Source organism: Listeria sp. MAN/IMW/UF555, from assembly GCF_058684075.1.
On the sequence record NZ_JBZWZS010000004.1, the window covers coordinates 56,978 to 114,648 of the forward strand.

General features: G+C 37.7%; 53 protein-coding genes, 1 tRNA gene and 1 other RNA gene (1 of these 55 cut by a window edge). 7 read left to right on the forward strand and 48 right to left on the reverse strand.

The window, feature by feature from the left end; all coding sequences use genetic code 11:
* The first annotated feature begins 89 nt into the window (after positions 1 to 89).
* Positions 90 to 848, forward strand: a complete 759-nt coding sequence (locus tag AC4PG8_RS12455) for an alpha/beta hydrolase (RefSeq protein ID WP_010991236.1) — start codon at positions 90 to 92, stop codon at positions 846 to 848.
* A 38-nt stretch (positions 849 to 886) separates the two neighbouring features.
* Here the strand turns inward: AC4PG8_RS12455 and gad are convergent, their stop codons facing one another.
* A complete protein-coding gene (gad, locus tag AC4PG8_RS12460; protein WP_070752494.1) occupies positions 887 to 2,290 on the reverse strand; it encodes a glutamate decarboxylase in 1,404 nt (467 codons plus the stop codon).
* A 125-nt stretch (positions 2,291 to 2,415) separates the two neighbouring features.
* On the opposite strand from gad, the gene AC4PG8_RS12465 reads away from it, so the two are divergent.
* Positions 2,416 to 2,724, forward strand: coding sequence for an SdpI family protein (locus tag AC4PG8_RS12465; RefSeq protein WP_492170414.1), 309 nt, complete (start codon positions 2,416 to 2,418; stop codon positions 2,722 to 2,724).
* A gap of 59 nt (positions 2,725 to 2,783) precedes the next feature.
* On the opposite strand, the gene licT is transcribed toward AC4PG8_RS12465, so the two are convergent.
* Positions 2,784 to 3,641: a BglG family transcription antiterminator LicT gene (gene licT / locus AC4PG8_RS12470; protein WP_003763832.1), complete on the reverse strand. Its 858-nt coding sequence runs from the start codon at positions 3,639 to 3,641 to the stop codon at positions 2,784 to 2,786.
* Positions 3,642 to 3,909: 268 nt separating this feature from the next.
* Here licT and AC4PG8_RS12475 point away from each other — a divergent pair, with 268 nt between their 5' ends.
* Positions 3,910 to 4,320: a VOC family protein gene (locus tag AC4PG8_RS12475; RefSeq protein ID WP_185511548.1), complete on the forward strand. Its 411-nt coding sequence runs from the start codon at positions 3,910 to 3,912 to the stop codon at positions 4,318 to 4,320.
* A gap of 18 nt (positions 4,321 to 4,338) precedes the next feature.
* Here AC4PG8_RS12475 and AC4PG8_RS12480 read toward each other — a convergent pair whose 3' ends face one another.
* Positions 4,339 to 4,851, reverse strand: a complete 513-nt coding sequence (locus tag AC4PG8_RS12480; RefSeq protein WP_185482635.1) for a ClbS/DfsB family four-helix bundle protein — start codon at positions 4,849 to 4,851, stop codon at positions 4,339 to 4,341.
* 122 nt (positions 4,852 to 4,973) lie between these two features.
* Here AC4PG8_RS12480 and AC4PG8_RS12485 point away from each other — a divergent pair, with 122 nt between their 5' ends.
* Positions 4,974 to 5,315, forward strand: a complete 342-nt coding sequence (locus tag AC4PG8_RS12485) for a YxeA family protein (RefSeq protein ID WP_010991240.1) — start codon at positions 4,974 to 4,976, stop codon at positions 5,313 to 5,315.
* A 32-nt stretch (positions 5,316 to 5,347) separates the two neighbouring features.
* Here AC4PG8_RS12485 and AC4PG8_RS12490 read toward each other — a convergent pair whose 3' ends face one another.
* The 7 genes from AC4PG8_RS12490 to AC4PG8_RS12520 form a co-directional block, all read right to left on the reverse strand.
* Positions 5,348 to 5,731 (reverse strand): GyrI-like domain-containing protein, encoded by a 384-nt coding sequence (locus AC4PG8_RS12490; protein ID WP_492170415.1) that lies wholly within the window; start codon positions 5,729 to 5,731, stop codon positions 5,348 to 5,350.
* Between the two features lie 54 nt (positions 5,732 to 5,785).
* Positions 5,786 to 6,682 carry a helix-turn-helix transcriptional regulator gene (locus AC4PG8_RS12495; protein WP_185541175.1) on the reverse strand — a complete coding sequence of 299 codons (897 nt, stop codon included), beginning with the start codon at positions 6,680 to 6,682 and terminating at the stop codon, positions 5,786 to 5,788.
* 40 nt (positions 6,683 to 6,722) lie between these two features.
* Positions 6,723 to 7,292, reverse strand: a complete 570-nt coding sequence (locus AC4PG8_RS12500; RefSeq protein ID WP_185505533.1) for a YdcF family protein — start codon at positions 7,290 to 7,292, stop codon at positions 6,723 to 6,725.
* Positions 7,293 to 7,453: 161 nt separating this feature from the next.
* Positions 7,454 to 7,823: a transfer-messenger RNA gene (ssrA, locus tag AC4PG8_RS12505) on the reverse strand.
* Between the two features lie 115 nt (positions 7,824 to 7,938).
* Positions 7,939 to 8,991, reverse strand: coding sequence for an internalin N-terminal domain-containing protein (locus AC4PG8_RS12510; protein WP_185541172.1), 1,053 nt, complete (start codon positions 8,989 to 8,991; stop codon positions 7,939 to 7,941).
* A gap of 52 nt (positions 8,992 to 9,043) precedes the next feature.
* Positions 9,044 to 12,976, reverse strand: coding sequence for a TIM-barrel domain-containing protein (locus tag AC4PG8_RS12515; protein ID WP_492170416.1), 3,933 nt, complete (start codon positions 12,974 to 12,976; stop codon positions 9,044 to 9,046).
* Positions 12,977 to 13,031: 55 nt separating this feature from the next.
* Positions 13,032 to 16,307, reverse strand: a complete 3,276-nt coding sequence (locus AC4PG8_RS12520; protein WP_185539365.1) for a TIM-barrel domain-containing protein — start codon at positions 16,305 to 16,307, stop codon at positions 13,032 to 13,034.
* Positions 16,308 to 16,689: 382 nt separating this feature from the next.
* Between AC4PG8_RS12520 and AC4PG8_RS12525 the strand changes: the two genes are divergently transcribed.
* Positions 16,690 to 17,598: a helix-turn-helix domain-containing protein gene (locus tag AC4PG8_RS12525; RefSeq protein WP_185513214.1), complete on the forward strand. Its 909-nt coding sequence runs from the start codon at positions 16,690 to 16,692 to the stop codon at positions 17,596 to 17,598.
* A gap of 55 nt (positions 17,599 to 17,653) precedes the next feature.
* Here the strand turns inward: AC4PG8_RS12525 and smpB are convergent, their stop codons facing one another.
* From smpB to AC4PG8_RS12615, 18 genes are all read right to left on the reverse strand, one after another.
* On the reverse strand, positions 17,654 to 18,118 hold the full coding sequence (gene smpB / locus AC4PG8_RS12530) for an SsrA-binding protein SmpB (RefSeq protein ID WP_003723350.1): 465 nt from the start codon (positions 18,116 to 18,118) through the stop codon (positions 17,654 to 17,656).
* 15 nt (positions 18,119 to 18,133) lie between these two features.
* Positions 18,134 to 20,515 (reverse strand): ribonuclease R, encoded by a 2,382-nt coding sequence (rnr, locus tag AC4PG8_RS12535; RefSeq protein WP_492170417.1) that lies wholly within the window; start codon positions 20,513 to 20,515, stop codon positions 18,134 to 18,136.
* 33 nt (positions 20,516 to 20,548) lie between these two features.
* The gene (locus AC4PG8_RS12540; protein WP_003769179.1) at positions 20,549 to 21,295 is read right to left on the reverse strand and encodes an alpha/beta hydrolase; all 747 of its coding nucleotides are present in this window, start codon (positions 21,293 to 21,295) and stop codon (positions 20,549 to 20,551) included.
* A 254-nt stretch (positions 21,296 to 21,549) separates the two neighbouring features.
* The gene (gene secG, locus AC4PG8_RS12545) at positions 21,550 to 21,783 is read right to left on the reverse strand and encodes a preprotein translocase subunit SecG (RefSeq protein ID WP_003739713.1); all 234 of its coding nucleotides are present in this window, start codon (positions 21,781 to 21,783) and stop codon (positions 21,550 to 21,552) included.
* 89 nt (positions 21,784 to 21,872) lie between these two features.
* Positions 21,873 to 22,616 carry an alpha/beta hydrolase gene (locus AC4PG8_RS12550; RefSeq protein WP_160466583.1) on the reverse strand — a complete coding sequence of 248 codons (744 nt, stop codon included), beginning with the start codon at positions 22,614 to 22,616 and terminating at the stop codon, positions 21,873 to 21,875.
* A gap of 182 nt (positions 22,617 to 22,798) precedes the next feature.
* Positions 22,799 to 23,518: an alpha/beta fold hydrolase gene (locus AC4PG8_RS12555; protein ID WP_010991251.1), complete on the reverse strand. Its 720-nt coding sequence runs from the start codon at positions 23,516 to 23,518 to the stop codon at positions 22,799 to 22,801.
* Positions 23,519 to 23,649: 131 nt separating this feature from the next.
* Positions 23,650 to 23,823 carry a hypothetical protein gene (locus tag AC4PG8_RS12560; protein WP_492170437.1) on the reverse strand — a complete coding sequence of 58 codons (174 nt, stop codon included), beginning with the start codon at positions 23,821 to 23,823 and terminating at the stop codon, positions 23,650 to 23,652.
* Between the two features lie 102 nt (positions 23,824 to 23,925).
* On the reverse strand, positions 23,926 to 25,218 hold the full coding sequence (gene eno, locus AC4PG8_RS12565) for a phosphopyruvate hydratase (protein WP_003727923.1): 1,293 nt from the start codon (positions 25,216 to 25,218) through the stop codon (positions 23,926 to 23,928).
* 134 nt (positions 25,219 to 25,352) lie between these two features.
* Positions 25,353 to 26,885 carry a 2,3-bisphosphoglycerate-independent phosphoglycerate mutase gene (gene gpmI / locus AC4PG8_RS12570; protein ID WP_160464775.1) on the reverse strand — a complete coding sequence of 511 codons (1,533 nt, stop codon included), beginning with the start codon at positions 26,883 to 26,885 and terminating at the stop codon, positions 25,353 to 25,355.
* Position 26,886: 1 nt separating this feature from the next.
* Positions 26,887 to 27,642 (reverse strand): triose-phosphate isomerase, encoded by a 756-nt coding sequence (gene tpiA, locus AC4PG8_RS12575; RefSeq protein WP_003726581.1) that lies wholly within the window; start codon positions 27,640 to 27,642, stop codon positions 26,887 to 26,889.
* A gap of 45 nt (positions 27,643 to 27,687) precedes the next feature.
* Positions 27,688 to 28,878 carry a phosphoglycerate kinase gene (locus tag AC4PG8_RS12580; RefSeq protein ID WP_003772388.1) on the reverse strand — a complete coding sequence of 397 codons (1,191 nt, stop codon included), beginning with the start codon at positions 28,876 to 28,878 and terminating at the stop codon, positions 27,688 to 27,690.
* Between the two features lie 134 nt (positions 28,879 to 29,012).
* Entirely contained in the window at positions 29,013 to 30,023 is a 1,011-nt protein-coding gene (gene gap, locus AC4PG8_RS12585) for a type I glyceraldehyde-3-phosphate dehydrogenase (protein ID WP_003726583.1), read from the reverse strand.
* A 33-nt stretch (positions 30,024 to 30,056) separates the two neighbouring features.
* On the reverse strand, positions 30,057 to 31,103 hold the full coding sequence (locus AC4PG8_RS12590; RefSeq protein ID WP_003727920.1) for a sugar-binding transcriptional regulator: 1,047 nt from the start codon (positions 31,101 to 31,103) through the stop codon (positions 30,057 to 30,059).
* Between the two features lie 442 nt (positions 31,104 to 31,545).
* Positions 31,546 to 32,889: an RNA polymerase factor sigma-54 gene (gene rpoN / locus AC4PG8_RS12595; RefSeq protein WP_003763875.1), complete on the reverse strand. Its 1,344-nt coding sequence runs from the start codon at positions 32,887 to 32,889 to the stop codon at positions 31,546 to 31,548.
* Positions 32,890 to 33,039: 150 nt separating this feature from the next.
* The gene (locus AC4PG8_RS12600) at positions 33,040 to 33,966 is read right to left on the reverse strand and encodes a dipeptidase (protein WP_010991254.1); all 927 of its coding nucleotides are present in this window, start codon (positions 33,964 to 33,966) and stop codon (positions 33,040 to 33,042) included.
* Between the two features lie 78 nt (positions 33,967 to 34,044).
* Positions 34,045 to 36,207: an MMPL family transporter gene (locus tag AC4PG8_RS12605; RefSeq protein WP_185562909.1), complete on the reverse strand. Its 2,163-nt coding sequence runs from the start codon at positions 36,205 to 36,207 to the stop codon at positions 34,045 to 34,047.
* A gap of 79 nt (positions 36,208 to 36,286) precedes the next feature.
* On the reverse strand, positions 36,287 to 36,895 hold the full coding sequence (locus AC4PG8_RS12610) for a TetR/AcrR family transcriptional regulator (RefSeq protein WP_010991256.1): 609 nt from the start codon (positions 36,893 to 36,895) through the stop codon (positions 36,287 to 36,289).
* A gap of 16 nt (positions 36,896 to 36,911) precedes the next feature.
* On the reverse strand, positions 36,912 to 37,310 hold the full coding sequence (locus tag AC4PG8_RS12615; protein WP_003772373.1) for a hypothetical protein: 399 nt from the start codon (positions 37,308 to 37,310) through the stop codon (positions 36,912 to 36,914).
* Between the two features lie 190 nt (positions 37,311 to 37,500).
* Here AC4PG8_RS12615 and AC4PG8_RS12620 point away from each other — a divergent pair, with 190 nt between their 5' ends.
* Complete coding sequence (locus AC4PG8_RS12620) at positions 37,501 to 37,836, forward strand: hypothetical protein (protein ID WP_492170418.1); 336 nt, start codon at positions 37,501 to 37,503, stop codon at positions 37,834 to 37,836.
* Positions 37,837 to 37,889: 53 nt separating this feature from the next.
* Here the strand turns inward: AC4PG8_RS12620 and AC4PG8_RS12625 are convergent.
* Both AC4PG8_RS12625 and AC4PG8_RS12630 read right to left on the reverse strand, forming a co-directional pair.
* A tRNA-Arg gene (locus AC4PG8_RS12625) sits at positions 37,890 to 37,961 on the reverse strand.
* A 120-nt stretch (positions 37,962 to 38,081) separates the two neighbouring features.
* Positions 38,082 to 39,518, reverse strand: coding sequence for a lytic polysaccharide monooxygenase (locus AC4PG8_RS12630; RefSeq protein WP_492170419.1), 1,437 nt, complete (start codon positions 39,516 to 39,518; stop codon positions 38,082 to 38,084).
* Positions 39,519 to 39,675: 157 nt separating this feature from the next.
* Between AC4PG8_RS12630 and clpP the strand changes: the two genes are divergently transcribed.
* Positions 39,676 to 40,272, forward strand: coding sequence for an ATP-dependent Clp endopeptidase proteolytic subunit ClpP (gene clpP, locus AC4PG8_RS12635; protein WP_003768278.1), 597 nt, complete (start codon positions 39,676 to 39,678; stop codon positions 40,270 to 40,272).
* A gap of 49 nt (positions 40,273 to 40,321) precedes the next feature.
* Here the strand turns inward: clpP and bcaP are convergent, their stop codons facing one another.
* From bcaP to AC4PG8_RS12725, 18 genes are all read right to left on the reverse strand, one after another.
* Positions 40,322 to 41,713, reverse strand: coding sequence for a branched-chain amino acid transporter BcaP (bcaP, locus tag AC4PG8_RS12640; protein ID WP_010991299.1), 1,392 nt, complete (start codon positions 41,711 to 41,713; stop codon positions 40,322 to 40,324).
* A gap of 239 nt (positions 41,714 to 41,952) precedes the next feature.
* Positions 41,953 to 42,969, reverse strand: coding sequence for an NADPH dehydrogenase NamA (gene namA, locus AC4PG8_RS12645; protein WP_003763892.1), 1,017 nt, complete (start codon positions 42,967 to 42,969; stop codon positions 41,953 to 41,955).
* Between the two features lie 25 nt (positions 42,970 to 42,994).
* A complete protein-coding gene (gene whiA, locus AC4PG8_RS12650) occupies positions 42,995 to 43,966 on the reverse strand; it encodes a DNA-binding protein WhiA (protein ID WP_185513224.1) in 972 nt (323 codons plus the stop codon).
* A gap of 7 nt (positions 43,967 to 43,973) precedes the next feature.
* Positions 43,974 to 44,942: a YvcK family protein gene (locus AC4PG8_RS12655; RefSeq protein ID WP_010991301.1), complete on the reverse strand. Its 969-nt coding sequence runs from the start codon at positions 44,940 to 44,942 to the stop codon at positions 43,974 to 43,976.
* 1 nt (position 44,943) lies between these two features.
* The gene (rapZ, locus tag AC4PG8_RS12660) at positions 44,944 to 45,819 is read right to left on the reverse strand and encodes an RNase adapter RapZ (RefSeq protein ID WP_003763899.1); all 876 of its coding nucleotides are present in this window, start codon (positions 45,817 to 45,819) and stop codon (positions 44,944 to 44,946) included.
* A gap of 108 nt (positions 45,820 to 45,927) precedes the next feature.
* Positions 45,928 to 47,658, reverse strand: a complete 1,731-nt coding sequence (locus AC4PG8_RS12665; protein WP_185513225.1) for a phospho-sugar mutase — start codon at positions 47,656 to 47,658, stop codon at positions 45,928 to 45,930.
* A 44-nt stretch (positions 47,659 to 47,702) separates the two neighbouring features.
* Positions 47,703 to 48,764 carry an aldose epimerase family protein gene (locus AC4PG8_RS12670; RefSeq protein ID WP_492170420.1) on the reverse strand — a complete coding sequence of 354 codons (1,062 nt, stop codon included), beginning with the start codon at positions 48,762 to 48,764 and terminating at the stop codon, positions 47,703 to 47,705.
* A gap of 15 nt (positions 48,765 to 48,779) precedes the next feature.
* Positions 48,780 to 49,763, reverse strand: coding sequence for a UDP-glucose 4-epimerase GalE (gene galE, locus AC4PG8_RS12675; protein ID WP_045554286.1), 984 nt, complete (start codon positions 49,761 to 49,763; stop codon positions 48,780 to 48,782).
* A gap of 115 nt (positions 49,764 to 49,878) precedes the next feature.
* On the reverse strand, positions 49,879 to 50,838 hold the full coding sequence (trxB, locus tag AC4PG8_RS12680) for a thioredoxin-disulfide reductase (RefSeq protein WP_003772358.1): 960 nt from the start codon (positions 50,836 to 50,838) through the stop codon (positions 49,879 to 49,881).
* Positions 50,839 to 50,915: 77 nt separating this feature from the next.
* On the reverse strand, positions 50,916 to 52,391 hold the full coding sequence (locus AC4PG8_RS12685; RefSeq protein WP_070752455.1) for a tetratricopeptide repeat protein: 1,476 nt from the start codon (positions 52,389 to 52,391) through the stop codon (positions 50,916 to 50,918).
* Between the two features lie 84 nt (positions 52,392 to 52,475).
* Positions 52,476 to 52,973, reverse strand: coding sequence for an acyltransferase (locus AC4PG8_RS12690; protein WP_185561643.1), 498 nt, complete (start codon positions 52,971 to 52,973; stop codon positions 52,476 to 52,478).
* A 3-nt stretch (positions 52,974 to 52,976) separates the two neighbouring features.
* Entirely contained in the window at positions 52,977 to 53,630 is a 654-nt protein-coding gene (gene ppaX, locus AC4PG8_RS12695) for a pyrophosphatase PpaX (RefSeq protein ID WP_003763908.1), read from the reverse strand.
* A 42-nt stretch (positions 53,631 to 53,672) separates the two neighbouring features.
* Positions 53,673 to 54,506: a prolipoprotein diacylglyceryl transferase gene (gene lgt, locus AC4PG8_RS12700; RefSeq protein ID WP_003772355.1), complete on the reverse strand. Its 834-nt coding sequence runs from the start codon at positions 54,504 to 54,506 to the stop codon at positions 53,673 to 53,675.
* Positions 54,507 to 54,597: 91 nt separating this feature from the next.
* Positions 54,598 to 55,536 carry an HPr(Ser) kinase/phosphatase gene (hprK, locus tag AC4PG8_RS12705; protein ID WP_003763911.1) on the reverse strand — a complete coding sequence of 313 codons (939 nt, stop codon included), beginning with the start codon at positions 55,534 to 55,536 and terminating at the stop codon, positions 54,598 to 54,600.
* A 186-nt stretch (positions 55,537 to 55,722) separates the two neighbouring features.
* The gene (locus AC4PG8_RS12710) at positions 55,723 to 56,076 is read right to left on the reverse strand and encodes a phage holin family protein (protein WP_003763913.1); all 354 of its coding nucleotides are present in this window, start codon (positions 56,074 to 56,076) and stop codon (positions 55,723 to 55,725) included.
* 8 nt (positions 56,077 to 56,084) lie between these two features.
* The gene (locus tag AC4PG8_RS12715; RefSeq protein WP_003763914.1) at positions 56,085 to 56,285 is read right to left on the reverse strand and encodes a PspC domain-containing protein; all 201 of its coding nucleotides are present in this window, start codon (positions 56,283 to 56,285) and stop codon (positions 56,085 to 56,087) included.
* Positions 56,286 to 56,308: 23 nt separating this feature from the next.
* Complete coding sequence (locus tag AC4PG8_RS12720) at positions 56,309 to 57,520, reverse strand: DUF4097 family beta strand repeat-containing protein (RefSeq protein ID WP_010991307.1); 1,212 nt, start codon at positions 57,518 to 57,520, stop codon at positions 56,309 to 56,311.
* A gap of 67 nt (positions 57,521 to 57,587) precedes the next feature.
* Positions 57,588 to 57,671, reverse strand: partial view of a DUF4097 family beta strand repeat-containing protein gene (locus AC4PG8_RS12725; protein ID WP_033533637.1) — the final stretch only. 1,170 nt of this gene lie beyond the right edge of the window; only the last 84 of its 1,254 coding nucleotides appear in the window; its start codon lies beyond the right edge, outside the window — the gene reads right to left on this strand; it ends in the stop codon at positions 57,588 to 57,590.

Here is a 57,671-nt window from a genome sequence, read left to right on the forward strand (position 1 = left end):
GAGTTAACTCATAAGATAAGTTATATTTATTTTATTTCACTAAAAAATCATGTATACTAGAAAAAAAGATAGGTCAGGAGGCCCTTACATTGGCTATTTTAGAACTAAATTTCAAATCAGAATGTTTAGCCATGCAAACAAGTGTAACGGTGATTTTACCCGAAACAGAAACACTTTACCATGGTTCAATTCCTAAATATAAAACATTATATATTCTGCACGGCTTGTCTAACAACCACACTACTTATGTGCGCAATACAAATATTGAACGTTACGCTACCGAAAAAGGACTCGCTGTCATCATGCCCGCAGCAGACCATAGTTTCTATTCTAATATGGTTCACGGTCGCGATTTTTTCCAATTTGTCAGTACTGAACTTCCTCACGTGATGAAAAACTGGTTTCCACTTTCGGATAAAAAAGAAGATACTTTCATAGCTGGGCATTCAATGGGTGGTTACGGTGCGTTCAAAGTTGCACTTACTTTCCCAGAAAAATTCCAAGCCGCTGCAAGTATGTCTGGTGTCATGGATATTAATTATATCATTAAAGAAGATTGCTTCGAAAATTTCAGTACACGTGCCATCACAGGAGAAATGACTAGCCAAACTGGTACGGAAAATGACTTATTTCATTTATTAGAAACTAATCTAACGAACAACGTGGAGTTACCAGCTCTTTTCCAAAATTGTGGTACAGAAGATTTTCTTTATGAAGATAATCTTCGTTTCCGTGATTTTGCACTTGCCAAAAACGCTCCCCTAGAATACCGCGAAGGTCCTGGTGACCATGATTGGGATTTTTGGGATAAAAGCTTAAAAGAAATTATCGACTGGCTTCCACTTTAATAAAAAGAAGACTTGGACTCGCATCCAAGTCTTCTTTTTTAATGCGTAAATCCGTATGAATCGTTTCGTTCCTTATCATGATAAAGCACTCTAGCATGTTCTAAATTATGGAGTGCATCCGCGAAATCAGCTGCAAATTCTTCCGCCACATTATAACCTAAGTCCGCCCGGCAAACAAACCGCTGAATAATCGTATCACTTAAATCAGCCGGCAGCGGATAAGCCGGAACTTGCCAGCCTTTCATAAGGAGCTGGTCAGCGAGATCATAGAGCGTCCACTCAACATCAATATCATCTTTCAACTTATAACAGACAATCGGCAAATTAGAGCCATCATTAATAATTTCAAAGTAGCCACTTTTTTCTACCGTTTTTGAGAGATATAGTGCTGTTTTCTTTGTTTTTTCGTGAATTTCTCGGTAGCCTTCAAAACCATAACGCAAGAAATTATAATATTGACCAATAATTTGACTAGCACTACGCGAAAAATTAATCGCCATGGTTGGCATTGAACCACCTAAATAACTCACTTCAAAAATAAGCTCTTTTGGTAAATATTCTTTATCTTTCCATAAAATCCAACCAACACCCGGATAAACTAAGCCATATTTATGACCAGAAGTATTGATTGAAACCACATTTTTAAGCCTGAAATCCCACGGTAATTCTGGATTTACAAATGGAGTAAACATTGCGCCACTTGCCCCGTCAATATGAATCACTAATTGATGCTCGTGTGCTTCATTATAAGCTTCTACTTTTTCATCTAATAAAGCAATATCATCGAATTTTCCTGTGTAAGTAATACCTAAAATCCCAACGATACCAATCGTATACTCATCCACTAACTCAAATACCTTCTCAACATCAAGGCTTAGATGCTCTTTATCCATTGGAACGACACGCATATCAACATCCCAGTACACACAAAATTTTTCCCAACATACTTGGTAGCCTGATGAAATAATTAAATTTGGCCGTTTCGCTTGAATATCTAGACCACGTTTTTCAGCATTATTACGCCAGCGAAATTTCATTGCTAATCCGCCGAGCATACAGGCTTCCGAAGAACCAACAGTGGAAGTGCCTAGATAAGACATTTCTTTTGGAGCATTCCATAAATCCGCTAAAATATTAACGCAGCGATTTTCTAGTTCTGCTGTTTGTGGATACTCAGATTTGTCGATAGCATTTTTTTCCAGTGTTTCTGCCATCAATATTTCGGCTTCTTTTTCCATATATGTCTGACAAAAAGTCGCCAAGTTCTGTCTCGCATTTCCTTCATCCATCAGTTGATCTTTCACTAATTGATAAGCAATGCGCGGTTCCATTGGTTCCTTTTTTAATACGTATTTCGGGATGCTAGTACTTTCTTCTTCAGATCCAAAGAGCGGGATTCGATAACTTTCATGTTTTCGCTTGTCGTTTTCACTATAAAGCATCTTTTTTCCTCCTTTAAAATAACTGATCATCTCTTTCATCAATACCCATTAAAGCAAATAGGCAAACCGTTCAATTTTTCACAAGAATTTGTTATACTACGGTGGTACGTAAAAGGAGGTTTGCTATGTTTGATTTAATTTTCCCGCTTTTATTAATTATTATTGGTATTATTTACAGAGTTAATCCGCCCAAAAATAAAAATGGCCGCTTTAGTTACCGGACGAATGCTTCTTTAAAAAACGACGCCAACTGGAAAAAGGCTCATCGATTGCTTGGAGTTTACTGGATAATCATTGGCGTGTGTATTCTAGTTTTTTCACTGATACTTGCATTTATCCCAATGTATGCCATGATTCGCAGCTCCATTTTATTAACTACTAGTGTTTTCGCAGTGTTATTTTCGGTCATATTAGTAGAGAAAAAATTACAATAAAAAAAGCACCGCGATAAGCGGCACTTTTCTGTAATCCATTACATATAAGTCCAAAAAAATTATTCTTCTTCTTTTGCTATTGTGTTTCTTTCAGTAACGCGGTAAATATGAATTGCGAGGTAGACACGTTCGTCTCTTGTTAATTCCGTATGATGCGTATTAATCAGATATGCATCAATTTTTTTCGTACAATTAAAAGCTTCTGGATACTTAATTTGCACTTGTTCATATAAAAAGTCATCGCCGGAATCGACAATTTCTTTTCGAAGTAAACGTTGTGCGAAATACTGTAAATGAGTAATAAAACGTGTATAGTTCAGTGAAGTTTCATCTAAAACCATACCATAATGATACGTGACAATGCTTAAAATATCTTGAACAATTTGGGTCATTGCTACTGTCATGTGCATTTGTTGTCCGTCTTGTCTCGCATTTACAATGTGGAGAGCAATAAAACCTGCTTCATCTTCGTCTAACCTAATTCCTACTTCTTTCTCAATAAAATCAAGGGCCTTCATTCCAACTAAATACTCTGCGTGATAAAATCGTTTTATTTCCCACAATAGTGCATTTTTCAAGTTAATACCTTGATTATACCGTGATACTGCAAAATTAATATGATCTGTGAGAGTTAAATAGATATTATCGCTTAAGTCTGTTTCAAGTGTTTCTTGCGCGTACTGGACAACATCATCCGCGATACGTAAATGTTTCAGCGGAATCTCACTAAGTAATTCTGAAAGCTTTTCTGAAAGTTCGTGTGTTTCCATTACAAATGTTTTTTCAATCTTGGATACCTCCACCTCATCTCCAAGTTTCTTTTGAAAAGCAAGACCACGGCCCATCACTACAGACTCCTTGCCACTTTTACCCTCGGCGATTACGACATTGTTATTCAGTATTTTTTTGATAATCATGCATTTTCACCTCTTTCAAAAGAAAAAAACCCAAACTAATTCCAACGCTATTAATATCAAAATAGCACTTGAATTAATCTAGGTTTTGCCTGCCTCAGCAGTAACAATCCTATTCTTTTCTCTAACATTATAGTACAAAAAGAAACCGATTACAAGGGGTATTTTTGATATTCAATTTTGGATTACTTTATATCTTCCCTACTTTAACATAACTTATTCATTGACAGGAAGTTTTCTGCATGCTATTTTTGGCTGGAGGTGATAAATTATGGCAACACGCTCGGAACAAATTTTTATTAATTTGCCTGTAAAAGATTTACAAGCAACCGTCGCTTTTTTCACAGAACTTGGCTACGAATTTAATCCTCAATTCACAGACGAAAATGCTACCCAAATGCTCATCGGAGAAAATATTTTCGCCATGCTCTTGAAAGAAGATTTCTTCCAGACTTTCCATAAAGAAGGCATCGCTGACACAACAAAAGCACGCGAAGTCCTCATCACCATCACCCAAGATAGCCGCCAAGCCGTTGACAAACTAGTTGATCGTGCTTTTGAAATTGGCGCTAAACCAGCAGGCGAAACACAAGACTTCGATTTCATGTATAGCAGAAGTTTTCTTGATTTAGACAACCATCTATGGGAAATTGCTTATTTAGACGAATCCGCTTTAAAATAAAAAAAGAGCTGCTGGAATTCATTTGATTCCAGCGGCTTTTTTAAATTTCCGTATTTTCTTCATAGCCCATTCATAGTGGCTCGTTGTGCTTGAAATAAAAATAGCACCTAGCGACGTTGTATTCGTCCACTTATAATATTTTTTTGTGAACAGTTCTTCATTCGAGTGTTCCGCGATAATTTCCATTTCCGCATGATGCGTTTTATTTAGTAAATCCATCGCCGTCTCTAAATCCGTATCCTGGTACTTCTGCCAAATGACCAAATTCAGTTCTGGCGTAGTCCTCCAAGTATAACCTTCCGCCGGCATAAAAGGTTTATCGCCCCTCATCCCAACCTGATACCAATCAAGCGCCATATTGTGCCATTCATGCAAATGCACCACAACGTCACGAATATTCTTATCCCTATCCTCAAACGGAAACGCAAGGTTCTGTTTTTCTTTTGGAATAGAGTCAATTAAATTCAATAGCTTTTGATAACTTTCCGCACTTTGTTGAAGCAATTCTTCTTTATTTTTTGGTCTCGCCATGAAATATTACCCCTTTCTAACAAATATGTAAGTTTAAAAATCCATTTCGTTGCCTTTTGCGAGGGTTTGTCCCGCTCTTTTCTTATACAATAAGTGTAATAACTCAGCAAAGGATGATTGACTTGAAAAAAATCGTTATACTTATTATAAGCGTACTATTACTTGGTGGAATTATCGGTGGCGTATATTACTTTAAAAACGCCAACAAAATAGGTGCAGATGCTTCCTATGTTAAAATTACAAAAGATCCCACAAAAAGTAATGAAATAAGCTTCAACAATAATTATACTCTTCCTGCATACGACGAAAATGGTAAAGAGACAGAAGTTACTTTTTCTGCAGATAAAGAATTACGTAAAGGTGCTTATTTAAAACTTTATATTAAAGAAGACAAAGGCGTAACTTCATTTGAAGAAGTGCCTGAAAAAGAAGTCCCAGCTAAAGCAGCTGAAAAACTTAAATAATGACAGAATCTCCTCCTTGTGAGGGGATTTTTTTAAATAGAAATATAAACTTCTATTTTTCCATTCGTATGATACCATTCAAAATCTGTTTTATAAGCGCGCTGCAATTCACTATCCCTCGCCCAGATTTCTTGCCAAACTTCCGCCACGCCTTTATGACTCGTATTGTCTACAGTAAATACGAGATATTCTCCAGCTTCAATTACTGTACTTTTTTCTTCATCCCAGTCACTAGTTCCTACTAATAAATCATATTCACCTGTAAAATCACTCGCATAATTACTATACACCGCAAAAATATCTCCGGCTGGCTTTTCAACCATGACTTCACCCCAAAGTTCTGCAATCGGACTAAAACCACTATTATTTGCGCGTATTTGCTTTCCATTTATCACTTTATTTTCTTGTAAATTCATTATTTGTCGCCTCCTCTAACATCATTATAGCGATCAAAACTTGACAACTATCTGTCAACAATTCAAATTAAAATAAAGTTTTTCCACTTCGGACTTATATTCATTTTGTAGTGAAGCCGGTTCTAAAATCTTCACCGCACTTCCAAACATCAATAAAAATGGGATGATATTCCGCTCAGGATCATATTGAAACGTTACACGAACCAAATCTAACTCAATTTGCATTTCTTCCAACAAAAAGTAATCCAGTAATTTTCCAAGCTGATTTTTCGGAAACTCTAACACAATTTTTTCTGTTACTTCAGTTTGTTTTTGGTCTTCTTCTATTTTCATACTAGTTTTACTCGTTTCTTTCAAAGACGTTATTCTTGTTAATTTAAAGTGGCGAATGGCTGCTCTTTTGTGACAGTATGCTTCTAAATACCAACTGCCATCCATTAAGTTTAATTTTTGAGGTGAAATTTCGCGTTTGGTTTCTGTTCCGTCCATCGCAATATATGTTATATCTAACTGTTTTTTCATCGTAAAAGCTTTTTGAATATAGGCGATTTTTCGTTTTACTTCAGCCTCAATTTGTTTGCGATGTTGTGTCGCTGAATCAAAGAAAATATAATTGCTAGTTGGTTTTTCTGTTTGTAATAAAGTGATTTTTTCTCGTAAAGTTTCTTGGCTATCATTCAACATAAATTCCGAACGTGCCTCTAAAGCTTCAAGCAAAATCCGCTTCTCTTCCTCCGAAAAAGTAAACGTTGCTAATTTATATGTATCAAGCATCGTAAATCCGCCATTTTTCCCCGGTAAGGCAACGACTGGAAATCCCGCATAAAGGAGCGTATCCATATCGCGATAAATCGTTCGTGTACTTACCTCGAATTTTTCAGCCAGCTCACTTGCCAGTACTTTTCGCTCCAAAATCATTACTAGTATTGCTAAAATCCGCTCTAGTTTCATCCCAAAACCTCCAGCTCTTTTAGCCTTATTATAGCATGTATTATCGGTCAAAAACCCATGCATATGTAATGGATAAAACTTCGCGCATCATTCCTTTGTACTTAGCAGGCGTCCGAGATTTTGCTGGAAGACCGGTTGCATTTATCCCCTGACGTTTTGCTAGCATTAGCGCCCTATACATATGATAGTCACTTGTCACAATCACTGTTTTTCCTAAATCAAATTTTTCATTGCTATATTTAATATTTTCTTCCGTTCTTTTGGATTTAGTTTCCTTTTTAATCCGATTTCTCGCAATTCCTTCATTAACCAAATATTCTTCCATAACCGCAGCTTCCGTCGTGCTTTCATCAGCACCTTGCCCACCACTAACAATTGCCTTTGCCTTTGGATATTCATTCAAATAAGCCACTGCCGCATCCAATCTTTCCTCTAAAACTAACGACGGGGTAGCCGGATCTCCATTTATTTTCGCACCTAAAATAAGTACCGTATTTACGTTTTCATCAGGTTTGGCCCTCGTCCCGCTAAACATAAATGCCGCTACAATCAAGACATATATAAATCCAATTACAATTAAAATAACGAAAAATTTCTTAAAGCGTAGCATCTTATTTCTCCTCTCCTTACTTCTTTTTTTAGTTTAGCAAATGATTCTTAATAAAAGAGAAAGAAATACTCAAGTTAATGGAAAATAAAAAAAGGTCCTATGTTCTTAAATGGCTTAATAACACCATTAAAGAACATAGGACTTTCTTTACGCGTTTCAAAATATGGAGATGGTGGGAGTCGAACCCACGTCCAGAAATATCGGCACTTAAATATCTACGAGCGTAGTCACCGTATTAGCATTTCGCATAAACATCGGCCCGGTAACAGGCTTCCATTCAGCTAGTCTGATTAAGCTCTTCTATTTAACCTCAGACGGAGATTAACTAGTGTAGCCCACTTAGAGTGAGACCCTTACCGTAGCACATGGGCGATGCACGGAGGATCAGCTATGCTACTGCTTATTAGGCAGCGAAAGCTAGGTTTTGTTTTTCTTTGCCAGTTATTATTGGCTTTGACGTTGATAACGAGGACGATCCCCCCGACTCGCAACTCAAGCTCGAACTATCCCTGTCGAATCCGTAACATCCCCAGAGTTAAAGTCTAACATTAAATATTATACAGGAAAAAACGAGCCTTTACAAACAGAAAAAACTTGTGACACAGCCAAATGTACAACTATTATTTAGCATGCCACAAGTTTTCAATTAATTGATAGTTAATTTCAGTGAGTATTTCATAACTTCGCCTTCTTCAATATAGGGCTCTATTCCATTAAAATCAATACCAATCGTGTACTCGCCTTTATCAAGATTACTTGTAGGAACAATAATTTGCGCCTTGTCCTCATCATAATTTACTTTAAATGAATCAAACACTTTATCATCATCTGAATTTCGAATCCACACTTCTTGAACACCATTAATATCCTTTAAATCATACAGTTGTGTATAAATTGGTAGTGTAATATATGCATCTTCCCCATAAGCAACCGTTTGATCTGGTAAAGTTCCAATTTGGCCGAGTACAGTTATTTTATCAACAATAGTAGGTGGTAGTATGTTTAAATAATTATAGCTCAAATCCATACTTACCAAACTATCCAAATGAGTGAAATCTGTCATTTCTGTTGTGAATTGATTCGACTCAAAGTTTACTTCCTGTAAATTTTTCAAGTTTGTAAAATCAGGTACATCTTCTGAAGCAAGGCCACATTCATTTAGCAACAACGTTTCTAGTTTAGGAATATTAGAAAAGTCAGGCAAGCCCCCCACAATAGTTCTACTACCAAAATTAAGATACTTTAATTCTGGATAATTTTGATAATCTGGTACGGTAATATTTTCAGGTGGTATTTCACTTGTTATACTTACTTCTGCTCTTAAAGTATCTAATAGGGGTAAAGTCGGTAAATCCGGAAATTTAGTGAACTTTGTTTGGGTAGGATAAATCATAATATTATTTACATTGCTAAAATAAGCATTTCCTAGCATTTCTAAAATTTCATCTGTTAAGTAATTTTTATAATAGCCCAATCCTAATGATGTCGCTGCATTTATATCATCTTGCGTAATGACGTCTGTAACATCACTTTTGTGCAAGTTTTCCACCATATCTTCCGCTAAGTTTTCATCTGGAAAAACATCAATTATTCTGGCTGGCAATGGATATACCTCTGTCACACTAGCATTTGCATCCATTGCATTCAAGCTGACAACTCCAATAATAATCAAACTAAATACTATAAATAGTCTTTTCATCTTTTCTCCTCCTTAAAGAAAAGAGCGGGATAAATCACCCCGCTCTATCTAATTATTTGGCAGATGGCATAACTCTAACATTATCAATATGAATACTTGTTCCGCCTTTAGAATCCATCACAAAACTTGTATTAATATTTCCTGTTGTTACTTTGACATCCTTAATTGAAACATAATGCCAAACATTATCAGCTACTAAATCAATAGTCTGACCTTCACTGCTATCGTAGTTATTAACTGTCATTTGTGCTTTTGCAGTATCATCTTTACTTACTTTAACCCACGCTTCCACATCGTAATTCGCATTATTAGTTGGAACTGCGATTTGTTGCGCTAGAGTTTGCTGGTAAGCTCCTGGTAGGTAGAAATAAGCGCTCTGACTTCCAAAAGCTGGTGATTCTGGAGGATTGACACCTGAACCACTATCAACGCCATATGCCTTATCCTGACCGTCTGGATGAGACTCTACCCAATTAGTAGTTGCAGCAGGGTCACGTTCAAAACCGCCGTTATCAAGTAGATTTACTTCTGATTGAACGGGACTGTTAATCGGATCTGCTGAGACAAGGATTCTATCAATATTGATATTTCCTGTAGTTTCACCGTCCATTAAGAAAGTGATTTTATTTGTACCCGCTTTTAAATTCACAGCTTTTTCTGTATCAGTCCAAATATTCCAGTTTTCCCCTTCTGATGGGAAAGTTACGCGAGAATTATAAGTACCATTTGTATACAAATCAAGCGTTTGCGGCATCCCACTTCCATTTGCAGTTCGGGTATTTAGCACATATTCCCCGTCCGCTGGCACATCCACTTCAAACTTGATTTCATCTCCTGCTGCTCCAAAGCCACCAACAAAGCCTTCTCCACTATAGAACCAATGATCATTTGCCACTTTTAAAGTTCCAGATAGAGCTGCTTCTTCCGCTTCTACTTTTGCTACAGTTGGAGTGAAACCGATATTTACTTTGTCTAATGCGACTTGATCTGCTTTGTCGCCTGTGTCTGTAACCACTTTATAAGAGATACTATTTTTCCCTGCTGCAAGTGGTAAGTTTTCCGCTTGAACAGTCCAGTCCGCTGCTGGTTTTAAAGTTGTTTGTTTTACATATTCACCATTTACAAAAATACTTAATGATTGATTATCTTCGGAAGCATTTTTGTATGTTAAATCAACATTATAATCGCCAGCATCTTTTACATTTGCGTAAATTGTTGTTCCAGAACCATCTGAGTCATATCCATCTACATAGGTTTGTTCAGTTACAGGTTTCTCGGCAACTGTATTTGCAAAACTAGAACCTTTTTCCATTTCATATGTTCCAGTTTGTTCCACGCTTTTAGAACCGGTTGCTGTGATGACTGTATCTGTGTCTCCTTGAGCTGGTACTTTCACATAAGTTACTGCACCATAAATATCGCTAGAAACAGCATAACCACTTCCATCTGCATTTTCGAGTGCAGATAAATCATCGTATAATTTGCTATCAGTGCCATTAACTTGGACACTTTCAGCAGCATTTCCGTGTAGTTTTACAATGTAATTTTCTGTGTCAGCTTTGTAACTTCCTTCTTTCGCGCCAACTGTGAAAGTAGTAGTATCTGCTGTTTTCGATGTTGTCATTTTTTGTTTCAAATAAACTTCTTTTTCATAATCAAAAGATTTTCCATCGTCATCATAATGGGTAAATGAACTATCTTTTTCAGAAGCAAATGTGTCTAAATAAACTGTTTTAACTGCGGATTCACCAATATAGTTTTGCGGCTGTTGCATCGGTATAATTGCGCCTTGTTTAACAAACATCGGAACATCCGTCCAGTCATCGTCATTTACTTCATAATTGATAGTTTGGTTCCCTTCGTAGACATCACCACGATTATAGTCTACCCAAGTCCCCGCTGGTAAATAGATTTCACGCGAACCAGCACCCTCTTCTAAAATAGGAGCTGCAAGGATAGCATCACCAAACATCCATTCATTTGTTAGGTTAACTACATTTTCATCTGTTGGATTATCAAAAGTAAGTGGTTGAACAAGTCCTACTCCAGATTCATAAGCTTGTCTTTCATAGGCATACATGTATGGAATCATTGAATAACGCCAAGTCATAGTGCTTTTCGCCACTTCTTCTGCAGTCCCGCCATAATACCAAGGTTGGCGTTGTTGATTATCATTACCATGTGTTCTAAATACTGGCACAAGAGAGCTAAACTCCATCCAACGACTATAAAGTTCTGGATCTGGGTTTAATACTTGTCCAGAATTGGCATTAAAACCACCTGTGTCCATGCCCCATTTCGTTTGTCCTAAATTGATAGTAGACAACATCGTACTTGGTTGTTCTTGCATTCCGTTTGCCCAGTCAATTACTTCGCCTTTTTTCCACTGGACGCCGATATCGCCTGACCAAATGGATGTTGAATAGCGCTGAGCTCCTGGATAATATGTTCTTCCAGTCTGCCAAACACGTTCATTTGTGTAATCACGTTGACCTTCATACATTGCTTGAGATGTAAAACCTGTTGTGAAATTCCCAAACCAATAATCCGCTCCATTGGAGGATACTTTGTCAGTTTCATCATTCCACCAACCGACGATACCTTTATCCAGCGCATCTTCAGAATGAGACCACCACCAATTACGTTCATCCGGATTATACGGATCGATACTTCTAACAGTAACTGGGAACGCGTAATCTTCATATGCTTCTTGGCCTGGATACCAGTAGCCATTTGCCTCAGCATCTTTACCTTGTTGCGTTTCCGTTCCATCTTGTAGATTAGTTACCACACGAGGTTTAGTAATACCAATCATTTTTACACCTAGTGCATCCATATCATTTTTTAAAGTAGTGTCTTTTGCGGATGGGAAATTAGTTGTATTCCAAGCAAATTCGCCATAATCCCCTCCATAAACAGGATCTCCATAAAACTTCCAATCGTAGTCAAAAGCAAAAGAATCAATCGGAATTCCCTTAGCACGATACGTATCAATATTTTTACGGAATTCATCTTCATTTGTACCCCATTCGAAATTGGAGAAACCAAGAGACCATTTTGGCATCATAGGAGTATGACCAGTTACATCAGCGTAAGAGGACATGATTTCTTCAGGTTCCCCTGACATCAAGTACATTTCTACATTTTCTTTTTCGTAACGACGGCCTTCAACAACGGTATCCCCGTAATAGAATTCCAGCTTTTCTTCGTCTGAAACAGAATAAGGATAACCCCCGTCACTATCTACTAAAAGACCATAACCTGCAGTAGACCACATAAACGGGCCACCAGCATTACCTTGTTGACCTGCTTGAGCTGTCTTTCCGCTATTTGCAGCTGTATTATCTCGCTCCATCCCAAGGTCTCCGTCACTAAAACTAATACCATAAGCCCCATAAACATGGTCAGCTGCACCGCGTTTAAATCTCACACCACCATCGAAAATCCCACCATCAGCCGACTCAGATAATAAAGTTTTTCCCTCTTTATCTTTAAAAGTCATTCGTGCTGGTTCTTTAGAAATTTCAAGTGTGCATTCATCCGTTGAAATAACCATAGGATCGGATTCTAAATCAATCTTAGCCCCAATTGCTGTAAAAGTTGCATTAGGATCAATCATCGGTGTCGACTCACTATTTTCGATATTTCGCGGTCGTAAATTAACTTTAAGCAGATTATTGGCAAGTGGTGAAATTTCTAAGTAGTCATCTTCTGCTTCATCCCCGTTATCGATTTTTAGCGTGATAACATTGTCTGTTACAGTTGCCTCTAAAACATTTCCAAGTCCTTCTTCTGCACTTAGCTTCGCATATTCTTCTTTACTAAGCTGTTTTGCAGTTTCTCCATTCGCTTGTTGTTTCACTTCTTTTTTCTCTGTTTCTTCTGCGTTAACTTCCACTTCTAATGGTTGTGTTATCCCTAAATTCAACCAAACAAGCGGCACAACAGCCATACTGACACAAACTTGCTTCATCCCTTTTTTCATCATCTCGCTCCTTTCAAAGCACCACCCTCTTCACTCGAAAAGGGTGGCAATGTGTTTATTTTTTAATTACAACATGATCAAAGTTAATTCCCGCTGTATCCCCTGCTTCAAAATCAAAGACGACTTGGTTAATACCATCTTGCAAGGTTACTGGCACTTCCACTACGTCCCAAGTATCCCAGTCAGTCGTTTTCGGTAAAGCAATTTGTTGTTTGTTGCCATTTACATAAACCGTTCTTGTAGCATCTTCCACACCCGCGCTATAACGCACTTCCATCGTATAATCGGATGCGCCATCAACTGCATCAATATCAAACTCAACTGCTTCTTTTTCTTCATCAAATCCAGCTACAAAACCAGTTCCAGTGTAGCCAGCATGATCACTTGCAGTTGATACATTTGTTAAATGCCCGAATTCCGCTTCATAAGGTGCATGATTTACACCATTTAAAACGATAGCCTGAGTAGTATCTGTTGCCGCAGTTTTAATGTAAGTTAAGTTTTGTACAGTGTCATAGTAATAAGCGCTCGTTGCTTCATTAAAGGCATCTAGTGTGTCTGCTTTAGCTACCTCAGTTCCTGCAACTGTTACACTTGTTGGCTCTGTACTGAAAACTTGCATCGTAGTTTCATCTGCCATTGCCGGAAGATTGACCGTAACTTTTTCATTTGCAAAGTCTTCAGAAACGCTAATGTCACGCATCTCGCCACCATTTACATCATCATAGAAACTGTACTCGCTGTTTCCTGATGGGTAAACTCGGAACGTTAAGTTATCATATGCTTTTAAATCGTTACCTACATTTTGTCCTAGTTGGTAACCATCTGTCATATTCATTGGAATAATCGCTCCAGCTTTTGCAAATACAGGTAGCGTATCAACATCTGCATAGTAAGAAATTGTTTCGCCACCTGGATGGATACCGCCGTTCCAAATATCTATCCATTCGCCTTCTGGTAAATAAACTTCTTTTTCTGTTTGGCCTTCTTGTACAATTGGTGCTACAAGTAAATCATCGCCAAACATATATTGTTCATCTAAATTACGCGTATTAATATCTTCTGGATAATCCATAGCCATTTGACGCATCATAGATTTCCCATTATCAGCAGTATCTTTTGCCGCTGTATAAATATAAGGAAGTAAATTCATACGTGTATATAAATATTTTTGGAATGTTGGTAAAATCGTTTCGTCGCCAGTTCTAGCTACTGCATTCCACGGTGAGCGTTCTTCACTTGGCGATGGATCTGATTTTTCCGAGTGGAACTGCATAATCGGTGCAAAAGCCGCCATTGCTGTTGCGCGTTTATAAAGTTCTGCTGTTGGATAATTTCCTGTGAATCCTGCCATATCCCATGCCCAGTAAGAAACGCCTGATGTTGAAGCACTAAGACCTGCTTTTACGGATGCTTGGAAAGAATCAAATGTGGATGTTTGATCTCCAGACCAGTAAATGCCCGATTTTTGTGCCCCTGAAGTTCCAGAACGGCTAAATGAAACTGCCTCTGGATTTATACTTTTTGCAAAATCGAAATAGCTGGAAACATAATCTGTTGGATAACGGTTTCTCATTTCTTGCCCTTTTTCCCCGTTAGAAAAAGTTGTATCACGGCCCCAAACCATTTCTCCACCATCTGTCTTGAATCCATCAATTCCGACATCTGTTAGTAAATATTCACGTTGAGATGTCCACCAATTTACCGCATCTTTATTTGTAAAATCTAGTAAAATCCCGTTACCAAACCACTGAGATGCTGGAACTCGGTAAGGTGCCCCTGTTCCATCGTCCGCACTGTACCCTTGACTTATCATGTAGTCTTCATCATTATCTCTTTGTTCATACACTGTATTATCATCTTTTAATACAGGAACTTGCCATAATACAATGTTCATTCCTGCATCATGTACGCTGTCTACCATTGCTTTTGGATTTGTCCATTTCCCGTTAAATGTAAAATCATCATAGGCAAAAGGTTCGCCATTTTTCTTCGCAGTATATGTCGCGTCGTTCCAAATGTAGTAAGTTTCTTCATCACTCCATTGTTCTAATACAAATCCCGTTGCTGGAATTTCATTTTCTTTTGCATTAGAAAGTGCTGTACTTACATCAGATTCTCTATCCCATTCATTTGCTGACATCCAAAGTCCGAATGCCCATTTTGGTAATAATGTAGTTTTTCCAGTAATATCTGTGTAGTTATTTACAATATCATTTTGATCTTTTCCGCTGATGACATAATAATCAAGCATATTCGTCATATCGCCATCATTATCTAAAATAAAGCTATATTTGTCTTCTACTTTTGAAGCCATTTGGAATTGTGAATGAAAATCAGAATTCACAAACATACCATATTTATTTGCACTTACAAAGAACGGTACTGCTAAATAAGTTCGTTCAGTTTGTGCTTGGTCTTGATACTCATTATAAACATAGGTTTCAACATCTTTGCCTCGTTGATTAATAGTATCGTAACGTTCACCAAAACCATAGAACGCCTCATCACTTGGCGTCATAAAATTATTTTGATACTGATTGATAACATTTTTGCCATCTGTCAACCAACCTAAGCTGTTGGCAGTTGTATATTCACTTGTAAGTAAAGTTCCATCTGCTTGGTACACTTCCATGCGGTAAGGAGACTTTTGGATTTCTACTCGCAAATCGTCAGTTGTAACTGTTACTTTATCTGCACCATCATCTACTGTGTAACCAGTTTTTCCAGCATGTCCAGTTTCTTTACCGGTTGGTGATAGTTCCATACGAAGTGTATCTAAATCCTCAAACGAAAGATATAATTTTGGAGTGAATTCACCTGCAGTAGCTGTCATATTTAATGTAATAGAATCTCCATTATCTACGACGCTGCTGACATCTTGCACATACTCCCAGTCCGTCACGTAAAATGTAAACGGACCACTTTCATATTCAGTTCCTCCGTCAGTAGAACCTTTTGTTGTATAAGTAATTTCATCGCCTTTTTCAAATTTTCCTAAATCTGCTTTCCAGTAAGTATTGTTCCCGCTATTATAATCATAAGCTGCTGTAACATTTTCTTGTGCTACCCCGTTTTTAGTCCATTCTACCCAAACACTTTGTCCATCTTCAATTGGCCAGGTAGTAATATTTAATGTCACGTCTTCACCAGCTTTTGGATCTCTAGGAGAACGTTCTGTTGGTTGGACAGTATATAGATCATCATCCCCATATGGCGAGTGATATTCCCCATCCATCGCGAAAACGTTTGTCCCAAATCCACTTAAACAACTAAATATTAGTATGGTCAAAATGAAAATTAAACTAGATTTTCTTCCCTTTTGCTTCATCTCTCTTTCCTCCCTTAATGTATATTTTTACTAAAAACATATTACTTTTGATGTATTATTTCGCAAAATTATTAATTTTTGCATATCTATGATTGTAGAAATAATCACATAATGTTATAATTCTTTCACAGATACACTAAAAAAGTTCAAATTACTAATAATCCTACAAAAAAACGCAACTATGCCAGACCATTCTTCATGGAAAAACAATAATTGCGTTCATCAGAAGACCTTGCTTAAAAAACTTTAAAACAACCAGTTAATACTTTTTAACAAAGTTAACATGTCTTCTCCCTCCTTTTTCATCTATACTGAAATACTAACTCACAAATCTTACATAAAATTAAAAAGCATCAAATTTGAACAAATGGAGCTGAGTTTTATGCAAAATATTGGTGATACATTAAAATTTATTCGGAAAAGTAAAAACTTAACACAACAAGAGGCCTGTACGAATGCTCTCAGTCGTTCTAACTATCAAAAAATCGAAAATAATAAAATCATGCCTAGTATGGACCGTTTTATTCAAATCTTACTTAATTTCAATATGACATTAGAAGAATTTGAATTTATAAAACGAGACTTTACACCTTCTCCAAAAGAAAATATACTTTATCTATACTCCAAGATTATTACCTCCTCAGAAACAGATATGATACTTAATGTTATTTCCCAATGCGACGACTACTTAGAAACCCACAACGATATTTTTATCTCTGACATTAAAGCCTCACTTGAAGGCATTTTACTAGCTGAAAAAGAACATAATTTTGAACTTGCTCGAAAGAAAGTAACCTACATTTGGGACAGGCTTTCGGAAGCAGATGAATTATTTTGGAATGACATATTAATATTAAGAAACATTTTCTTTATTTTTGAAAATGAAACCGCTCAACATATTGTAAATCGTCTTATCTCTCAACTTAAAAAATATCGTTACTTATATCCAACACTTTCGATTGAGATTTCGCTTCATGTTAATCGTGCTACTTATTTAATTTTGGACGAAAAATATGAACTAGCTTTGCACTACATTGAATTATCTATTAAAATCGCAAAGCATAACCATTATTACTTACAATTTTGCATGGCTGTTGCGAAAAAAGGAATTGTGCTGTATAAGCTAGGTCAAAAACAAAAAGGTAAACACTTTATGCAACGAGCGCTCAGAGTGGCTAAAGTACTTGAAGAAGAACGTATTTTAAGCGGGATTAAAAATGAAATCGATTATTTTCTTCATGATGAGATGCATAGCCTCTCTTTGAATGAATTTACAAAAATAGACATATAAAAAAAAGCCTAAATCTAGCTTTTTCAACGGTTGTTGAATGACTAGATTCAGGCTTTTATTGTTGGCGCTCTTTAAAGGCACGTTCAATATCACGTTTTGCTTCTTTTTGTTTTAAGTCTTGGCGTTTATCGTATTTCTTTTTACCTCGAGCTACACCGATGAGTACTTTTGCGTAGCCATCTTTAATATACATTTTTAGTGGAACAATCGAATAACCGGACTCTTTCGTTTCTCCAATTAAACGGCTGATTTGCTTCTTATGTAAAAGCAACTTGCGCGTTCTTAGTGGATCATGATTGTAGCGGTTCCCTTGTTCATATGGACTAATGTGCATATTGTGTAAGAAAATTTCCCCTTTGTCGATACGTGCATAGGAATCTTTTAAGTTTACCCGTGCGTTTCTGACGGATTTGATTTCAGTACCTTGCAGGACAATGCCAGCCTCAAAAGTTTCTTCAATTGCGTAATCGTGGCGCGCTTTTTTATTTTGCGCGACTAGTTTACCATCACCTTTTGGCATAACTCCCCATCCTTTCTAGCGACGTTTTTTCTTCTTCGGGCTTTCTTTTGCTACACCTTGATAAAAAGGTTTTTTCTTCTTTTTCTTTTTAGGTTTTGTATACCATTCGTCTTCTTTACGTTCTGATTTTGGTTTCACGTCTTCTGATTTACCAGTTCTACGTTTGTTACGACCTTTTTTTTGGTTACTCTTAAAGTTTCTTGTTTTATCAATCGGTTTTTCACGTTGACGTTTTTGTTTATCGCTCACTGGACCTGGTTTGCCTTCACTACGAAGAGCAAAATCGATTTCACGAGCATCTACGTCGACTTTGGTTACTTCGACTTCCACTTCATCACCAATACGATAAATTTGGCCTGTTCTTTCGCCAATCATCGCTAATTGATTTTGATGGAATTTGAAGTAATCGCCTTTCATTGCGCTCACATGAACTAAACCTTCAATCGTGGTTGGAAGTTCGATAAATAAACCAAAATTGGTTACCGAACTAATGATTCCGATGAAACGTTCGCCCACTTTATCAACCATGAATTCTGTTTTTTTCAGTTCGTCAGTTTCACGTTCAGCTTCTACTGCACGTCGCTCCATTTTCGAGCTATGTTCAGCAATCTCAGGAAGCTCCTCAGCGCGTTTTTCTAAAGTTTCCGGACGAACATCCCCGTTTATTAAATACTCTCTAATAAGCCTATGAACGATCAAATCCGGGTAACGACGAATTGGCGATGTGAAATGTGTATAAAAATCAGTAGACAAACCAAAGTGTCCAGCGCTTACTGTATCATACTTCGCTTGTTGCATCGAACGTAGCATTACAGTCGAAACAACCATCTCTTCCGGTTTACCTTTTACTTCTTCTAGTACTTGTTGTAGGGCTGCTGGGTGAATATCATTGGCAGTTCCTTTGACAATCAAGCCAAAATTAGTAATAAATTCAAAGAAACGTGCTAATTTATCTTCTTTTGGATCTTCATGAATACGATAAATAAATGGTACATCCATCCAGTGGAAATGTTCTGCAACTGTTTCATTGGCAGCAAGCATAAATTCTTCAATCAAATGCTCTCCCGCTGAACGTTCGCGCATAACGACTGCTTCTGGATGACCTTCTTCATCAACGACTACACGTGCTTCTTTGAAATCAAAATCAATCGCGCCACGTTTTTCACGTTTACGGCGAAGGATTTCAGCCAAATGTTGCATCACTTCAAGCATTGGAACGATTGGCGCATATTTTTCACGCAATGCTTCGTCTTTTTCAACTAAAATATCATTAACGTCTGTATAAGTCATTCGTTCCGTTGTTTTAATAATACTTTCAAAAATTTCATGATTAACTACGTGGCCCTCTTGATCAATTTCCATTTCACAACTCATTGTAAAACGGTCTACTTGTGGGTTAAGTGAGCAAATGCCATTCGAAAGTTTATGTGGCAACATTGGAATTACTCGGTCGACCAAATAAACACTTGTTCCGCGGTCTTGTGCTTCTTTATCAAGTGGCGAGCCTTCTGTCACATAATGCGTTACGTCTGCAATATGAACGCCTAGCTTCCAGTTGCCATTTGGTAATTGTTTGACAGTAACTGCATCATCCAAGTCTTTGGCGTCTGCCCCGTCAATTGTAATTATCATTTGGTCACGAAGATCACGACGATTGCCAATATCTGAATCATCGACCATATCAGGTGCTTTACTTACTTGCTCCATAACTTCTTCCGGAAAAGCAATCGAAATTCCATGTTTATGAATAATCGATAAAATATCTACTCCCGGATCATTACGGTGGCCGATAATTGACTTAACAACACCTCGAGCCCTAGCATGTCCAGTTGCATATTCAGTTAATTCCACGATAACTTTATGACCATCTACCGGTTTTAAGCCATCCTCTAAATCAATTTCTACTTCACCGAAAAGTCGTTTATCATCTGGCATCACAATTGGAGTACCAGCTAAGTCTTCCATATAAGTTCCGACGATTTGTGTTGTCTTCCGTTCGACAATTTTCTTAATCGTACCTTCTGCCAAATTATCGCCTTTACGTTTCGTTATCGTCGCAAAAACTAAATCACCGTTCATTGCATCTTTAACTTCATTTGGCGGGATAAAAATATCGTCCATTTCTTTCTCTTCTGGGAGAACAAAGCCAAAACCTCGTTCATGTGCGCGAAATGTTCCTTTTACTAAGTCCATTTTTTCTGGTAATGCATACCGATTCTTCCTTGAGCGGACAATAGTTCCGGAATCTTCCAGTTTTACTAAAGCTTTCACCATTAATTTAAAGTCATCCGCATTGTTTAAAGCTATTTCTATTTCTAAATCTTCTAGCGCAAACGTTTTATCAGGCGCTGAAGTTAATAGATTCATAATTTTTTCTTCCATTTGTTTTTGTTCCACTTCTGTCCCTCCTCTCTCTGTTTTAAAAATTGTTTATTCTTGCCAATCTAAGCTATCTAAAAATGTTAAAATTGCTTGGTTTACGTCTTTTCTTTCTTTGTCTAATGTGATGACATGACCAGATTCTTTAAACCAGTGTAACTCTTTCTTTGTTGATTCTACTGTATCATAAATCAGCTGTGCCCCGCTCACATCAACCATATCGTCTTTTTCACCTTGAACGACCATGATTGGTGCATAAATCATATCTATTTCAGACACAACGCCATTAATTTCATCTTTTAGTTTAGCGATAGTATTCATTGGCGCGTCTTTATAGGCGACCATTTCTGCATCGATTTGTTCAGGCGTTTTACCTTCTAATTTTTTATAATTACGCACATAATCTAAAAAGCCTTGAATTATTGGTGATGAGCTGTCCATTCTTGTTGGAGTACTCATGGCTATAATTCCCTTTAACGGCCTAGAAAAACCTAATTTTAGTGAAAAAAGTCCACCGAGCGAAAGTCCCGCTACAGCAATTTCCGTGTAACCGAGTGATTTTAGGTGATCATAGGCTTTAAGAACATCTTCCCACCAGTCGTTTGGTCCTGTTTTTAGTAGTAGGTCTGGTGATACGCCGTGGCCTCTGTATTGAGGCGCATAGCAAGTGTAATTGTTTTCTTGTAAAAACCTACCTAATATTCTTACATCCGCTGAGCTACCTGTGAAACCGTGTAAGAGTAACACTGCTCTTTTGCCTTTTTCGAATAAAAATGGTTGTGGTGGTGTTATTTTCATAGTAAATATCGCTCCTTGGTTCTTTTTGGAGGTTTGGTTGATCTGGGGTGGGTGTTGTTTTTGTTGGAGTTTTAGGGGGATGCTGTTTTAAATCTTTGTGCACCCCTTTTTGGGTTGTTCGTCCACTTTTTAATGGAAACAACGTTCCGCTACGCTACACCTTGTATTGTAGTTCTAGGGAAGCGGACTACGCTTCTTTAGAACTACAATAATAAAAAACCACCTAAATTTTCATTCAGGTGGTTAACATCTCGTTACTGTACAAAATATGCCAGTGCAATTAGTATTGCGAAGAAAACAATGGATAGAACGATGGTTGTACGATGTAGAATAAGTTCTAGTCCTCTTGCTTTTTGCTTACCGAATAATTGCTCAGCTCCACCAGAGATGGCACCGGATAGCCCAGCACTTTTACCTGGTTGAAGTATGATAACTGTAATTAACAGTACTGATACGATGATGAGTAAGACCGTTAAAACTGTACTCATTGTTCTTTCCTCCTAAAACCGCCCAATTTGACTAAGGTTAATTTTACCATATTTGGTATTATACGTAAAGGTTTGTTTCTATACAATAGTTAAACAACTTTTTCCTCAAGCCAAACTAGATCGTCTAAGAAGTAAATCAAGTCTTCTTCTAAAATATCTTTTTCACAGTCGTTCACAATATCGTGACCTGAACCTGCATAGAAGCATAGTTGTTTATCGTTTGTATGAATGTGTTTGAAGATATAATTGGCGTTATCTGCGTCGATTTCTTCGTCTTGGCAGCCTTGACCAATCATCGTTGGCACATGAATCTTTTCAATATCACGCGCAACATTTTTGTAGAAAGTAGCACGTGCTTCCGTCATTACGTCTATTTCAGGAAGGTAGTTTTTTAGCATTTGATCTGCTTCTTGTTCTACTATACCTTGTTTCTTTAATTGTTTAGTTAAATAGTTTTCGATTGGGATATAGCGCATTTTACGGTTTACATTGGCGCATAAAGGAACAATCGCTTTTGGTGAAAACGATTCTGCCATTTTAAGCGCAAAAACACCGCCCATTGCCACACCGACAATTGCAATTTCATTATATCCGTCTTTTTCAAGTTGACGATATCCAGCCACCGCATCTTCATACCACATTTCCGGTGTTGTTTTCAAGAAAATAGCGGGTTCATCCCCGTGACCTCTGAAGTTTGGTGCATGTACTGTGTATCCATTTTCTGCTAGAGTTTCTCCAAGTTCTCTTACGTCTTCTGTAGTCCCTGCAAAGCCATGCAAGAGCAAAACAGCACGATTTCCCGCTTTTAACGTAAAGCTACGATCCGCACTCATTTTTACGCAATCCTCCTAATATCATCACTTTTATAATCCACTCTATTGTAGCCCATCTGAACTAAATAAGCTACCTTTTGAGTTCTGACCAATAGACCAATATTAACGCTATCCAAGGAACTTGTCAAATACTTTTTTCGCGACCCTCAAACACGTTGGTATTAAAGGGTTTTAAGGCGTTTCTATTTGTGAATTTCCGCGCTTAAATTGGAAAAGAAAGTATGAATTAATCGTAACAATTGTTTTGGTTTTTGCCTAGGTAAATAATGAAGCCCATTTCTAACAATAACCATTTCGCCGTGTTGAACAGAATGTACCATTTTCTTCGTATCTTTAGAAGAAATCAAATCGTATTCACCAACAACAGCCAAAAGTGGTGCGCTTATTTTCTTTAAATCCGCTTCTGACATATGTGGATGATAGATGGTTAAAGCAAGTTGTTGTTTCATACGTTCAAAAAAACGGCTAAACGGAGCTAAGAGAACTGTAGCTCCATAAGCAACGCGGCAAAACAAATCTGGTAAAAAGCGGATTTGGTTTACATGATAATTTGTGCCAATAACGACTGAGGCGATTTGACGTTTTGGTTGCATTTTACCCATGACAAGAGCAACAATACCGCCGTCGCTATAACCAACGACTTTATATTTATCAATTTTCAAAAAATCGAGTAATGAAAGCATATCGAGAGCCATTATTTCAAAATCAAGCGGCATATTTCCTGCGTCACTTCTACCGTGTGCGCGACTATCTACAGCGATTACTTGATGATCAAGTGCTAAGTCATCAATAATTCGTTTTAAGGAACGGTGACTTTGACCATTCCCGTGGATAAGAAGAATCGGTTCGCCAGTCCCGTATATTTGATAAAACAAGTTAATCCCATTGATTTTTGTTATCATAAAGCATTTCTCCTTGCTCGAGACTTCTAATACTCTTATTTTACACCTGATTATACTTGATTTCATATAAAAATGCTTCTAATATATTAAAATACGCCTGATTCTAATCAAGCTAGAATCAGGCGCACTATTTATTTCATAAGTCTACGATGGTATTGTTGTTGCGGTACGTCTGCATCAATAATTTTCTTTGGTACAGAGCGCTTTTCGGCTAAGGGGCGGCTTTTTTCATGCACCACAGCGTCTTTGATTTTCGGAGTTTCGAGCACTTTTGAGGCCTGACTATTTTTTACTTTCATCAGCATTACCTCCTCTTCCAAATCATTACCCCTCTATCTATTTTTAAAACAGAAAAAACTCCGCGAAAATGTTACTTTTCGCGGAGTTTAGCGTTTTATTCAATCAACTTATTTTTTTAAGTTGTAGAAAGTGTCGTTACCATGATATTCAGCAAGATCAGCCAAATTGTCTTCGATGCGGAGTAATTGGTTATATTTTGCAACACGGTCAGTACGAGTAGGCGCACCAGTTTTGATTTGACCAGCGTTTGTAGCTACTGCAATGTCAGCGATTGTGGAATCTTCTGTTTCACCAGAACGGTGAGAGATAACTGCAGTGTAGCCAGCGCGTTTAGCCATTTCAATTGCATCCAATGTTTCAGTCAAAGTACCGATTTGGTTAACTTTGATTAGGATGGAGTTAGCGATACCTTTTTCGATACCTTCTTTAAGTTTAGTTGTGTTAGTTACAAATAGATCGTCACCTACTAATTGAACGCGGTCACCAATACGTTCTGTAAGTAGTTTGAATCCGTCCCAGTCATTTTCGTCTAGGCCATCTTCAATAGAGATGATTGGGTATTTAGTAATCATTTCTTCATACCAAGTTACCATTTCTTCAGAAGTACGAGTTACACCTTCACCTTTAAGTTCATATTTACCAGTTTCGCGGTTATAGAACTCACTTGATGCAGCATCCATCGCAAGTTTAACTTCTTCGCCAGGTTTGTAACCAGCATCTTTAATTGCTTGCATGATTGTTTCAAGAGCTTCTTCGTTGGATTTAAGGTTTGGAGCGAATCCACCTTCATCACCAACACCAGTGTTTAAGCCTTTACCTTTAAGAACAGCTTTAAGTGCATGTAGGATTTCAGCACCCATACGTAGAGCTTCTTTAAAGTTTGGAGCTCCAACAGGCATTACCATAAATTCTTGAACGTCGACATTGTTATCAGCATGTTCTCCGCCGTTAAGGATGTTCATCATTGGAACTGGAAGAACTTTACCGTTCACTCCGCCAAGATATTCATATAAATGTACGCCTAGTTCGTCAGCAGCAGCACGAGCAGCAGCTAAGGAAACACCAAGAATAGCGTTAGCACCTAATTTACCTTTGTTAGGTGTACCATCAAGTTCGATCATTGCTTTGTCAATTCCGATTTGGTCAGTTACGTCAAAACCGATAATTTTGTCAGCAATAATGTCGTTTACGTTTTCAACAGCTTTTAAAACACCTTTTCCAAGGTAACGAGCTTTGTCGCCGTCGCGTAATTCTACAGCTTCGTATTCACCAGTTGAAGCACCACTTGGAACTAATGCACGACCAAACGCGCCAGCTTCAGTATAAACTTCAACCTCAACAGTTGGGTTACCGCGGGAATCTAAGACTTCGCGAGCATAAACTTCAGTAATAATAGACATTTATAATTCTCTCCTTTGTTGGGATTAATTGAACGAAATGAACAAGATATTCACTTCAAATCAAAGACCCATCCGTTTTTAAATTCGTTTTTATTGTAGCTCTGTTTGCAAAAAAACTAAAGTAATAACTAAAATTATTTTTGAATTAAACTTTCGCCTGTCATTTCGGCAGGTTTTTTAACGCCAAGTAAATCAAGCATTGTTGGCGCAACGTCAGCCAGACGACCACCTTCACGAAGCGTTACACCTTTTTTCGTTACAATTACTGGAACTGGAACGGTAGTGTGCGCAGTGTGCGGTTTTCCTTCTGGAGTAGACATTGTTTCAGAGTTACCATGGTCAGCAAAGATAATAGCTGAGCCACCTTTTTCTAAAATAAGGTCTACTACACGACCAAGATTTTCATCTACTGCTTCGATTGCCTTAATAGTTGGCTCAAGCATACCTGAGTGTCCAACCATGTCTGGATTTGCGAAGTTTAAGATGATCGCATCGTGTTTGTCGTTTTTAATGTCTTCAACAAGCGCATCTGTTACTTCATATGCACTCATTTCAGGTTTTAAATCGTATGTTTCTACTTTTGGCGAATTGATTAGAATCCGGTTTTCACCAGGGAATTCTTCATTTCTTCCGCCATTCATAAAGAATGTTACGTGTGGATATTTTTCTGTTTCAGCGATACGCAGTTGCGACAAACCTTCATTAGAAAGTACTTCGCCGATAACATTTTTCATTTCAATTGGCTCAAAAGCAACTTCAGCATCAACGCTTGGGTTGTAAAGAGTCATTGTAACGAACTTGATGTTTTTAGGATGGTTAGCCCCGCGGTCGAAATGATCCCATTCTTTATCAGTAAATGCATTAGAAAGCTGAATCGCACGGTCAGGACGGAAATTGAAGAAAATAACTGCATCATTGTCTTTAACTGTTGCAACAGGTTTGCCATCTTTAGTAATGATAGCAGGAACAACGAATTCATCATTTTTGTCATTAGCGTAAGAAGCTTTGACAAGTTCGATTGGATCTTCAAATTTTTCACCTTCAGCGCTTACGATTGCTTTGTATGCTTTTTCAACACGTTCCCAGCGTTTATCACGATCCATCGCGTAGAAACGTCCAGAAACAGTAGCAATCGCACCATAGTTTAAGTCACTAATAGCTTTTTCTAGTGTTTCTAAATATTCTAGTGAAGATTGTGGAGCCACGTCACGTCCATCAAGGAATGCATGGATATAAACGTTTTTCACGCCTTTATCTTTCGCAGTTTCTAAAAGTGCAACGAGGTGATTAATATGACTATGCACGCCGCCGTCTGATAGTAAACCGAAAAGATGTAGGTCCGAATTGTTTTCTTTTGTATGAGTGAAAGCATTGTTTAGGGCTTTGTTCTCTTGGAATTCGCCTTCTTCAATTGCTTTATCAATACGAGTTAAGCTTTGGTAGACAATACGTCCAGCTCCGATGTTTGTATGGCCAACTTCAGAGTTACCCATTTGGCCTTCTGGAAGACCAACATCAAGGCCAGCAGCTTTAAGTTCCCCGTGAGGAAAATTAGCCCAGTAACGGTCAAAATTTGGTTTGTTTGCTTGAGCTACAGCATTACCTACTGTTTCCGCACGTTTACCAAAACCATCGAGGATAATAATTGCTACAGGTGATTTACTCATTTTATTTTACTGCCTCCAATAATGCTAAGAACGATGCTGGTTCTAAGCTTGCTCCACCTACAAGAGCGCCGTCAATGTCGGACTCTGCAAGATAATCAGCAATGTTTTCAGGTTTTACGCTACCGCCGTATTGAATACGAACTGCGTCTGCTGCTTTTTGAGATACAGCGTCAGCAACTTCTGCACGAATAACTGCACAAGTTTCATTAGCATCAGCACTTGTGGAAGATTTCCCAGTACCGATTGCCCAAATTGGTTCATAAGCAATAACGGATTTGATTACTTGTTCTTCAGTTAATCCAGCAAGAGCTGCACGGATTTGACCACGTACCCAAGTATCTGTTTGACCAGCTTCACGTTGGTCTAATGTTTCACCACAGCAAATGATTGGTGTCATGCCGTGTTTGAAGATTGCGTGTGCTTTTTTGTTAATATCTTCATCTGTTTCGTGGAAGTACTCACGACGTTCAGAGTGTCCGATAATAACATAAGAAACACCTAAGTCAGCAAGTGCAAACGGGCTAATTTCGCCAGTGAAAGCACCTTCGTCTTCAAAATAACAGTTTTGTGCAGCTACGCGAAGATTAGTTCCTTCAGTAAGACGAACTAATTCTTGTAAAAATAGAGCCGGTGCAGCAACTACTGATTCAACAGCATCGCTTGATGGCACATTATTTTTTACGTCTTCTGCAAATTGTCCTGCTTTTGCAGCAGTTTTGTTCATTTTCCAGTTACCAGCAATAATTGGTTTACGCATTTGGATAAACATCCTCTCGATATTAAAAATTATTTTTGGTTCAGCTTATTTGTCACTAATAGAAGCAACACCAGGAAGCTCTTTACCTTCAAGATATTCTAATGATGCACCGCCACCAGTGGAAATATGTGTGAATTTGTCAGCAAAACCTAAGTCCATAGCTGCTGCTGCAGAATCCCCACCACCGATGATTGTTGTTGCATCCGTTAAGTTTGCAATAGCTTCACAAACGCCAATTGTACCTTTAGCAAAGTTGCTAAGTTCGAATACGCCCATTGGACCATTCCATACAACTGTTTTAGCGCCTTGAAGTTCTTTTGTGAATAAGTCAATTGTAGCTTGACCAATATCTAGTCCCATTTCATCAGCTGGAATGCTATCTGCACTCACTGTATGGAAAGGAGCATCGTTACTGAATTCTTTAGATACAACTGCATCAACTGGTAATACTAATTTATCGCCAGCTTTTTCAAGTAAGCCTTTAGCAAGTTCAACTTTATCTGCTTCTAAAAGAGATTTACCAATTTCTTGACCTTGAGCTGCCATGAAAGTGAAAGTCATTCCGCCGCCGACAAGAACTTTGTCTGCTTTTGTAAGTAAGTTTTCGATAACACCGATTTTGTCAGAAACTTTTGCGCCACCTAGGATTGCTACTAGTGGGCGTGCTGGATTATCAACTACACCGCCGATGAATTTAATTTCTTTTTCCATCAAAAATCCGGCCGCTGATTCTAAGTTAGAAGCGATTCCAACGTTAGACGCGTGCGCACGGTGAGCAGTACCGAAAGCGTCATTTACGAAAACGTCGCCAAGGCTAGCCCAGTATTTTCCAAGTTCTGGATCATTTTTGCTTTCTTTTTTACCATCAATATCTTCAAAACGTGTATTTTCAAAAAGAAGTACTTCGCCGTCTTTTAACTCATCAACTGCTTTTTCAAGTTCTGGACCACGAGTAGTAGGAACGAATTTCACTTCTTTTCCAAGTAATTCGCTTAAACGAGCGGCTACTGGACGAAGAGATTTTCCTTCTTTATCTTCTTCTGTTTTTACTTTTCCAAGGTGAGAAAATAGAATTGCTTTACCGTTTTGTTCTAAGATGTACTCAATTGTTGGAAGTGCAGCTACAATACGGTTGTCGTTAGTGATTTTGCCGTCTTTCATTGGCACGTTAAAGTCAACACGAACTAAAACTTTTTTGTTTTTTAAATCTAAATCAGTTACAACTTTTTTAGCCATTTAGAGTTCCTCCATTAATTTTAAAGGATTGGGGTCGCCCCCGTTATTTCAGAAAATAAGCGGAAACAATAGTGTCTCCGCTTATTCTTGTTATTGCTGATGTGACTAGCACTTCAGTAAAATTAATCTGCTAATTATTTAGCGATTTTTGCAAAGTATTCTAAAGTACGTACTAATTGAGCAGTGTAGCTCATTTCGTTATCGTACCAAGCTACAGTTTTAACTAATTGTTGATCGCCAACTGTAAGAACTTTTGTTTGAGTTTCGTCAAATAATGAACCGAAAGTCATACCTTTGATGTCAGAAGAAACAACTTGGTCACTAGTGTAACCGAATGTTTCTGGATCAGAAGCTGCTTCCATAGCTGCATTTACTTCATCAACAGTAACTTTTTTGTCAAGAACTGTTACTAACTCAGTAAGGGAACCAGTTGGAACTGGAACACGTTGAGCAGCTCCGTCTAATTTACCTTTAAGTGTTGGTAATACTTCACCGATAGCTTTAGCAGCACCAGTTGTATTAGGGATAATATTTTCGGCAGCAGCACGTGCACGACGGAAGTCACCTTTTGGATGTGGAGCATCTAATGTATTTTGGTCACCAGTGTAAGCGTGAATTGTAGTCATTAGACCTTCAACAACACCAAATTTGTCTTCTAAAACTTTAGCCATTGGAGCTAAACAGTTAGTAGTACAGCTTGCGCCAGAGATAACTGTTTCAGTTCCGTCTAATGTTTCATGGTTTACATTGTAAACGATTGTTTTCATGTCGCCAGTTGCTGGAGCGGAGATAACAACTTTTTTAGCGCCAGCTTTAATGTGTAATTCAGCTTTGTCTTGTGCTGTGAAGAAACCAGTACATTCTAGAACGATGTCTACTCCTAGGTCACCCCATGGAAGTTCTTCTGGGTTACGGTTAGCTAATACTTTAACTTCTTTACCGTTTACGTTGAAGAAACCATCATGTACTTCTACTTCACCGTCGAAACGGCCTTGAGTTGTATCATATTTTAACAGGTGAGCTAACATTTTAGCGTCTGTTAAGTCGTTGATTGCAACAACTTCAATTCCTTCCACATTTTGAATACGACGGAATGCTAGACGTCCGATACGTCCAAAACCATTAATACCAACTTTAACTGTCATAAGTCAATTTCCTCCTTGAAAATAGTGTTTTTTTTATTTCAAAAGGGTATTACTCCCTTTTAAAAGCGATTTTGCTGCTCCTTCATCCGTGATTAAAATCGTATTTTTTGGAGCGCTTTTCATATACGACTTGATTGCTTTGGCTTTTGATGTACCGCCTGCAACAGCGATAATGTGCGGGATTTGCGCTAAGTCTTCGAACTGAAGACCGAATGTAGGAACCTTATGTACAACCTCGCCTTGTTCATCAAAATAATAACCAAATGCTTCACCAACAGCTTTACGACGGATGATTTTTTCAAGTACATCTTCGCCGGTATGTCTGCGTTTCGCCATCGCGAGCGCATCACCTATGCCTAAAATAATAGCATTTGCGGATTGTACTAATCGTAAGCCTTCTTGAATTGCCGGCTCTTTCAGTAAAGAACGATAGGCTTCTTCGCCAAGTTGTTCTGGTACATAGAGAACACGGTGTTTTGTGTTTGTCTTTGTTGCCATCTTATCACAAATTGTATTCGCTTGATTGTCAAGGTCTTCACCAATACCTCCACGACCGGGAACGAAAAGTAGTTCTCTGCCTTTTGCGAAATCAGTTGTCATCATTTCGGCAACAGTTGCCATTGTAGAGCCGCCCATAACTGCGACGATGTTTCTTTTTTCGGTGAGCGCCATGTCTAATTGTTCTACCGCCACACGTCCCATTTCTTCGCGGACCCATGGTGTATCATCGCTATCACCTTGCACTACCAAGCATTTTTTGATTTGCAATTTTTTCGCTAATTGTTCTTCCATTGAATGTAACCCTGAAAGCTGGTTCATGACATTTTCTAAATCACGAAAAACTACCAAACCTTCTTTTGTAACGGTCATTCCGGAAGAAGCAATTTCTACTAAACCTTGTGCTTTCAAAAATTCTACTTCGCCGCGCAGGACTCGTTCACTCATGCCTAACATTCCGGCGAGTGTTCGTCTTCCTACTGGTTCAGAAAAATATATCGAGCGTAGGATTTGATAGCGTTTTTGCATAATCATTAAAACGTCGGGCAATAACTTTTTCTGAATGTTAATTAAGTCTGACATTTTTAATTGCTCCTCATCTTTGGACGCTTTACGACCCACTTAGTCATCTGGCGTCCCGTTAGAACTAAAAAAAGTAGAGATAGAGGTTTTTACAACTTTCAAGACTATTAAACTAGCTACTTCAGCTTGTTAACAAAGTGTCTCTCAATGTGATTTTTACCCCTTCTCTTTCTGCTTACGCTGGTGAATCTTTTTTTAATGTTCTTTAACTACCCTACGTTCCCTATTCTAACAGTCTTGGCACAAATCTTCAAGTGTTAAGTGGGACATTTATGAAATATTCACCTGAAATTTACAATTAAGTTTTAAAATGTAAACTTCTAACTAGGCTATACTAGTTGTTTTCCACGTCTATTAAAAATGAAACATGCTCTTGCTGATTTTTTTATTTTAAAAAGACATTTTTTGTCCCACAGCCTAGTTGTGAGGCAAAAAATGTCTTTTAAAATCTTTTTCTTTTGGAAGATGATGGGATATTTAACTCCAAGCGATATTTAGCGATAGCTCTTCTTGAAACTTGAATTTCTTTTTCTGCGAGCATATCAACTATTTTTTGATCTGAAAGTGGTTTTAGTTTGTCTTCTGCTGCTACGAATTCTTGTACTAGTTTTTTAATCGTGGTACTCGAGATGTCGCCAACATTTTCGTTTTCCGAAGATTTTTTCTGTAAACCAGATGCAAAAAAGCGTTTTAGTTCGTACACGCCGGTATTTGTTTCCATATATTTACCATTTACCGCACGACTTACAGTAGACTCATGCACCCCAAGTTCTTCTGCCACTTCTTTTAAAGTTAGGGGTTGTAAATGGGCTGAATTGTCGAGAAAATAGGCTTTTTGGTGACTTACGATTGCCTCACCAACTCTTTGTAATGTGTTTTCCCGTTGTTCAATTCCTTTTTTTATCCAATCAAATTCACCCGCTTTTTCACGGAGAAATTGTGCCACGTCTTTTTCTTCTGTTGCTCGCATTGTTTCATAATAAGCTTCTTGGAACCTGACTTGTGGTAGAAATTGTTTTGCTAAAGAAACGGTAAATTCATTTCCATGTTGGAGTAAAATTAAATCTGGGACTACATACTGGACACGTTCTGACTCAAACTCAGAGCCAGGTTTAGGATTTAATGTTTGGATGTAATCGGAAACTTCTTGAATATCTTGCAAGCTTACATCCATTTCTGAGGCGATTTTCTTCCATTTTTTCTCCGCGAATTCCGTGAAGAATTTTTGGATGACATCGTAAGCAATATATGGAGCATCAGGCGAACGTTCGATTTGCAGTAAAATACATTCTCTCGCATCCCTCGCTCCAACCCCAGCAGGTTCCATCCCTTGTAAAATTTCAAGTCCTTCTAAAACACTGGAATCGTCCATCAGAAGTGCTGCACTGACGTCTTTTAAATCTATTTGTAAATAACCATTGTCATTTAAACTTTCTATTAAATATAAAACTATAATTTTTTGGGTTTGCGTTACATCCATTAAATGCAACTGTTCTTTTAGCGCATCGGCCAACGTCAGCTTATTATCGGCTATTTGTTCTAACCAATCTGTATCATCAGAGCTTCCAGAGCTTTTACGGCTACTATAGGAAAAATCTGTTGCAAAATCCGAGCCTGGAATCACTTCTATTAATGGGTTCTCGAGTGCTTTATCTTCTAAAAATGCCACTAAATCAGCTGTCGCAAATTGAAGCATAGCAATAGACTGTGACAATTGTTGCGTCATATTTAATTTCAGCGATTGTTTTTGTTGTTGCTTTTGGACGAAATTAGATTCTAAACGCACATTAAAACCTCCATTAAAAATCAGTCTGATACTACTACCAAACTGGATTATATTCCATTTCTAGTCTTCATTATAACATGCCATTTTTCAAAATACAGCACATTATATTTGAAAAAAGTCCAAGCACGAGTTGGAGTGCTTGGACTTTTTTTATTTTGGTAAATGGTTTAAGAAATTGCGAGATGCAAATCCTTCTACTTCTTCTTTCGTATAGTGTTTCTCTAATGTTTGGAGGAAGCTTTGGTACTTACCGACATGTTCCAGTCCTTTGACATGATCTGGGATACCATCAAAATCCGAGCCAAAACCAATATTTTTCAATCCACCAAGTTCACAAATATGATCAATATGGCGAATAACATCTTCCATATCAGCCACACCAGAGTTCGTAGTAAATAGTGGGTGGAAAATAACATCAATCATTGCATCATGCTCTATCATCGCCTTAATTTGATCATCATCTAAGTTTCTTGGATGAGAGCAGATTGCTTTAGCGCTTGAATGGCTGGCAATAACAAACTCAGCTTCATCTAAAGTTTCCCAAAAAGCTTTCACACTCAAATGCGAAACATCTGTGAATACTTTTCTTTTATTTAAAAGCTGGATGATTTCTTTGCCAAAATGGGTCAAGCCTGCACCGCGTTCTTCCATGATTCCATCCGCTGCCAGGTTAGCATTATTCCAAGTTAAACCGACAGATAATACTCCACCATCAAGCAATTGTGTTAGTTTATCTAGGTCACGTCCGATTGGTTCAATGCCTTCTAATGTTAACATTGCACCGATTTTATCTTCCGGCAGATTTTCTAATTCGCACCATTTCTTCACATGCTGAATCATTCCGCCTTTATGAAGAACGTGTTGTTTAAAAATATTAACTTGCTCAACTGCTTTCTTCCATTTATGTTCAACAGGAACCTCTTCGTCAAGAAAAATGGCGAATCCTTGTAATAACATTTTAGCTTCTATAAGCCGTTCAAAATTCACATCAAGTTCTTCAGCATCTTGGAAAGTGTATTTTCCTTTTCCAGCCTGTAACTTATAAAGCGCATCACAGTGGGTATCAATTACTCTCATTTTCTGTCGTTCCTCCTTTTAGATACATCTATTATATACCTTTCAGAGGAATAGACAAGAAGTTTAATTAGGACATTATTATTTTGTCATTTTATGTTGTTTACCTGGCCAAAATGCCCATTTTCCAAGGAGTACGGTAATTGATGGAACAAGGAATGGACGAACGATAAATGTGTCTAGTAATACACCAATCGCAGTAATTAAACCGAATTGTACTAATAGCTGGATTGGCAGCGTGGTTAAAACACAAAACGTTCCCGCTAATATTAAACCTGCGGAAGTGATAACTCCACCAGTTTGACCAACACCTTCTGTAATGGCTTTTCGAAGCGGCATTGTCTTGCTGTTTTTCCAAATACTAGAAATCATAAAGATATTGTAATCTTCCCCGAGTGCCACAATAAAGACAAAGGCATATAGTGGAATCAAGCCAGAAATAGCCTCTACTCCCATTGCATAATGGATAATGACCCAACCAAGTCCGAGTGCTCCAACGAATGAAAGTAGAACTGTTGCCACTAAGTAAAGCATTGCTGTAATTGAACGTAAATAACAAAGTAGTAAAATGGCAATCAAGGCAATTACGAGTGGGATAATCACTTTTTCATCATGCTGTGTCACTGCACGGTCATCATATTGTGTTGCTGTTTGGCCAGCTATATAAACATCATTACCTTTATCAGCAGCGGCGCGAACTTTTGGTACGACATCCATTGCTTCATTGCTATAAGGATTGTCTTTCAAAATAAGTGTGTATTTTTGGTACCCCTTGCTTCGTTCTGGCCCAGTAACCGAAGCTACTCCATCCACATTTTCAAGCGAACTTTTCATTGATTCTTTGGAATTAACAACCACTTCCATTGGTGCGAGCATACCAGCACCAAAATGATCACTAATTAGTGTGAAACCTTCTCGAGATGGCATGTCTTCTGGGAATGTCGAAAGTGTATCATACGTATATTTGACTTGAGTCGTGAAAATTCCACAGCCAATTAGGATGATTAAAGTAATAATCAAAATACGCACGGGATGTTTTGCAGACATTTCACCAATTTTATGCCAAAAACGGTTTTCTTTGTGGTGTTTCGGTGTTTTCCCTTTTTTCTTTGCACGGGCTTCTTCCATTTCTATTGTTCTTGGGATAAATGGCCAGAATGAAACACGACCAAATAAGCCAAGTAGCGCTGGTACAAGTGTTAACGAAGAAATCATCATAATGAAAATCGCCAAACTAAAAGGTACGGCAAAGTTATGGAACGAACCGTATTCGGCAGCTAAAAGTAGAAGTAACGCCGCCATAACAGTCAAGCCACTAAGCGCAATTGCCCCCGCTGTCCCACTAAAAGCTTCTTTAAATGCTTGGAAACGATTTTTTTCTGTGTGTAAATGGCTTCGGAATCTAGCAATCAAGAATAAACAGTAATCTGTTCCAGCACCAAATAGTAATACGGTCATTATCGAGAGCCCTTGTGAACCATATGTGATAATCCCTTCTTTTGCGAGTAATCCAAGAATCGGGGTAATTACTAAATAAGCAAACCCTACTGCAATCAAAGGAATTAATGCCAAAATTGGCGAACGATAAATAACTAATAAAAAGACTAGAACAAGAAGAACCGTACCAATTAACAGTGAAACATCTGCGTCTTTAAATAATCCGCTCGCATCCACACTGATACCTGCTGGCCCCGTTGTCCGAGCAACTAGTGTGTCATCAGCTGACACTTTCTTCGCAAAAGGATCTTCTCCAATTGTTTCTTTAGCAGTTGTTTCGAGTTGTTTAAAGCTCTCAGCTAGTTGATCTGACGTCGCACTATCTTTCATAATAACGGTTTGAATAAAAGTGGTTCCATCCTTAGAAACTTGTTGTTTTAACGCAACTGGTGGCATTTTATCATATGGAACTGCCATTTTTTGGAAGTCAACTGGGTTTTTAGTTAATTCTTTGCTGTATTTTTGAATATTAGCTAAATCTGCTGTTGTTAAGCCAGTTGAACGATACCAAGTAATAAGTGCGGGCGTCCCGTCTGTCCCAGCAAATTTATCATCAATTAGTTTTTGAGCAACTACTGAAGGCTCTGAACTAGGTAAATCTTTCGCTGCATCGTCTTTGTAATCAGCAGCTTTTGGAAAGAAAAACTGTAAAATAATAATAGCGATAATCCATATACCTAGTGTTATAAATCGACCTTTCTTGCCACCTACAAAACTGGCTATTTTACTTAAAAATCCATCTTTCATTATAAATCCCCCTTTAGTTTGCTTATTTTTTTCGTTTATCAAATGATAAGTGAAACGCCAAAAAAAGAAGCACGCTAAATTATACCTCTTTTTTACAAATGCCAAACATCATTAAATTAATTAATTCATCAATTTGTTCTGTAGTCGTTTGTTTTTGAGCGAAACTACCTTTACCAGAAAATAGTGGGCTAATAGTTGACAAGCAGTATCGTGCAGCCGTTTCAGCACTGACACCCGCGCGCAACTCTCCTGCATTTTCTAAGCGCTCAAAAAATTGTTGAAACGGCATTAAATATGTTTGTTGCCATAACTTATATAGTAAAAACTGATTTTCCGGCTTCATTTCATTAAGAATATCGTGAATCATTAGTAAAATATTAGTCGGATGTTCTTCAATTAACATAATCAACATATCATGTAACTGTTCTTCTTTCGGCTTATTCAATTGTAAAATCGGATGCATTTCCACCTGAATATTCTGCGTCAGTTCACGAACTACTTCAATATAAAGTGATTCTTTATCTTCAAAATGATGATAAAGTGCTGGTTGGGTAATTTTGGCGATTTTAGCAATTTCTCTTGTTGACACTGCCCGGTAACCTTTTTCCATGAATAAATCCCGCGCTGTGTCGAGAATTTTTCTTCTTGTTATTCCTAGTTCTTCTGCCCGAGTTCGTTTCTTTTCCATCATTACCCCACCTTTCTCATTTGTTTGTAGTAAGTAGTTGTATGTTTTTATCAATTAATTTTTGTAAAGTTTCTTTGTGCCATTTCCGTCCTAGAACTCGTTTACTTACAAGATATTTTCCTTCTTCTAGTTCGCCGTCCTCTGTTACCGCACGGATAAATAAACGGTACACCAATTTCTTTTTAACTAGCGCAATTTGTTGAATCGTTTTTGCATCTAAAAAGTGCATTTCTGCGTCACTTAATTTGAAAACAAATGTAAAAATTCCAGCTTCCGTAAAGGCTAAAATAAGCGAGTGGCGTCCTCGCATATGAGGTCCTGCATATAAAAAATCAATTGTTTGAACGTTCAAATGATTATCTTCGCTATATGTTCTTACTTCTTTTTCTAACCGTTCTTTCAAACTAGCAGCCAAAATAAGCGCCTCCCTTGCTGATTTATATTTTACCAGAAAATGCTGGGTTGAAGTAGACTAATTTTAGCAGAAAGTTAAATAAGGTATTTATCTCTTCTACTAAACATGGTAATATCAATCTTGGCATTTAAAAAGTTAGTATAAACGTTATTGCGATTATATAAATATTAAAAAGGAAGTTGGTAAGAGAATGGAAGAACAGCACATCATTGAAACACGAAACGGGAGAACATCATTTTTTGATGGAGGTTTACTGCAATATATTGGTTGGATAATACTTGGCACTTTGGTGACGATTTGTACAATTGGGATTTGCTATCCATGGGCTTTATGCATGGTTTATGGTTGGAAAATTAATCATACTGTTATCGAAGGCAAACGTTTGAAATTCCAAGGATCAGCCTTTGGACTTTTTGGACACTGGATTAAATGGTTACTTCTAACTATTATTACTATCGGAATTTATGGTTTCTGGGTTTTTATTAAGCTAGAAGATTGGAAAGTAAAAAATACGATTTTTAAATAAAAAATAAAAACATCTTACAAATGAGCTTTCGCCAATTGTGAGATGTTTTTTTATGCCCTCGGAGGGAATCGAACCCCCATTTTAAGAACCGGAATCTTACGTGCTATCCGTTGCACCACGAGGGCTTTATGTACAAAGAAAATGTTTACCGTACGAATAATAATTATAGCGAAATTCGTATGTTTTTACAAGCTTTATTTTGAATGAAGAAGCCAGCGCATCCTGAGATTTGCTGGCTTCAATAGTTAATTTACCACTATCCAAATAGATGAACTATCTGGTTTTTCACCTCGTACCCACCATTTTGCTTGGTAGATTTTACCATTGTATGAAACTTTTTCTCCGCCATTATAGGCTTTTTGGGTGTTCCAAACTGGCAATTCGGTGCTGTTTGATTTCCATACATCACTCGTATCTGGTGCGTTACCTTTAGTCCACCATTTCGCTGTGTAAGCTATCCCATTATAATAAATTTGATCGCCTGCATTATAAATTCGATCAGCTTTCCAAGTATTCATTGGGTCTAGTGGTTTAGTTTTGGCTGTGATTTCGTTACTTACTAGTGAACGATTACCTGATGTATCAACTGCATATACTTTGTAGCTATAACTTGTGTCACTTGCTAGCTTTGTATCTTCAAACATCGTGGAAGTCGTTGTTGCGATTTTCGTATTATTTCGATATAGTTCATAATTTTTCACTTCAACATTGTCCGTTGAGGCTTGCCAACAAAGTGCAATAGTAGTGTCTGTTTGTGCATGTGACATTAAACCTTTTGGCGCTGTTGGAGCTTCTTTATCAACGGCTGGTGCTTCTTTCGTTGTTAATTTAGCGCTGTTACTAAGTGAAGATGTATTACCAGAAAAATCTTTTGCGCGCACTGTATACGTATAGGTTGTATTGTCTTTTACAGTTGTATCTTCGTATGCGGAAACTTGACTTTCCCCGATTACTTTTCCATCACGTAAAATTTCATATCCTTTAATTCCTACATTATCCTTAGAAGCAGTCCATGTTAAACTTACTTTTTTAGCAGTGGTTGTTCCTGTTAAATTAGTCGGTTCAGTAGGTGCTTCATTGTCTACAATTGGTTCAATATCAGAATTAATGATGTTTGCGTCGATAACTTGGTAAAATGCATTTCCAGTGTCTGCAATTGACCAAACACCTAAGATAACATAATAACCAGAACGATCATTTGGAATAGTTATTTCTTGTTTTGATAATCTATCCGGTACGCTACCATCAGCTGTAATTGCTGCTAATGGTTCAAAGTCTGCTCGTGTTAAAGGTTTATTTGGATCCCAACCTTTTTTGGTAATAAAATAATCCCAACTACTTGTTCTATGTGGCGCTGTTAAAGTCCATTCTACAGTTAATGGGCCTGATTCTACATCTACTTTTGCCCATCGATCTTGTGTTTGAGCATCTAACAGTGAGTATTTTCCTCCGCCTGCAATTTTGCCATCAACAGGGCCACTTGCTGGAAATCCTTTTGGTGCTTCTACGCTTTGTGGCTCGTACTGTGCTGCCCCGACTCCCGTATTAATCCCTTGATTAGCTAAATATATCCGACTCGCTGGTTTAGATATGTATCCATGAGCAGAGACATTTGTTTCGAAGAGGACGACAGATAATATTGCAACAACAAAAAACATTCCAATTTTTGAAAATTTATTCATGGTGCACCTTCCTTTCAGTATAGTTCATTATACCTTTTTGTTAATTTTTTTAAAAATAGTTTGCTCCAAACTTTATCATTTGACCTAATTTGACCATTCGTGTATGATATAAACAAAGCTAAATTAAAATATACAATTTAACAGGAGGAATCTTGATATGAACTTAATTCCAACAGTAATTGAACAAACTAGCCGTGGTGAACGCGCATACGACATTTATTCTCGTTTATTAAAAGACAGAATTATTATGTTAGGCTCTGCAATTGATGATAATGTTGCTAACTCAATTGTTTCCCAATTATTATTCTTAGATGCACAAGATCCTGAAAAAGATATTTTCTTATATATCAACTCTCCAGGAGGAAGTATTTCAGCTGGGATGGCAATTTACGATACAATGAATTTCGTTAAAGCTGACGTGCAAACTATCGGTATGGGAATGGCTGCTTCAATGGGATCATTCTTACTAACAGCCGGTGCAAATGGTAAACGTTTTGCTCTTCCGAATGCAGAAATCATGATTCACCAACCACTAGGCGGCGCTCAAGGCCAAGCAACTGAAATTGAAATTGCTGCTCGTCATATTCTAAAAATCAAAGAACGTATGAATACTATCATGGCTGAAAAAACTGGGCAACCTTATGAAGTAATCGCTCGCGATACAGATCGTGATAATTTCATGACTGCTCAAGAAGCAAAAGATTATGGTTTAATTGATGACATCATCGTTAATAAATCTGGCTTAAAAGGCTGATTAAATAAAAAAAGTGGGCTTGAAATTACAAGCCCACTTTTTTGTTGCCTTATTTTAAACGTAAAGCAGAATGTTTTCTTCCATAGAATGTATAAACAATAATCCCAAGTACAAACCAAACACCAAACGCAATCCAAGTTGTTTTAGATAAATTAAGCATTAAGTATACACAAAGTAAAAACGAAAGTGCTGGTACCACTGGATAAAACGGTGTCTTAAAGCCTTTTTGATTAAGCTCAGGGTTGCGACGTAAGAAGAAAATTCCGACTGAAACCATCGCAAAAGCAAATAGTGTACCGATATTAATTAATTGTGCCAAATCTTCCATTGGTACTGTCGAGGCAATCAATCCCATTACTGTCGCAAAAATCATTGTATTTCTAACTGGGGTATCGTTCTTGCTGATTTTTGAAAAAGATTTTGGTAGTAGTCCGTCACGTCCCATCGCAAACAATAATCTTGTTCCACCATAAGACATAACAAGCACAACTGTTGTCATTCCAACAATTGCTCCAACTGAAAGCAAGCCTGCAATCCAGTTTTGATTAATCGCTTGAAGCGCAAAAGCAACTGGTGCACTAACTCCAACTAAGTCAGTGTACGGAACAACGCCGGTAAGAACTGCTGATAATAAAATATAAAGCAACGTACAAACTGCCAAGGAAGCGATAATCCCGATTGGCATATTTTTTTGCGGATTTTTTACTTCTTCCGCTGCGCTAGATACGGCGTCAAAACCAATATAAGCAAAGAAAACGGTAGAAGCTCCCGTAATTACACCTTGCACTCCAAATGGTAAAAACGGCGTCCAATTATCTGGCTTCACATAGAATGCACCTACGATAATAAATAAAACAACAACTGCAATTTTTACTAACACCATTATATTATTTACTCTCGTAGATTCGCGAATACCAAAACTAAGTAAAATTCCAATAACCATAACTACTACAAAAGCGAGTAAATCAAAGTAAGTACCTGCGCTTGGGTTATAAGCGGAAGATATAGCTGTTGGAATGTGTAAATCAAAACCCGCTAGCAAGCTCTTCATATAAGATGACCAACCACTTGCAATCGCTGCTACCGCAAGTCCGTATTCCAAAATAAGCGACCAGCCAAGAATCCACGCTACTCCTTCTCCAAATACGTGATAGCTGTATGTATAAGCGCTACCCGCGACTGGCAGTTTTGAAGCGAATTCCGAATAACAAAGAGCCGCCAAACAACAAGCAATGCCTGCAATAATAAATGAAATAATAATTCCTGGTCCCGCTATGACAGAAGCTACCTGTCCTGGAAGAATGAATATCCCACCCCCAACAACCGCTCCAACTCCAAGCATTGTTAAATCAAATGCGCCTAAAGTTTTGTTTAAATGATGTTTATCTGTCGCTGGGTTATGAAAACTCTTTTTTCTGAAAAAAGAATTAACTTTCGTCATAAAAATCCCTCCTACTTATATTCCAATTTTCAGTTAATTTATTTGTGTATTTTTAAACTAACTAGAAAACTATTATTCATACTACCACAAACACACTGAAAAATATACCACATATGTATAACTTTATTTAAAATGTAAAAAATTTTTTAGTGTTGTATTACTTGAAATTACATTTACATCCAATCAGTTTAAATAAAAAAGCTTGAAGACGACAAGTTGTGGTCTTCAAGCTTTATTAATTATTTCCAAGCTCGTGAATATTGTTTTGGCGCTTCGATTGTTTCACCTAACGTTTCAGCAGCCTCTTTAGCAAAATAAGGATTTCGCAATAATTCTCGACCGATGATAATTAAATCTGCTCGTTCGTTGCATAAAATTTCTTCCGCTTGCTCACCTCGTGTAATCAGCCCAAGCGCTCCAGTTGCAATGCCAGCCCCGCGGCGAATTTCATCAGCAAACGGTACTTGATAACCCGGGAAAACTGGTGGTGCTACGTTGACCAAACCACCTGTACTTACATCAATTAATTCCACGCCATCTGCTTTCATCCATTTGGCAAAAGGAATGTGGTCTTCTAATTGCAAGCCGCCATGTGCATAATCAGTAGCGGAAACTCGAACAATAATCGGGCCATCCCATACTTCTTTTACCGCCTTAATAATATCACTTAAAATTTTATAACGATTGCCAGCAGGTCCGCCGTAATTATCTTCGCGACGGTTTGAAATTGGGGAAAGGAACTGATGAATTAAATAACCGTGCGCTGCGTGAATCTCGATTACATCAAAGCCAGCTTCCTTAGCCCGGTACGCTGCCCGTTTAAAATCAGCGACAACTTCTTTAATTGCTTCTTTCGTAAGTTCTACTGGTTTAGCAGATTTTTCGTCAAAAGGAATTGCAGAAGGAGCTACAATTTCGCCTGGTAAAACAGCTTTTCGACCAGCGTGCGCTAATTGAATACCTGCTTTTGCTCCGTGATAATGAAGGCCATCCACAAGTCGTTTTAAAGCTGGAACTTGCTCATCATTCCATAAGCCTAAATCAAATTCAGAAATTCTACCTACTTCTTGAACCGCAGTAGCCTCTAATATTACAAGACCGGTACCGCCAGCTGCTCTTGAAACGTAATGCGCAAAATGAAAGTCTGTTGCGATCCCGTCTTTATTTTCTACTGAATACATACACATTGGCGACATAACAATTCTGTTTTTTAGCGTTACATCTTTTAATTTATATTCTGAAAATAATTTTGACATTCTAATTCGCATCCTTTTCTTTTAATTAACTATTGCTAACTTTTAACCCTACTTGCGCTGGAGTTTCACCGCTTCTAAGTCGTTCTGCAATTTGATCCAGTTTGCGAAGACGATGGTTAATGCCTGATTTACTTACTTGACCAGTTGTTAGCATTTCACCTAACTCTTTTAAAGTAACATCTTCATTTGCAATCCGAAGCGCGGCAATTTCACGCAGTCGTTCTGGTAAAGCTTCAAGTCCAACTGTCGACTGGATATACTTAATGTTATCAATTTGCCTAACAGCAGCGTTAATAGTTTTATTGAGATTCGCTGTTTCACAGTTAACTAACCTATTCACTGAATTTCGCATATCGCGCATAATCCGAACATCTTCAAAATGAAGAAGCGCACTAGTTGCACCAATAATACTTAAGAATTCCGTGATTTTTTCCGCTTCTTTCAAATAGGTAATAAAACCGTTTTTCCGTTCAAGGGTTCGCGCATTGAGATCGAATTGATTCATTAAAGCGCAAATCGCCTCATTATGCTCCTCATAAACAGAAAAAATTTCTAAATGATACGATGAAGTTTCCGGGTTATTAACTGATCCACTTGCCAAAAAGGCTCCACGTAAATAAGCACGTTTGGCGCTCCTCTTCTTAACAAATCCCCTATCAATTGACTTAGTAAACGTCATTGGAGGTTCAAGAATTCGTAAATCTTCTAAAATCCCTCGCGTGCCAGACTTTAATCGCACAATATAGACATTATTTTTTTTCAGTTTCATTTTGCGACGTACTAGAAGTTCAATTGGCACTTCATACAAATCTTTTAGTAATTGGTACATTCGTCTAGCTATAGCTGCATTCTCTGTTTGGACATCCATTATAACTAATTGATTCGAAAACGAGATTGCGCCATTCATTCGAATAAAAGCTGCGAGTTCCACTTTTGCATCGCTATCACTTACGTTCATATGGGTTAATTCTTTCTTCGTTTCCGATGCAAATGACATGGCTTACTCACTCCTTTTCATTATTTTTATTAGGCAACATTGCTAAAAGCGCATCCGCCACCTTATCAGCTGCGTGGCGCACAAGGCCATCTTCTGTAGAAAGAAAATCTTGATAAATAGCTTCTACTCCAAGTTTTTCCATTTCTTCCGCATTATGCTCCACTTGCGCCACATCTTCAGGAAATAGTAATTCTTTTGGAACAGTTGTAGTGTTAATTAACGTTTTATCGATAAAAGATTTACCAACATGTTCGTGGATGACTTTAATATGATCCGCATCTGAGAAAAAGTCTGTTTCCCCAATTTGCGTTAAAATGTTCGTAATGTATACTTTCTGGGCTTTACTTGCTGTAATTTCTTCAGCTAATTCTTCTAATAATAAATTAGGTAAAATACTTGTATATAAGCTTCCAGGACCAATAACAATCAAATCTGCTTCTTTAACTGCTTCTACTGCTGTTGGATATGGTTTCACATTTTCTGGTTCTATAAATACTCGATTAATGTGTTTGCCTTGAAGTGGAATAAGCGACTCGCCGTGGACAATTGATCCATCTTCCATTTCTGCATTTAAAATAAGTGGTTGGTCGGTTGCTGGAATGACTTTACCACGAATTTTTAGTACGGTAGCAAGAACATTTATTGCATCAACGTAACTATCATTAAGTTGCGATAATGCCGTCAAAATCAAGTTACCAATCACATGACCTGATAAATCCCCATCTACAGCAAAACGATATTGGAACAAGTCTACTACACGCGGATCAACATTAGATAAAGCAAGCATGACGTTACGAATATCTCCAGGAGGAAGAACGTCCATTTGTTCGCGAATTTTACCAGAACTACCGCCATCATCAGCAACTGTAACAATCGCTGTTAAATGAATCTCTTTTTTCTTAAGCCCTTTTAAAACGACTGGGAGACCTGTTCCGCCGCCTATAACGACTACTTTCGGCTTCGTTTCTTTGCTCATATTAGCGTTCCTTTCTACGTTTCATATCTCGGTGTGAAATCGTTGTTTCATATTTTTGCTGGATTGCTTTACCAACATATTCTGTTAAAGCAACAGAACGATGCTGTCCTCCCGTACATCCAATTGCAATCACAAGCTGCGTTTTTCCTTCTCGTTTGTAAAAAGGAAGAGTAAACATTAATAAATCAACTAATTTATCTAAAAACGCCATTGTTTCTGGCCATTTCATCACGTACTCATAAACATCTTCATCAAGCCCTGTCAGTGGGCGCATCTTATCAATATAATGCGGATTTGGTAAGAAACGAACATCAAATACTAAATCTGCATCAATTGGAATACCATATTTAAAGCCAAACGACATTAATTGGACATTAAAAACATCCTTGTCTTCTGTTTGAAATTCATTGTTAATTCGTTCTCTAAGTTCACGCGGCGCCATATTGGAAGTGTTAATTACTAACTGCGAGCGCCCTTTTAAATCACTAAGCAGTTCACGCTCAGCATTAATTCCGTCAAGCACAGAACCATTAGGCTCCAGTGGATGGTGGCGGCGTGTTTCTTTATAACGCGAAACAAGCACCTTATCATCAGCCTCTAAAAAGAGGATTTTCGTTGTTATAAAATTGGTATTATCTAGTTCATCTAGCGCTGGTTCAATGGAGTCGAAAAACTCACGACCACGAAGATCCATTACGAGCGCGATTTTATCCATCTTATCGCTTTCTTTCATTAACTCCCAAAATTTCGGAAGCAAACTTGGCGGTAAATTATCTACACAAAAATAACCGAGATCTTCTAAAGACTGCATTGCAACTGTTTTCCCTGCCCCAGACATCCCAGTAATAATTACTAATTTTAATTGTTTAGAAGCCATATACGCCTCATCCTTTCGCACAAATAATATCTACCTTTCATTTTAGCACACTTCCCACTAGAAAATCCCGGAAAAGTCTCTAAATAGAGTTTCCGGGATTTTTCTTTTTTAAGCTTCGATATATTGCATCAAATCAGCTTTTACTTTTTCAAGTTTTTGCGTGCTTTCTGCTTCATTTTCACCGCGAATGCTAAAATAGAATTTGATTTTCGGTTCGGTGCCTGATGGACGCAAGCAGAACCATGAACCATCTTCAAAATAACATTTAATTACATCTGCGGTCGGTAATTGAATCTCTTCAGTTTTACCTGTTTCAATCCAAGTAGTTTCGCTTCTTAAATAATCTTCCGCGCGCTCAATTCGGAAACCGCCCATGCTTGTAGGAAGTTGCTCTCTAAAGCCACTTGTAATTTCTTTAATGCGCTCTGATCCATCTTTTCCACTTAAAGTGAGCGAAACTAAATCTTCTTTATAATAACCAAATTCAGCATAAATTTGTTCTAACTCTTCTAGCAAAGTCCGCCCTTCCGTTTTGCTCACAAGCGCCACTTCAGAAATCGCGAGAACTGCCTGAATAGCATCTTTATCACGAGTAAACGACTTAACCATATAACCATTACTTTCTTCATAACCAAATTCAAATGTATGCTTCCCTGTTTCCTCAAAATGCTTGATTTGTTCCGCGATAAATTTGAACCCTGTTAAAACTTCAATCATCTGTGCACCAAAGTGTTTCGCGATTTCCGTCCCAAGATTACTTGTTACAATTGATTTTAAAACAGCCGCATTTTCTGGTAGTTCATTTTGCGCTTTCTTTTGTTTTAACAAGTAATGTAAAATTATCGCACCAATTTGATTACCGGATAAAATCTCATATTCCCCGTCATTATTCCGTACTGCAACTCCTAAACGGTCAGCATCCGGATCAGTTCCTACTAATATATCGCCATCATGTTTTTTGCCATATTCAATTGCGAGCGAAAATGCTTCTTTATTTTCTGGATTAGGTGATTTTACAGTACCGAAATCAGGGTCGTTCACAAATTGTTCCTCTACTTTAACGATATTCGTGAAGCCGACACTTTCAAGCGCAGGAACGCCTAAAATCCCTCCTGTACCATGTAATGGCGTGAAAACAATTTTCAAATCCTTACCACGTTCTTGCACCAACTCATTATTAACAATTACTTCTTTTAACTTTTCCAAATAAGGACGGTCCACTTTTTCACTAATTATTTCAAGTAAACCTTTTTCAATTAATTCGTCTTGGTCTGCTACTTCTACAGAAAAAATATCTTCCACGGCACTTATGTAATCTATTACGGCACTTGCACCAGTTGGCGGCATTTGACCACCGTCTTCTCCGTAAATTTTATAGCCATTATATTCTGGTGGATTATGGCTTGCTGTAATTACTATCCCACCAAATGCATTTAAAAATCGAACTGCAAAAGAAAGTTCTGGTGTTGGTCTAAGCGCATCGAACACATAACTTTTAACACCATGGTGCCCTAGAACAGCCGCTGATTCAAAGGCAAATTCACGTGACATATGACGAGGATCATAAGCAATAACAATTCCGCGCTTTTTAGCCTCTTCACCGTTTTCAGCTACAAATTGCGCTAAACCAAGTGACGCTTTTCGAATGGTATAGATATTCATCCGATTTGTTCCAGCTCCTAGAACACCACGCATCCCCGCCGTACCAAATTCCATATTACGATAAAAACTATCTTCTAATTCTTTTTCATTCTTTTCTATATCTACTAATTGTTTTTTTAGCGACTCATCTAATTCTTTATTTGTAATCCACTTTTGGTATTCCACTTGCCAGTTCATTCCCGACACTCCTTCACATTATGCTACTTTCATTTTTATCATTCTTAGCTTTCAACCGCAAAACGAAAAGCTGTTTTCGATTTAAATGGTTGGTCTGGTCTTAATACGATATTGCCGAATCCTTCATGATTAATCGCATCCACCAATCCTTGTGTTTCCATCGTGATACCCGCATATTTCGGTACTGGTTTGTTTTGAATAGAAAAGTTACCAGTTAGACTATTAGCTGTATAAATTAACACGGAGTCAGCTTCTGTTTCCATTTCTACTCGCCGCCCCGACTGCGTATCAAACAACACTGCATCAGGTCGCCCGTTTTCATGTTTTAGAATAAAGGCATGATCCAGTCCACTGCCAACTAGTTTTATTTGTTCGTCTTGACTCCTAGTAATTTCAGCAATTTCACGACCTGCTCGCAAGTCAAAAATAGTATTTTCTGTCGGCACGATAGCTCCAGTTGGCAAAGATTCATTATTTATTGGCAGAAACGCCTCACTACTCACCCAAAGTTGGTGCGATAACACATCTGTACCAGCCTCGCCTGTTAAATTAAAATAAATATGATTGCTTGGATTATAAATAGTTGGTTTGTCCGTTTTTGCTTCATAGTGAATTAGCCATTCGTTCTTATTATTCAGTGTATAAGTCATTGTAGCATCAATATTCCCGGGATAGCCGTTTTCGCCGTCTGCCATGTGGTATGTAAACGTCATAATCACTTCATCTAATTTCTCTTCGACCGAAACATCCCAAAGCTTTTTACTAAAATTAAGCTTCCCGCCATGACGATGGTTAGCGCCTTCATTTTGCGTTAATTGAAACTTTTTACCATCCAAAGAAAATTGACCTTTAGTGATACGCCCAGCCACCGGACCAAGCGTTGCACCAAAGTACGGCGAATATGCTAAATAATCCTCTAAATTCGAAAAACCTAGGCTAATATTAGCAAATTCACCAAATTTATCTTTCGTTTCAATGGAAGTAACAATCGCGCCATAATTTAAAACGCTCATTTTCATCCCATGGTCATTTATTAATGTCCATTGCCATACATCATTTTCTTCCAACTGTCCAAAATGTTCTTTTAATACTTTGATATAAACCACATTCTTTCGTAGTTATTAATAGCCATTTGGATGTGACACGTGCCAGTTCCAAGCAGTAGCAATAATATCTTTTACATCCGTATACGTTGGTTGCCAGCCAAGGATTTCACGCGCTTTATCGCTAGAAGCAACAAGCGTCCCTGGGTCACCAGCCCGGCGCGGTACCACTTCAGCTGGAATTTCTTTACCAGTTACAATTCGAGCTGCTTCAAGCATTTCTTTCACTGAAAAGCCATTGCTGCTGCCGAGGTTGAAAATATTACTTTCTCCACCTTTTTTCAAATATTCAAGCGCGCGGATATGCGCATCAATTAAATCTTCTACTTGAACATAATCACGAATACATGTACCATCAGGTGTATTATAATCATCGCCATAAATTGCTAATTTTTCTCGTTGACCAAGAGCAACTTGTAAAATAATCGGTACTAAGTGAGTTTCTGGTTTATGATCCTCACCAATTGATCCATCCGCTTTTGCACCAGCGACATTAAAATAACGTAACGCGACAAACTTCATTCCATAAGCTTTATCGCACCATTTCATCATTTTTTCCATAATTAGCTTTGTCTCACCGTAAGTGCTTTCTGGACTTGTCGGCATATCTTCTGTGATTGGAACTCGCTCTGGTTCCCCGTATGTCGCAGCACTAGAAGAAAATACAATATGTTTAACACCATATTGTTCCATAACTTCTAAAAGAACTTGCGTACCGTAAACATTATTATTCAAATATTCTAAAGGAACTTCCATTGATTCACCAACAAGCGAACTCGCGGCAAAATGAATCACACTATCAATAGACTCTTTTTCAAAAACAGTACTTAAAAAAGCTTTATCCCGGATATCACCTTCATAAAATTTTGCTTTTTTGTGAATAGATTCCTTATGACCTGTCCTTAAATTATCTACCACAACTACCTCATAACCTCGATTAATCAGCTCATCTACAGCATGAGAACCAATATAGCCCGCTCCACCAAGTACAACAATACTCATCATTTATCTCTCCTAACTAGTCTTTGTATTTCATTTTACACTACCCAGGTCAAGGTAGTCACGCAAAAAAATGGACCTAAGATAAATAATCTTTAGATCCATTTTTGTTTTTTTATTATTTAGCTGCTTCTGCTTCCAAAGCTTCTTTTAATTCTTCTACATATTTTTGCGCATTTTGTCCAGCAAGTCCACCATCACCTGTAGCTGTTACGATTTGGCGTAAGCTTTTCGCACGTACATCCCCCGCTGCAAAAATACCAGGAAGATTTGTACGCATTTCTTCGTCTGTTACGATATATCCTTCTTCATCAGTAATACCTAGACTTAAAAATGCTTTCGTAAGTGGTACAAGCCCAACATAGATGAAGACACCATCTACTGGCATAATTGATTCAGAACCGTCAACAGTAGAAACGAGTTTGACGCTAGTAACTTTTTTGCCATCGCCAATAATTTCTTCTACCGTGTTATTCCAAATAAAATCAACTTTTTCATCTTTAAAAGCACGATCTTGTAGAATTTGTTGTGCACGTAATTTATCACGACGGTGTACAATTGTTACTTTATCTGCATAGCGAGTCAAATAAGTTCCTTCTTCAACTGCCGAGTCACCGCCACCAACAACGACTAACTCACGATTTTTAAAGAATGCTCCATCACAAACTGCACAGTAAGAAACGCCGCGTCCGCTAAGCTCTTCTTCACCAGCTGCGCCAAGTTTACGGTGTTCAGCTCCAGTTGCAATAATAATCGCACGGGCTTTATACGTTTTCGATCCTGCTGTTACAGTTTTAAATTCTTTGCCGTCAATAACTTCTTTAATATCACCATAAGCGTACTCAGCGCCGAATTGTTTCGCCCCGCTAAGCATCTTGTCGGATAAATCTGGTCCTAAAATACTGTCAAAGCCAGGGTAATTTTCTACCTCTGCTGTATTTACCATTTGTCCGCCTGGTACACCACGTTCAATCATTAATGTATCTAAATCTGCACGGGAAGTATATAAAGCCGCTGTCATTCCAGCAGGTCCCGCCCCAATAATAATCACATCATAAATTTTTTCTTCACTAGCCATCCTTTTGCCCTCCTCATTAATGTGTATACAATAGTTAGTCTAAATTAATCCTAATACGGAATAGCAAAAAGGTCTATTTATCTGCTCAGAACTTGCTCAATATCTCTTGCGCACTTGCTACATTCAAATTCATCTACCGAAGCGAGTTTCATTTCAGGTAAAAATATTTTTGCGATCGCGCTAGCAACCGTTTCAATCGTATAGCGACCAAGAATGAGCTCTTTTCTATTTTCCATCAAGACTAATGAAAAAACCGTTTCGTATAAAGAAAGATTTTCTTCATTTAACAAAAGCCCATTTTCTCGTAAAATAGTCATTGCTTTCATAATTAAGTAGCAGTTCTGTTCTACGTTCCCATCTGGAAAATAATCAAAATCGGTAAACATCAAGTGCTCCATATACGACCAACTACTCATATCAAGCAGTGGATGAAATAGGACAAATTCCGGTCGATTTCCCGAGACTGTCATCGCATAGACTCCAAGAAGATGCGTCATATCACTTTCCGCTTGAAGCATTTCTAAAACTAAACGAGTATCATTGGTTAAATCCGCCTCTTGCTCCCAAGGAAATCTAGTATCTTCATATAAATCGCACTCTAAAAAGGAATGCCAAAACATTTTCGCCTCTTCAACTTCATCTAAATAATATGCTGATTTTGCGCGATAATAATAGTATTTACTACGCTCCGTAACTTCCAAATCCGCCACTTGTTCAAGTAAATCATCTGCTTCTTCGTAGTCGCCCATCATCGCATGAATTAAGCCGATTTTTTCTTTATGATGCGAGAGAACTGGCAAAACATCCCGCAACTCCGAGTAAAGTGAGTCAGCTTCTTCCCGATTACCTTTATAAAAATGATAAATAAACAAGTCACATAAACCCAATAAATTCCCCGGGTTTCTTGCAATTAAATCGCTTAATACCTTAACGCCTTCCTCTTCTTTTAATTGCTCAAAATAAAGTGCAGCTAGCTGATTATAGGCAGGCCAAAAGTTCGGTTTCTCATCAATAACTTTTTTCAAAATATCACATGCAGAAGCACTATCTTCTTCCGCTAAATAACGATTAATTTCTTTCTTATATGAATAAAATTCCTGTTCTAATTTAGAAAAACCATTTTCAATTGTTTCACCAAATGGCGTTTCTTCGAGTAATACTTCAATTAAATCTTTAGCTTCTTCGGCATAGTCTCCATCAGCTGCTATTTCTAAATAACGACTTGCATATTGAAGCGCCCTACGATAATCTTTCATATAAGCAAAATTATTGGCTATAAAATAATAGCAGTATTCCATATTACCAAGACGTTTTTCCATTATCTCTCTTAGTAATTGATTTGATTTATGAAATTGACCGATCTCCGTATAGCAAATTGCTAATTGACAAAGTATCACTGGCTCTCCAGGTTCAAGTTCTGACGCTCGTACTAGATAACGAATCGCTTCTTTGATTCTTTGCTCACGAAACGCTTCTACTCCACGCTCAAAATAAAATTGACCATTTGGATAAAATGGATAAATTTTTGCAGTTGTTTTTTTGTCTTTTTCCATTTTCCCACCTCCAACAATATCCTTATTCTTCTGAGTATAACATAGAATTTATTTCTTTGGGCAAGAAAAAAAGCTACTCTGATTTCACTCAAAAGCAACTTTTTCTTTTATTACTAAAGGATTTCCATATGCAAAACTTTCTGGCGGAACATCCTTCGAAACGACTGCCCCAGCAGCAACAATCGCCCCGTCCCCTATTTCGATTCCAGGAAGAATGGTTACATTTGCCCCAACCATCACATTCTTACCAATAACGACTTCTCCAACATGATACTCAGACAACAAATATTCATGTGTCAAAATTGTCGTATGATAGCCAATAATAGAATTTTCTCCAATCGTAATCTTCTCAGGAAAAAATAAATCCGGCATAACTTTATAGGCAATAGCAGTTTTCTTACCAATTTTCATTCCAAGACAAGCACGGTAAATATTACGTTTACCACCCATCCAAGGAAAAAAACGTCCAAATTCAACTACTACAGTATTCTTTACGACTTTCCAAAAAGAAATGGTTTTATAAACCTGGAAAAGCGTGTTGACTTTCTCATCCGGCGCCTTAAACCTATTCAGCCGTCTCAAAATTTATTCCTCGTCCCTTACAATAGCAAGCAGGTCACTCATTTTTTCTAACATAAAGTCTGGTTGGAACTGCGCCAAATGTTCTGGACCTTTAATCGCCCATGCTACTCCAGCAGTTAACGTTTCCGCATTTTTCCCAGCTTCAATATCATGATAATTATCACCAATCATAATGGCTTCTTCTTTCGTTGCATTTAGCAGAGAAAGAGCCATCTCAATACCTTCTGGATCTGGTTTTGCATTAGATACTTGATCTAACCCAATCACCACTTGGAAAAATTTATCCAAGCCAGTCACTTTAAGACCTCGCATAATCGTATCGTACATTTTCGTCGATACAATTCCTAGTTTATAATCTTCTTCATATAAAGCTCGAATCGCTTCATACACTCCATCATACTCTAAAATTAAATCATCATGATGTTTCAAGTTATATTCCCGGTAAAACACACGCATTTCTTCCGCATGTGCTGGATTTATTTCCCGAAACGTTTCCATTAGCGAAGGACCGATAAACGGTAAAATATCTTCTCTTGTAAAAACGCGGTCAGGTAAGAATTCTTGTAATGTTGCTTGGAAAGTTTTAATAATCAACTCATTCGTATTTATCAGTGTCCCATCTAAGTCAAATAACAATGTAGTAATTTTCCCAGTCATAATTTCTTCCTTTCTTATACAAACTCGAAAATCTCCAACTTTTTATTTCTTTTTAGCTACTTTACCCAATTTATCTTCCATATAATACGGCGGATTCATTTTCACGCGACGATAAATAATTAAACCAATGGATAACACAATTAGCAGTAAAGATAAAACCTGTGAAACTCTAAAGTCGCCCCACATTAAACTATCTGTTCGCATTCCTTCGATAAAGAATCTTCCGAACGAGTACCAAATTACATAACTAAGAAAAAGTTCCCCACTACGTATCTTGGTCCGACGAATAATTAATAACACGATAAAACCAAGAACATTCCATAAACTCTCGTATAAGAATGTCGGCTGATAATAAGCACCATCTATGTACATCTGGTTGATAATAAACTCTGGCAAATGTAAGCCCTCAAGAAATGCTCGAGTCGTTTCCGCCCCATGAGCTTCTTGGTTCATAAAATTACCCCAACGACCAATAGCCTGAGCAATAATCAAACTAGGTGCAACAACATCCGCAAGTTTCCAAAACGAAATTTTCTTAATCCGCGAGAAAATGACTGCAGTTAGCACGGCACCAATTAACGCACCATAAATCGCGATTCCACCATGCCAAATCTTCACTATTTCGCCCAAATTATTCTTATAAAAATCCCACTCAAAAATAACATAATAAATGCGGGCACTAATAATCGAAATTGGAATCGCCCATATTAGTAAATCCACAATAATTTCTTTGTCCATTTTACGTTTATTTGCTTCACTAAGCGCAAGAAGTAACGCAATTACAACAGCTGAAGCGATAATAACTCCGTACCATTTTACGGAAATACTACCAATTTGAATCGCCACCGGATCAAGTGGCTGAACACCATTACCCATAATTCCCCTACTTTCAAAAAAAGACAACTCCGCAACCAAACAAGATTATCGTACTGTTTGTTTAGGCTGCGGAGAACTTTTCTCTATTTATTTAATCATTCATGCTACTATTATGACCTATTAAATTGTTTAGGTCTTGTGTAAATTGTTCTGCCGCATTGTAGCCCATATTTTTCAAACGGAAATTCATTGCTGCTACTTCTATAATAACAGATAAATTTCGCCCTGGACGAACAGGAACAGTAATTTTTGGAATGTCCATATCAAAGATTTTAGTCTTCTCTTGGTCCAACCCAACGCGATCATAATGCTTATCTGGGTCCCAGTTTTCAAGGTGCACAACGATAGTAATTTTTTTACTGGAACGTACAGCTCCTGCTCCAAATAAAGTCATTACATTAATAATTCCGAGGCCTCGAATCTCTAGTAAATGCTCGATAATTGCTGGCGATGAACCGATGAGCGTCATTTCATCTTCTTGACGAATTTCTACATTATCATCCGCTACGAGTCTATGTCCGCGTTTTACAAGTTCGAGCGCGGTCTCACTCTTACCAACACCACTACTACCTGTAATTAAAACGCCAAGTCCGTAAATATCTACTAAAACACCATGCATTGAGATAACAGGTGCCAGTCTGCTTTCTAAATAGTTCGTAATATAAACGGATAAACGCGTAGTCTTTAAGCGCGAACGAAGAACTGGAATATCTGCTTCTTTCGCTGCTGCTACTAATTCTTTCGGCACTTCTAAATTTCGAGAAATCACAAAAGCAGGCGTCCGTTTCGTACACATTTGCTTATATCTTTTAAGTCGTTCTTCCGGCTCCATACCTTCTGAAAAAGAAATTTCCGTCATTCCAAAAAGCTGCACACGGTCTTCTGGATAATACGAGAAAAATCCAGTAAGTTCCAAACCAGGCCGAGATAAATCACTTGTTAAAATTGGTCTTTCAAGTCCCGTTTCTGAACAAATTAGCTCTAAATTAAGTCGTTCCTTTAAATCCTTTACCGTAACCGATTTTGTCATGCAAGTACCTCCAAATGAATTATAAAAGTCCATTACTGTTCGCTACAAAATATTGTTTAGAAAGCTCCTTATCATTTTAGCACTTTAGAGAGAATCAAGCTACCTCTTTCTTCCCAAATGGCTCTACACAGCAAAACCAGCTACATTTAAAAGGCCGTTTGAAGCCTAAAAATGTAACTGGAATGTTTAATTTTCTTTATTACCCCATAAAACGGAATTAATAATCATGTTTGCAAAAGCCATAATTGCTGCAATAATCAACGCTGTACCAAAACCATCAATTTGGAAAGAATCTCCAATAAAGAAAGTAGTCATTTCAAGCATAATTGCATTAATCACAAAGGTGAAAAGCCCAAGTGTAAATATATTAATCGGTAAAGTTAAAAGGAGTAAAATAGGTCTAATTAGCATATTAAGAATTGCTAATATAAAACTCGCTAGTAGCGCCGTCGTGAATCCATCTACGTGGAAACTTGTAAAGAATCCAGATAATGCTACAAAAAGCACCGAGTTAATGATTACGCCTATAATCCAACGCATATTTTAGTTCACTCCCATTCTGATTCAGGTGTTGCTTTTGGCATAATAATCGCAGCTAGAATATAAAGTAAAATCCCAGTACCTAAGAATAGAACTGATCCAGCCCAAATTAAACGAATGATTGTTACTTCAATACCAAAGTATTCTGCAAGCCCACCACAAACACCAGCAAACATTTTTTGTGATGAAGATTTATATAACTTTCTCATTGTTTTCCCTTCCTTTCATTTTATTAAACGTTCTTTGTTTCGAGTTCAGAAACTTTGATAATTCCATTTCCTACTTTCGCTTGAAGTGTTGCCATGCTTATTTCTTCTGCATTTTGAGTGAAAACAAAAGTTCTTTCTGCGTCATCCCAAATTTTTGCATTTTTTAAGTCGAAGTAAATTTTTTCTTTTTTCGTTCCTAGTGTTCCATCAACATTCCACGTTGGCGGGATTTGAATCCGAATATCGCCATTTGGTGCTTCTAAATCTGCAGCTGAGGAAGTTTCATTTTCGAGAATATATTCAACATCCCCTTGAGCCGCCTTAGCAATTGTTGTATGGAAATTACCTTGAAGAGCAATGTCTCCTTTAGCAGTAGACATATCTACATTTTCAACAGAGCTACGTTTGAAGAAAATTTCACCGTCTTTGGATTCCGTGCTGAGGAATTTACCACTAGCTCCTGAAGAACGAATATCACCGTGACGTGTTTTGATAATAGCATCTTCTGCAGCTGTATCATCATATTTCAAATTACCATTAAGTAATTGAATTTTTACTTGTTCATATAAACGTTTTGGAATAGTAACAACTAAATCTGTTTTTAGTAATTCATTTTTTGATTCAAAAGTGAAACTATCTGGTGAAATGTCTAGCATTGTTTGGCTAAAGAAGTAATCCCAGAGTTTTTCTTCACTTAATTGACGAATGGAGCGTGCTTTTTCGTGTACAGCTAGTACGGCACGAATTTTCATTTGATCTTTGTCCCAAGAACGGATAATAACATCTCCGGTAGCTACTCTAATTGTAAAAGAGCGGAAAGTTGCATCGTCAAAATTGAATTCTCGCACTGGACGAGGACGAGCTTCTTTTCTTCTTGCTCCGTGATGGATTGGTTCTGGTCTAACTGGTTTTTGTCTGTTGTGATGACGGCTATTTCTCATCGCTTCTCGCACTTCCTGTCTCGCTTCATTACGGTCAGCGTGGCGTCTTCTTTTTTCATCAACGCGGCGGCGGTGCCGTTCAAGTACTTCCTCATTACTTGTATCAGAAGAAGGAATCACAAACAAGGCAACGATGTAAGCAATAATCGCAATACCGGTTTTCATCGTAATAATCGTGATGATAATATAGATAAGGCGTAGAAGTGTGGCATCTATTCCTAGAAATTCGGCTAGTCCGCCAAAAACACCGCCGACTTTCCGGTCCACTCTTGATCTTCTTAATTTTTTATCCATGTTAGCTCTTCCTTTCTTATTTCTATGTAAAATCTAGCGCGCTTTCTCCGCGCTAGATTTCAATTTATTATTTTGCATCACGAATCTTAACGGAACCTGTAGTTGCTTCTGCTTCGATTTTTAGTGAAGAATCAGCTGCTGTTGGTAGTTT

Bases quoted from the DNA above. Each gene is read 5' to 3' on its own strand.
- namA (WP_003763892.1), bottom strand. From the start codon at position 42,969: ATGTCAAAATTATTTTCAGAATATAAATTAAAAGATGTAACGCTAAAA.
- gap (WP_003726583.1), bottom strand. From the start codon at position 30,023: ATGACAGTTAAAGTTGGTATTAATGGTTTTGGACGTATCGGACGTCTA.
- eno (WP_003727923.1), bottom strand. From the start codon at position 25,218: ATGTCTATTATTACTGAAGTTTATGCTCGCGAAGTCTTAGATTCCCGC.
- AC4PG8_RS12465 (WP_492170414.1), top strand. From the start codon at position 2,416: ATGTTTGATTTAATTTTCCCGCTTTTATTAATTATTATTGGTATTATT.
- AC4PG8_RS12620 (WP_492170418.1), top strand. From the start codon at position 37,501: ATGGAAGAACAGCACATCATTGAAACACGAAACGGGAGAACATCATTT.
- AC4PG8_RS12525 (WP_185513214.1), top strand. From the start codon at position 16,690: ATGCAAAATATTGGTGATACATTAAAATTTATTCGGAAAAGTAAAAAC.
- AC4PG8_RS12630 (WP_492170419.1), bottom strand. From the start codon at position 39,518: ATGAATAAATTTTCAAAAATTGGAATGTTTTTTGTTGTTGCAATATTA.
- gpmI (WP_160464775.1), bottom strand. From the start codon at position 26,885: ATGAGTAAATCACCTGTAGCAATTATTATCCTCGATGGTTTTGGTAAA.
- AC4PG8_RS12520 (WP_185539365.1), bottom strand. From the start codon at position 16,307: ATGAAGCAAAAGGGAAGAAAATCTAGTTTAATTTTCATTTTGACCATA.
- gad (WP_070752494.1), bottom strand. From the start codon at position 2,290: ATGCTTTATAGTGAAAACGACAAGCGAAAACATGAAAGTTATCGAATC.
- AC4PG8_RS12610 (WP_010991256.1), bottom strand. From the start codon at position 36,895: ATGGAAAAGAAACGAACTCGGGCAGAAGAACTAGGAATAACAAGAAGA.
- AC4PG8_RS12515 (WP_492170416.1), bottom strand. From the start codon at position 12,976: ATGAAAAAAGGGATGAAGCAAGTTTGTGTCAGTATGGCTGTTGTGCCG.
- AC4PG8_RS12715 (WP_003763914.1), bottom strand. From the start codon at position 56,285: ATGAGAAAGTTATATAAATCTTCATCACAAAAAATGTTTGCTGGTGTT.
- clpP (WP_003768278.1), top strand. From the start codon at position 39,676: ATGAACTTAATTCCAACAGTAATTGAACAAACTAGCCGTGGTGAACGC.
- AC4PG8_RS12665 (WP_185513225.1), bottom strand. From the start codon at position 47,658: ATGAACTGGCAAGTGGAATACCAAAAGTGGATTACAAATAAAGAATTA.
- licT (WP_003763832.1), bottom strand. From the start codon at position 3,641: ATGATTATCAAAAAAATACTGAATAACAATGTCGTAATCGCCGAGGGT.
- AC4PG8_RS12540 (WP_003769179.1), bottom strand. From the start codon at position 21,295: ATGAAAATAACACCACCACAACCATTTTTATTCGAAAAAGGCAAAAGA.
- AC4PG8_RS12500 (WP_185505533.1), bottom strand. From the start codon at position 7,292: ATGCTACGCTTTAAGAAATTTTTCGTTATTTTAATTGTAATTGGATTT.
- AC4PG8_RS12600 (WP_010991254.1), bottom strand. From the start codon at position 33,966: ATGAGAGTAATTGATACCCACTGTGATGCGCTTTATAAGTTACAGGCT.
- AC4PG8_RS12685 (WP_070752455.1), bottom strand. From the start codon at position 52,391: ATGGAAAAAGACAAAAAAACAACTGCAAAAATTTATCCATTTTATCCA.
- AC4PG8_RS12720 (WP_010991307.1), bottom strand. From the start codon at position 57,520: ATGGATAAAAAATTAAGAAGATCAAGAGTGGACCGGAAAGTCGGCGGT.
- AC4PG8_RS12490 (WP_492170415.1), bottom strand. From the start codon at position 5,731: ATGAATTTACAAGAAAATAAAGTGATAAATGGAAAGCAAATACGCGCA.
- bcaP (WP_010991299.1), bottom strand. From the start codon at position 41,713: ATGACGAAAGTTAATTCTTTTTTCAGAAAAAAGAGTTTTCATAACCCA.
- AC4PG8_RS12510 (WP_185541172.1), bottom strand. From the start codon at position 8,991: ATGAAAAGACTATTTATAGTATTTAGTTTGATTATTATTGGAGTTGTC.
- AC4PG8_RS12590 (WP_003727920.1), bottom strand. From the start codon at position 31,103: ATGTCAGACTTAATTAACATTCAGAAAAAGTTATTGCCCGACGTTTTA.
- AC4PG8_RS12495 (WP_185541175.1), bottom strand. From the start codon at position 6,682: ATGAAACTAGAGCGGATTTTAGCAATACTAGTAATGATTTTGGAGCGA.
- AC4PG8_RS12710 (WP_003763913.1), bottom strand. From the start codon at position 56,076: ATGCGTTGGATTATAGGCGTAATCATTAACTCGGTGCTTTTTGTAGCA.
- secG (WP_003739713.1), bottom strand. From the start codon at position 21,783: ATGAGTACAGTTTTAACGGTCTTACTCATCATCGTATCAGTACTGTTA.
- AC4PG8_RS12560 (WP_492170437.1), bottom strand. From the start codon at position 23,823: ATGCTGATGAAAGTAAAAAATAGTCAGGCCTCAAAAGTGCTCGAAACT.
- AC4PG8_RS12475 (WP_185511548.1), top strand. From the start codon at position 3,910: ATGGCAACACGCTCGGAACAAATTTTTATTAATTTGCCTGTAAAAGAT.
- AC4PG8_RS12605 (WP_185562909.1), bottom strand. From the start codon at position 36,207: ATGAAAGATGGATTTTTAAGTAAAATAGCCAGTTTTGTAGGTGGCAAG.
- AC4PG8_RS12655 (WP_010991301.1), bottom strand. From the start codon at position 44,942: ATGAGCAAAGAAACGAAGCCGAAAGTAGTCGTTATAGGCGGCGGAACA.
- trxB (WP_003772358.1), bottom strand. From the start codon at position 50,838: ATGGCTAGTGAAGAAAAAATTTATGATGTGATTATTATTGGGGCGGGA.
- smpB (WP_003723350.1), bottom strand. From the start codon at position 18,118: ATGCCAAAAGGTGATGGTAAACTAGTCGCGCAAAATAAAAAAGCGCGC.
- AC4PG8_RS12555 (WP_010991251.1), bottom strand. From the start codon at position 23,518: ATGATAACAAAAATCAATGGGATTAACTTGTTTTATCAAATATACGGG.
- lgt (WP_003772355.1), bottom strand. From the start codon at position 54,506: ATGGGTAATGGTGTTCAGCCACTTGATCCGGTGGCGATTCAAATTGGT.
- galE (WP_045554286.1), bottom strand. From the start codon at position 49,763: ATGAGTATTGTTGTACTTGGTGGAGCGGGCTATATTGGTTCTCATGCT.
- AC4PG8_RS12580 (WP_003772388.1), bottom strand. From the start codon at position 28,878: ATGGCTAAAAAAGTTGTAACTGATTTAGATTTAAAAAACAAAAAAGTT.
- whiA (WP_185513224.1), bottom strand. From the start codon at position 43,966: ATGTCATTTGCATCGGAAACGAAGAAAGAATTAACCCATATGAACGTA.
- AC4PG8_RS12480 (WP_185482635.1), bottom strand. From the start codon at position 4,851: ATGGCGAGACCAAAAAATAAAGAAGAATTGCTTCAACAAAGTGCGGAA.
- hprK (WP_003763911.1), bottom strand. From the start codon at position 55,536: ATGACAAAATCGGTTACGGTAAAGGATTTAAAGGAACGACTTAATTTA.
- ppaX (WP_003763908.1), bottom strand. From the start codon at position 53,630: ATGACTGGGAAAATTACTACATTGTTATTTGACTTAGATGGGACACTG.
- tpiA (WP_003726581.1), bottom strand. From the start codon at position 27,642: ATGCGTAAACCAATTATTGCTGGTAACTGGAAAATGAACAAAACTGCT.
- rapZ (WP_003763899.1), bottom strand. From the start codon at position 45,819: ATGGCTTCTAAACAATTAAAATTAGTAATTATTACTGGGATGTCTGGG.
- AC4PG8_RS12550 (WP_160466583.1), bottom strand. From the start codon at position 22,616: ATGAGTGCGGATCGTAGCTTTACGTTAAAAGCGGGAAATCGTGCTGTT.